The following is a 56205-nucleotide window of genomic DNA, read 5'->3' on the forward strand; positions in this document are numbered from 1 at the left end:
GTGCAGCACAGCGGATGAAGGTCACGCCATCGGCGCGGATTGCGCGTATGCGTGGGCAGGCGGTTGCCTCGACGGACTATAGGCAGGACCCGCGTTGGCTGACAGCGCTTACTGCGTTGCGCGATGCGCAGTTGATCGACTGAAAACCGAAGCGCGGCCATCGCAGGCAAGCCAGCTCCCACATTTTGATTTGTGAATACAGTCAGGTGTGGGAGCGGGCTTGCTCGCGAAGGCGGCCGAACAGTCAGCGCTTTTCTTGCTTATTGGGCAACGGCGCAAACAACGCTTCAATCTCCTCATTGCCCAACTGCCAATCCCCCGTGGTTCGCCCATCCAGCACGCCCGCAGCCAGATCGGACTTCTCCTTCTGCAAGTGCTGGATTTTCTCCTCTACCGTGCCCCGGGCAATCATCTTGTACACGAACACCGGCTTTTCCTGCCCGATGCGGTATGCACGGTCGGTGGCCTGGTTTTCCGTGGCTGGGTTCCACCAGGGGTCGTAGTGGATAACCGTGTCGGCTTCGGTCAGGTTCAAGCCCACGCCGCCAGCCTTCAGACTGATTAAAAAGATCTGCAACTTACCGCTCTGGAAATCCTTCACCGGTGTACGTCGATCCCGGGTCTGGCCGGTCAGCAGGGCGTAGGCAATGCCGCGCTTTTTCAGTTCGGCCTCGATCAGGCTCAGCATCGAGGTGAACTGTGAGAACAGCAGGATCCGGCGGCCTTCGGCAAACAGCTCGTCGAGCATGTCCATCAGGCTGTCGAGCTTGCCCGAGCTGCTGCCACGGGCGGGCAGGGTGGCGTCGTTGACAAGGCGCAAGTCGCAGCACACCTGGCGCAGTTTGAGCAGGGCTTCGAGGATGATGATCTGGCTGCGGGCCACGCCCTTGCGGGTGATCTCGTCGCGGACCTTTTTATCCATGGCCAGGCGCATGGTTTCGTACACGTCGCGCTGGGCCTCGTTGAGGTCGACCCAGTGGATGATTTCGGTTTTGGGTGGCAGTTCGGTTGCCACTTGTTCCTTGGTGCGGCGGAGCAGGAAGGGTTTGATCCGACCGTTGAGGTGCTGCAATCGCACATCGCTGGCACGCTTTTCAATGGGCACGCGGTAATCACGGTTGAAGCTCTTCACGTCGCCCAGCCAACCCGGCAACAGGAAGTGGAACAGCGACCACAGCTCACCCAGGTGGTTTTCCAATGGAGTGCCGCTCAGGCACAGGCGCTGGCGTGCATTCAGCTCGCGTGCGGCCTGGGCCGCCTTGCTGGACGGGTTCTTGATGTACTGCGCTTCATCCAGGATCAAGACGTGCAAGGGCAGGGCGGCGAGCTGTTCAATGTCCTTGGGCAGCAGGGCGTAGGTGGTCAGCAGCAGGTCGTAGTCATTCAGGTTGGCGAAATGTTTCTTACGCCCCGCGCCATAAAGTGCCTGCACTCTCAACTGCGGGGTGAAGTGCGCGGCTTCATCGAGCCAGTTCGGAATCAGGCTGGTAGGCATCACGACCATGCACGGCCGATCAAGGCGCCCTGCGTTTTTTTCGGTGAGGATGTGCGCCAGGGTCTGCAAGGTTTTGCCCAGGCCCATGTCATCCGCAAGTATCCCACCCACCTCCAGTTGGCGCAGCGACTGCATCCAGCTCAGACCTTCCAGCTGGTAGGGGCGCAAGGTCGCATTCAGGCCTTCGGGCGCCACGCAGGTGAAATCCTTGATATCGCGCAGGCGCTGGGCGAAGTTGCGGATCTTCTCGCCGCCTTCCCATTGCAGTGGCAGGTCTTCCAGCGGGTTGAGGCGTATGGCGTCGGCCTTGGCCAGGCGCAGCGCGGTGGTGCCGGCTTCCTGCAGGTAAAACTCGCCGAGGGTCGCCAGCACCGGCTTCAAGCGGCCGTAGGGCAGCGCCACTTGCAGCGGGCCGTGGCCGTTGGGCAGGCCGGGGATGTTCACCAGGATCAGCTCTTCATCGCGGCGCCGCGCCAGTTTCTCCGGGTTGAGGATCTCGGTGTGGGAGCGCATCAGGTTCAGCAGGATCGGCAGCAGGCTCAAACGTTCGCCGTTGACGATGATGCCCAGCTCCAGGTCGAACCAATCGCGTTCCGGCCCTTCATCGACCGTGGCATACCAGTCATCGACGGGGCTGAGATCAAAGCCGAAGTCTTCATCGATCTGCAGCTCCCAGCCCTCGGCACGCAAAGTGGGCGACACATTGAGGGTGAAGTTCAGCCAGGCACTGTCATTGACCATTTCGAAGAGCTCGCCGGCGCTTTCCGGCAGGGCCTTGCTCTGGCGCGTGGCGATCTTGAAGCCAAGCAGGCGCAGGTGTTCGCGATAGGCCTGTTCTTGCTCGGGATGGCGCTTGATCCGCAGGCTCTGCGTCTCTTGGCGCACAATGATGTCAGCATTTTTTTGCCCGCTGACATAGTTGCCCAGGTAGTTGAACGACAACGCCGCACGGTGCTGGATATAGCGCTGCATCTTGCCGTTGCGCGGTTCGAACGCGCTGAACTCCACGCTGGCCAGCCACAGGCGTGGCACCGGTTGCACGTCGTCCATCACCACTTGCGGCAGGACCACGCGGTTATCGAGCACCGCCTGGAGCTTCTCCAGCAGCTGCGCATCCTGAGCCGCTGCCGGGTAGGCCAGGGTTTCCTGGACCTTGAGCAGCACCGCCGCGATGTGTTTGCAGTTGGTGTGCACCGGGCACGTGCAGCGGCTGTCCACCAAGATCAGCAGGCCCTTGGCCGATTCGCGCAGTGAGATGGTCTGGCGGTAAACATTACCGCCCGAGCCTTCGCAACTGGCGGTGATGGTGCTGTCGCCGCACTCGACGATGCGCACGCGGTTCTCCAGGGCATAGCGCCGCCCGCGCTCGAGGCTTTGCTCTTTGAAGCGATTGGCCCACGAAGGGGCCAGGGGTTTGGTCAACGACGACGTCAGGGGCATGGCGCGCAATCAGTCCTGAAGGTCGGGCGGTGGTGCGCTGGGTGGCTTGGCGGTCAGCGAGGTGATCTTGATCAGCAGCGCCAGGTGGCCGCCGTCCAGGTAGTTGAGCTGGTTGTTCTTGGTGCGCACGTCTTTCTGACTCAAGTGTTCGCTGGCGATCACGCTGCCGTTGCCGTCGAACTGGTTGATCCAGAAATCCGCGTCGATATCGGTAAAGCGCCCCAGTTGCAGGCTCAACACCCCTTCGATAGGGAACTGACCGAATTGCTCCTGGCCGTCGGTGATCGCCACCTTCACCGCTTGCTCGCCCAGGTTCTGTTCCCAGGCCTTGTGGGCGAGCACCGTGTAGTTGGTGTCGGCGCGCAGCTTGTCGACGATATTGCCCAGGCGCGGCGGGCTCATCCGCTCACCCAGGCGCGGCGCGCCCGCATCCCAGTTTTCCGGGGCGGCGCGGCTGTTGATCACTGGTTCTGCATTCTGGCGCACCAGGATCATTTCCACCTGATACAGGCTGTCGGCAAAGGCTGAAGGTGCGAGTACCACCAACAACAGGCTCAAAATGCGGAACACGCGCATGGGGGCGTCCTTAAACGGATTTCGGAATGAGGCGTTCAAACAGCGCCTCCAAAGTGTTGAAGCGTTCTTCGGCGCGTTCCATCGGCACCATGAACTTGAACAGCGTAGCCCCTTCGAACTTGTAGCGGTTGGGCTGGCCCTGGATCAGCTTGATCAGCACCAACGGGTCAACCGGCGTCTGCGCTTCGAATTCGATACGCCCGCCTTGCGGCCCGGCGTCGACTTTCTTGATGCCCAACTGCTCGGCCTGCAACTTGAGCAGGGTCAGGCGCACCAGGTTTTTGGTCGGTTCAGGCAGCAGGCCGAAACGGTCGATCATCTCTACCTGCAAGTCCTTGAGGCCTTCTTCGTCGGCCGCCGAGGCAATGCGCTTGTACAGGATCAACCGTGCATGCACATCCGGCAGGTAGTCTTCGGGAATCAACGCCGGCAAGCGCAGGTTGATCTCCGGGCCGCCGCCCAAGGGTTGGTCGAGGTTCGGTTGTTCGCCTTTGCGGATGGCTTTTACCGCGCGTTCGAGCATCTCCATATACAGCGTGAAACCCACCGCCTGGATCTGCCCGCTCTGGCCGTCGCCGAGCAATTCACCGGCACCCCGGATTTCCAGGTCATTGGTGGCCAATACAAAGCCGGCCCCGAGGTCTTGGGTATTGGCGATCGCTTCCAGGCGTTTTTCCGCATCGGAAGTGATCTGCTGGCGCGGCGGTGTGAGCAGGTAGGCATAGGCCTGGTGGTGACTGCGCCCGACGCGACCGCGCAATTGGTGCAGCTGCGCCAGGCCGAACTTGTCGGCACGCTCGATGATGATGGTGTTGGCGCTCGGCACGTCGATGCCGGTCTCGATGATGGTCGAGGCGATCAGCACGTTGAAGCGCTTGTGGTAGAAGTCGCTCATCACCTGTTCGAGTTCGCGCTCGCGCATCTGCCCGTGGCCGATGGCGATACGGGCCTCAGGTACCAGTTCGGCGAGGTCGGCGGCGCACTTCTCGATGGTTTTCACATCGTTGTGCAGGTAATACACCTGGCCGCCGCGCAGCAGTTCGCGCAGCAGGGCTTCCTTGACCGTGCTCTTGTTCTGCTCCATCACAAAGGTGCGCACCGACAAACGACGCGCCGGAGGCGTGGCGATGATCGACAGGTCGCGCATACCCGACACCGCCATGTTCAGCGTGCGCGGAATTGGCGTGGCGGTGAGGGTGAGGATATCGACTTCACTGCGCAGGGCCTTGAGCTGTTCTTTCTGGCGCACGCCAAAGCGGTGTTCTTCGTCGATGATCACCAGGCCCAGGTTCTTGATCTTCACATCGTCCGACAGCAGCTTGTGCGTACCGATGACGATGTCGATCTTGCCCTCGGCCAGGTCGGCAACGGCGGCGTTCACTTCCTTGGCGGACTTGAAGCGGCTCATCACCTCCACGGTCACGGGCCAGTCGGCAAAGCGGTCGCGGAAACTGTTGTAGTGCTGCTGGGCGAGCAGGGTGGTCGGCACCAGGATCGCCACCTGGCGACCGCCGTGTACCGCAATAAAGGCTGCACGCATGGCCACTTCGGTCTTGCCGAAGCCCACGTCGCCGCACACCAGGCGGTCCATCGGCTTGGGCGCGAGCATGTCGGCGCGCACCGCTTCGATGGTGGTTTGCTGGTCCGGGGTTTCTTCGAACGCGAAGCCAGCGCTGAAGGTGGCGTAATCGGCTTTGGGGTCAGCGAAGGCATAACCTTCGCGGGCAGCACGGCGGGCATAGATGTCGAGCAGTTCGGCGGCCACGTCGCGCACCTGTTCGGCGGCCTTGCGCTTGGCTTTCTGCCAGGTCTCGGAGCCCAATCGATGCAACGGCGCCAAGGCGTCGTCGCTGCCGGTGTAGCGGGCGATCAGGTGCAGGTTGGCCACCGGCACGTAGAGCTTGGCGCCCTCGGCGTATTCCAGGGTGAGGAATTCGGCGGCCTGGTTGTCGATCTCCAGGGTCTGCAGGCCCAGGTAGCGGCCCACGCCATGGTCGATATGCACCACCGGCGCGCCTTCGCGCAGCTCGGTGAGGTTCTTGATCACCGCGTCGTTGTTGGCATCGGCGCGTTTTTCCCGGCGACGGCGTTGCATCACGCGCTGGCCGAACAGCGGGCTTTCGGCGATCAAGGCCAGCGCCGGGTCATCCAACCGCAGCCCTTCGTCCAGCGGCGCGATGGTGATCGCCAGGCGCTCTTTGCTGGCGACAAAGTCAGGCCAGCTGTCGACGGTTTTCGGCCGCAACTTCAGGCGTTCCAACAGCTCTAGCAACACTTCGCGACGCCCGGCGGATTCGGCGGTAAACAGCACGCGGCCCGGGAAGTCGCCGAGGAAGTTCGACAGCGCCTCCAGCGGTTGCGTGGCTTTGGCCTGGATCGCCAAATCGGGCAACGCGCTCGCCGGGAAACGCTCCCGGCCACTGCCGGCGTCCACGTCCTGCTGGCTGGCTACTACACGCGGCCAGTTTTTCAGGCGCGCGAAGCAGTCTTCAACTGGCAGGAACAGTTCAGCGGGCGGCAATAAAGGCCGGGATGGATCGACGCGACGTTCTTCGTAGCGGTTGCGCACATCGTTCCAGAAGTTTTCCGCCGCCTGTTCGATACCCGGCAGCGAGAACACCTGGGTGTCCTGGGGCAGGTAGTCGAAGAGGGTGGAGGTCTCGTCGAAGAACAACGGCAGGTAGTACTCGATACCGGCAGGTGTAATCCCGCTGCTCAAGTCCTGGAAGATCGGGCAGCGACGGAAATCCACATCGAAGCGCTCACGAAAGCGCGCCTTGAAGCGTGTTACCGCGTCTTTTTGCAGCGGAAACTCCCGCGCCGGCAGCAGCTTGATCGAGTCGACCTTGTCGATAGAACGCTGGTTCTCCGGGTCGAAGGTGCGCAGCGTCTCGATTTCGTCATCGAACAGGTCGATGCGGTACGGCAGCTTGCTGCCCATCGGGAACAGGTCGATCAAGGCGCCGCGCACCGCAAACTCACCGTGCTCGTACACCGTGTCGACGCAGCGGTAGCCGCTGGCTTCCAGGCGCGTGCGCATCTGCTCGACGTCGAGCTTCTGGCCCACGTCCAGCACCAGGCTGCTGCCGAGCAGGAACTTGGTCGGCGCCAGGCGGTGCAGGGCGGTGGTGATCGGCACCACCAGCACGCCGTGGGCCAGTTCCGGCAAGCGGTACAGGCTGGCGATGCGCTGGGAGATGATGTCCTGGTGCGGCGAGAACAGATCGTAAGGCAGGGTTTCCCAGTCGGGAAAATGCAGCACCGGCAAATCCGGGGCGAAGAAGCTCAGCTCCTGCTCCAACCGTTCGGCACTTTGGCTGTCGGCGGTGAGCAGCAGGGTAAAGCGCTTGGCTGCGCTGGCAGCCTCGGCAATGGCCAGGCTCAGGGCGGCACCGGGCAGGTTGCCCCAGTACTGTTTACCTGCCGCGGCAGGGAGTAGCGGTAGACGCAGAACGGGCACGGAAGGTTGAGCTCCAAGCGTTGCGACAAAGTCGGTAATTGTAACGGCCCCAGGTGCCGCCTGTCAGTTGCTGACTGTGCCTATTACGGTTTGTAGGAAATGTAGTGGCTAAGACAAACAATGGCGGGTTTTGACTCAATATGTAGTGCCAAAATGCGCGAATGTTTAGGAGGGTTACGGACAAGTCGGCCTGCTCACCAAACTAGTGGCCTTCTGGAACCCGCGTGTTTCCTGGGCTGTAGCGCGGTGGTATTTTTTTGCAAGGGCTTTTTGTTGCCCTTCGCGCATTGCTCAACGCTCAGTCGGGCGACATAATGTAGCCCCTTTTTTCTGCCCCTACATGTGGAAGGTTCCCGTGACTCAGAAGCCCGACCAGTGTCTTGGTGAATGGATCGACCGTGAAGCACTCGCTGAAGCGATGATTCCGCTTATCGGTCAGCTGTACCGCAATAACAATGTGGTGAGCTCGATCTATGGCCGCAGCCTGATCAACCAGTCTGTCATCGCGATTCTCAAAGCGCACCGCTTTGCGCGCCATCGCTCCGCCGACGACAGCGAACTCTCCGTCCACGAAACATTCCCACTGCTCAAAGCCATGAGCGAGCTCAAGCTCGGCGCGGCTTCGGTAGACCTGGGCAAGTTGGCCTACAAATTCCGCAAAGAAGGCGCTGGCCGCACCGCCGAGCAGTTCGTGCGTGAAGAAATGGCCGATGTGGTTGGCCAGCAAAACGCTGCCGCCCGTAAAGGCACCGACGTGGTGCTGTACGGCTTTGGCCGTATCGGCCGCCTGCTGGCGCGCATCCTGATCGAGAAAACCGGTGGCGGCGACGGCCTGCGCCTGCGTGCCATCGTGGTGCGCAAAGGCGCCGAGAACGACCTGACCAAGCGCGCCAGCCTGCTGCGTCGCGACTCGGTACACGGCTCGTTCAACGGCACCATCACCATTGACGAAGAAAACAACACCATCACCGCCAACGGTAACCTGATCCAGGTGATCTACGCGAAGAACCCGACTGAGGTGGATTACACCCAGTACGGCATCCAGAACGCCCTGCTGGTGGACAACACCGGCGTATGGCGTGATGCCGAGGGCCTGGGCCAGCACCTGGCTTGCCCGGGTGTTGACCGCGTTGTGCTGACCGCGCCTGGCAAAGGCAAGCTCAAGAACATCGTGCACGGCATCAACCACGCTGAAATCACCGCTGACGACAAGATCGTGTCCGCCGCGTCCTGCACCACCAACGCCATCGTGCCGGTGCTCAAGGCGGTGAATGACAAGTTCGGCATCGTTAACGGCCACGTTGAAACCGTTCACTCGTACACCAACGACCAGAACCTGATCGACAACTTCCACAAGGGCGATCGCCGTGGCCGTAGCGCCGCGTTGAACATGGTGATCACCGAGACCGGTGCTGCCACCGCTGCTGCCAAGGCCCTGCCTGAACTGGCCGGCAAGCTGACCGGTAACGCGATCCGCGTACCGACGCCGAACGTGTCGATGGCCATTCTCAACCTCAACCTTGAGAAAGCCGCCACCCGTGAAGAGATGAACGAGTACCTGCGCTACATGGCGCTGCACTCCGACCTGCATAAGCAGATCGACTTCGTCAATTCTCAGGAAGTGGTCTCCACCGACTTCGTTGGCTCGCGCCACGCCGGTGTGGTGGACGCCGAAGCGACCATCACCCAGGACAACCGTGTTGTGCTGTACGTGTGGTACGACAACGAGTTCGGCTACAGCTGCCAGGTGGTTCGCGTGATGGAAGACATGGCTGGGGTCAACCCGCCTGCGTTTCCGCGCTAAGCCTGTGCGCTGAATGAGAAAGCCCCGACTGGTTCGGGGCTTTTTTATGCCTGTGGTTTTTGTGGTGGCTGGGAGGGCCTTATCGCAGGCAAGCCAGTTCCCACAGTTGAACTGCATTTACCTGTGGGAGCTGGCTTGCCTGCGATGACGATGGAACCGTCAACGCCGCCATCACTTGAGTAGCGTGTTGCGCAAACTGCCCGACAGCCCTTTGGGCCCGAGCCAGATACCCAGGTAGGCCTTCGCTAATTCAGCGTCCGGACTGCTGAACACCACCTGGCCATTAATCTCCAGATTCAACCCGCGCCCCGGACGAAAATCCAGGGCATAGCGATCACCGCTGCGAATATCCCGAAAGCGCGCGTGCAGCTTGGCTATCTCTGGGTTCAACCCGGCATTGGCTTGCTGGCGCTCCAAGGTGACGGTGGCCGCCTTGATCACATCATCGCGATCAATGTCGCGAAAGTAATACAGCGCCAGGCGCACAGCCTTCTGCTGGTCCCAAGCCTGCTTTGCCGGCAGGTCAGCGGGTGCATACAGCGCCGCGGCATACACATCCGCCCAGAGATAGTTGAACACCGCCTGGTTTTTCAGGGCCAGCCCCGCAACCTTTGCGGGGAAGCTTGCCTGCTTGAGCCGCTGTGCATCGTTGGCGTACGCCGTGAGCGACACCATCAGCATCAAACAGAAAAATAGTTGTCGCATAATGGCTCATCCTGAATTCGGCGCTGGTTTGCGTCCTGTAGTATGGCAACACTGGCCTACGACGCGACCAAGGGTTAATGTTCGCGGCGCTCGGCCTTCTATAGACTGTGCCCCGGTTCACACACTTGAGCCAAATTGTCCTTCATGCACGCTGGCCGCGGCATGATTTAGCCCGGCGTCCAACCGTACGCCTGGCCTGTTCTGAGGAGTACGCATGGCTGTCTACAACTACGACGTGGTGGTACTGGGTTCCGGCCCAGCTGGAGAAGGTGCGGCGATGAACGCTGCCAAAGCAGGGCGCAAGGTGGCGATGGTCGATAGCCGTCGCCAGGTCGGCGGTAACTGCACCCACCTGGGTACCATCCCGTCCAAGGCATTGCGTCACTCGGTACGGCAGATCATGCAGTTCAATACCAATCCGATGTTTCGGGCCATTGGTGAGCCGCGCTGGTTCTCCTTCCCGGACGTACTGAAAAGCGCTGAAAAAGTCATCTCCAAGCAAGTCGCCTCGCGTACCGGCTACTACGCCCGTAACCGCGTCGACCTGTTCTTCGGCACCGGCAGTTTTGCCGATGAGCAAACCGTCGAAGTGGTCTGCGCCAATGGCGTGGTCGAGAAGCTGGTGGCCAAGCACATCATCATCGCCACCGGTTCGCGCCCGTATCGCCCAGCGGACATCGATTTCCACCACCCGCGTATCTACGATAGCGACACCATCCTGAGCCTGGGCCATACCCCGCGCAAACTGATCATCTACGGCGCCGGCGTGATCGGCTGTGAATACGCCTCGATCTTCAGTGGCCTGGGTGTACTGGTCGAGCTGGTGGACAACCGCGACCAGTTGCTCAGCTTCCTCGACTCGGAAATCTCCCAGGCGTTGAGCTACCACTTCAGCAACAACAACATCACCGTGCGCCATAACGAAGAGTACGAGCGGGTCGAAGGCCTGGACAACGGGGTGATCCTGCACCTCAAGTCCGGCAAGAAGATCAAGGCCGACGCCTTGCTGTGGTGCAACGGCCGTACCGGCAACACCGACAAGCTGGGCATGGAAAACATCGGGGTCAAGGTGAACAGCCGTGGCCAGATCGAAGTGGATGAGAACTACCGCACCTGCGTGCCGAACATCTACGGCGCCGGTGACGTGATCGGCTGGCCAAGCCTGGCCAGTGCCGCCCATGACCAGGGCCGCTCGGCCGCTGGCAGCATTGTCGACAACGGCAGCTGGCGCTACGTGAACGACGTGCCGACCGGGATCTACACGATTCCCGAGATCAGCTCGATCGGCAAGAATGAGCACGAACTGACCAAGGCCAAGGTGCCTTACGAAGTGGGCAAGGCGTTCTTCAAGAGCATGGCGCGTGCGCAGATTGCCGGTGAGCCGCAAGGCATGCTGAAAATCCTGTTCCACCGCGAAACCCTGGAAGTACTCGGCGTGCATTGCTTCGGCTACCAGGCCTCGGAGATCGTGCACATCGGCCAGGCGATCATGAACCAGCCAGGTGAGCAAAATACCCTCAAGTATTTCGTCAACACCACCTTCAACTACCCGACCATGGCCGAAGCCTATCGGGTAGCGGCCTACGACGGCCTCAACCGGCTTTTTTGAGCGGCTCCGGCCGGTGGCCTGAGCCGGCCGGGGAGACCGATTTCAGTAATTCTCGAGGGTGGCAGTGGCCAAACCGGGAAAGTCTGTAATCAGGCTATCTACGCCGAAGTCGGCGAGCCTGCGCATCAGCGCAGGTTCGTTGACTGTCCACACGGACACATGCAAGCCCTGGCGCTGGGCTTTTTCCAGCCGCTCGGGGGTGCACAGCGTCCAGTTCAATGCCAAATACTCACAGCCGTAGTTCTGCGCGACCTTCAGCGGGTCGAGCCAGGCGTATTCAGCGACCAGGCCGCGTGACAGGTCCGGGGTGAGTTCCACGGCGGCCTTGAGCACTTCCCGCGAGCTCGACGTCACCGTGACCTTGTCCATCAAGCCAAAGCGCACAGCCATTTCGCGAATCGCCAGCACAGTGGTGGCGGCACGGGTACGCGAGGCGCTTTTGACTTCCAGTTGCCAGTGATCGAAGTCGCACTGTTCGAACAGCTCCTCCAGACGTGGAATCGGGCAGGGGCTTACCCAGCCTGGGCCGCCTTTGCGTGCGTCCATCTTCACCAGGTCAGCCGCCGAGTACTCGACGACCTTGCCGCGTCGGTCGGTGGTGCGCTTGAGGGTCGGGTCGTGGATGACCATCAACTCGCCGTCCATGGACAGGTGCAAGTCCAGCTCGCAGCGGCGTACACCGTGCTTGAGGCACTCCTGAAAGCTGGTCAGGGTGTTTTCCGGTGCTTCGCCTTTGGCACCGCGGTGGCCGTAAATCAGGGTCACAGTTGCTCCTTTGCGCCAGGATGGCTGGCGTCGTGAATACGCATTCAGAGGTCTTCGCTTTGTTCTCGCGCCAGGCGGCGTTCCTGGGCCTGTTTCTGCAGGATATAGCGCGCCAGCAGTTGGCGTTGGGCATCGGTCATGGACTCGAACTCCGTGCCCACATCAAAGCCGTCGCCCTTGGGGTCGCAATGGGTCACCCGCGCGCGCAGCAACAGGCCGAGCGCCTGGGGCATCAGCACCAGCTTGACCGCCAGGTGAGTGTCGGCGGGCAGCGGTGTCGGGTGCTGGAAGTCGATGCCGCCTTCGGAGAGGATCACCGGTTGCGGCGCGCCCACCTCGTTCAGCAAACCGCGAGCCATGACCTGGCTGAGCAGATCCAGGCGTTTGTTCTGCACTTTGAGGAAGGCCGCCAGGCTGCGGTCTTTCTCGCTGATCTGGCGCAGCAGGTGCTGGGCTTCGAATTCGCTCAGATGCAGTTCGCTGAGCAGATTGAACAGCGGCGAATCATCCAGCAACACTTCCTTGCTCGCCGCGTCGGGGCCAGACAGGGGTTTGATTTGAAGTGCGATCATGTCATCGATACGGTAGTATTCGCGGCGCTCTTCTTCATCTAATGTCGACATGGCGAACCCCAGGTAACGGTAATGGTCTGAGTGTAAAGCTGCTGACCAGACCCCGCCACCGGGACGTCTTCTTTTCCTCCGAACAAGCCCCGACATGTTCAGACCTCTCTTCGTATTTATCGGCACGCGTTATACCCGTGCAAAGCGTCGCAATCATTTTGTGTCGTTCATTTCCTTGACCTCGATGATCGGTCTCGCCCTGGGCGTGGTCGTGATGATCGTGGTGCTGTCGGTGATGAACGGCTTCGATCATGAGATGCGCACCCGCGTGCTGGGCATGGTGCCCCACGCGACCATCGAGGGCGATGCGCCCATCAACGACTGGCAAAGCCTGGCCGCCAAGGTCCAGCAGAACCCCAAGGTGGTGGCGGTAGCGCCGTTTACCCAGATGCAGGGGTTGCTGACCAACGACGGCAAAGTGCAGAAGATCCTGCTCAACGGCATCGACCCTGCTCAGGAGCGCAACGTCTCGATCATCGACAAGTTCATGCTGCAAGGTAAGCTCGACGCGCTGTCGCCGGGCAGCTTTGGCATCGTTATCGGTGACAAGGCCGCGGCCAAGCTGGGCGTGGGGGTTGGCGACAAGCTGACCTTCGTCGCCCCGGAAGTCACCGTGACCCCGGCCGGCATGTTCCCGCGCATGAAGCGCTTTACCGTGGTGGGCACCTTCCACGTCGGTGCTGGCGAGATCGACGGTTACATCGGCCTGACCAACCTCACCGACCTGGCCCGCCTGCATCGCTGGCAGCCTGACCAGGTGCAGGGCCTGCGCCTGAAATTCAACGACCTGTTCGATGCGCCGCGCGGTGCCTGGGAAATTGCCCAGCACCTGGGGGAGACCGAGTACTACGCCCGCGACTGGACCCGCACCCACGGCAACCTGTACCAGGCCATCCGCATGGAAAAAGCCATGATCGGCCTGTTGTTGTTGCTGATCGTCGCCGTGGCGGCTTTCAACATCATCTCCACGCTGGTGATGGTGGTGAACGACAAGAAGGGCGACATCGCCATTCTGCGTACGTTGGGCGCCACGCCGGGGCAGATCATGGCGATCTTCATGGTGCAGGGCACCGTCATCGGCGTAGTCGGCACCTTGATCGGCACGGCGGTGGGCATTCTGGCCGCGCTGAACGTCAGCGCTGCCATTGCCCTGCTTGAAAAAGTGATCGGCCACAAGTTTCTCAACGCCGACGTCTACTTCATCGATTACTTGCCGTCCCAGGTGCAAACCCAGGACGTGCTGATGGTGGGCGGCGCTGCGTTGGTCCTGAGCTTCCTTGCCACCCTGTATCCAGCCTGGCGCGCGGCACGTACCCAGCCAGCACAGGCATTACGTTATGAGTGAATCGGGCATGAGTGAAAAAGCAATCCTGAGCTGCCGCAACCTGGGCAAATCCTACGAGGAAGGCCCGGAGTCGGTGGTGGTGCTGTCGAACCTGCAACTTGAACTGCATCCGGGCGAACGCGTGGCGATCGTTGGCAGTTCCGGTTCGGGCAAAAGTACCTTGCTGAACCTGTTGGGCGGCCTCGATACGCCGTCCCAAGGCAGCGTCTGGCTGGCCGGCGAAGAACTGTCGGCGTTGAATGAAAAGGCCCGTGGCCAACTGCGTAACCGCTCGTTGGGCTTTGTGTACCAGTTCCACCACCTGCTGCCGGAATTCACCGCCCTGGAAAACGTATGCATGCCGCTGTTGATCGGCAAGACCGCGATTCCTGAAGCGCGCCAACGGGCCACTGCCTTGCTGGAGCGTGTGGGCCTCGGCCATCGCCTGGAGCACAAGCCGGCCGAACTGTCCGGTGGTGAGCGCCAGCGTGTGGCGATTGCCCGCGCCCTGGTGAACAACCCGGGCCTGGTGATGCTCGACGAGCCGACCGGCAACCTCGACTCCCACACCGCCCAGGGCATCAAGGACTTGATGCTGGAACTGAGCACCCAGATGCGCACCGCGTTCCTGGTGGTGACCCATGACATGAGCATGGCCCGGCAGATGGACCGCGTACTGCATTTGCAGGAAGGTCATCTGGTCGCTATCTGACCTGTTGCAAGCCCGGTTTTTTGAGGTCGGGCTTTTTCATTTTTCCAACGGTGCCCGCGAATGTTCAGACCGTTATCGATTTTTATCGGCACGCGCTATACCCGCGCCAAGCGCCGCAACCGTTTTGTCTCGTTTATCTCGATGACCTCGATGATCGGCCTCGCCCTGGGCGTATTGGCGATGATCGTGGTGCTTTCGGTGATGAACGGCTTTCAGCGTGAAATGAGCTCGCGCATCCTCGGCATGGTGCCCCACGCCACCATCGTCGGCGTAAAGCCGATTGATGATTGGCAGCCGGTGGCCGCCGCCGCGATGAAGAATCCGCAAGTCACCGCCGCTGTGCCCTTCACCCAGATGGATGGCATGTTTTCCTATAAGGGCGCGATGCAGCCGATCGAGATCAGTGGCGTCGACCCGGCCCAGGAAGGCAAGGTGTCGATCGTGGCCCAGCACATCGTGCGCGGCAAACTCGACGACCTCAAACCCGGCGAGTTCGGTGTGGTGGTCGGTGATATCACTGCGCGGCGTTTTCGCCTGAACGTGGGCGACAAGCTGACCCTGATCGTGCCGGAGCTCAGCAGCGCCCCGGGCGGTATCACCCCGCGCATGCAGCGCCTGAATGTGGTGGGCATCTTCAAGGTCGGCGCCGAGCTGGATGGCTCCATGGCCCTGATCCACATGGCCGACGCCGCTGAAATCCAGCATTGGCAGCCCAACCAGGTACAAAGCGTGCGCCTGGCGGTAAAGGACTTGTACGCAGCGCCCAAAGTCTCGGCAGATATCGCCGCCAGCCTGGGCGCGGCTTACAAGCCGGATGACTGGACCCACACCCAGGGCAGCCTGTTCAGCGCGATGAAAATGGAAAAGACCATGATCGGCCTGCTGTTGCTGATGATCGTCGCCGTGGCCGCGTTCAACATCATCGCCACCTTGATCATGGTGGTGAACGACAAAGGCGCGGATATCGCGATCCTGCGTACCATCGGCGCCACACCTCGGCAGATCATGGCGATCTTCATGGTGCAGGGCACCGTGATTGGCGTGGTCGGCACCTTGATCGGCGGCGTGCTGGGGGTGATTGCGGCGCTGAACGTGAGTGAGCTGGTGGGCTGGCTGGAGCGGGTGAGCGGGCAGCATATCTTCAGCTCGGATGTGTACTTTGTCAGCAACCTGCCTTCGGAGCTGCAAGGTGGGGATGTGTTGCTGATCTGCTCGGCGGGGTTTGTGTTGAGCTTCTTGGCGACGATTTACCCGGCGTATCGGGCGGCGAAGATTGAGCCGGCGCACGCCCTCAGGTATTCGTAACCTGCTCGTTCCCACGCTCTGCGTGGGAATGCCTCACCGGACGCTCCGCGTCCGCTGTTGGGACGCACAGCGTCCCGGAATGCATTCCCACGCAGAGCGTGGGAACGATCAGCAGTCGCCCTTGGGCAACTCAATCACAAACCTGGTCCAGCCCGCCTGCGACTCACAATAAATCCTCCCGCCATGCGCCCGCACAATCGACTGGGTAATCGCCAACCCCAGGCCCGCATGTTCACTGCTACCTGCACGCCTCGACGGATCGGCTCGGTAGAACCGGTCAAACAGCCGCGGCAATAACGGCGCAGGAATACCTTCCCCGTTGTTCTCAACCGTCAGTGTCACGCCACTCTCGATCCGCACCCGCACTTCACCGCCCGGTGGGGCAAACCGCAGCGCGTTATCCAGCAGATTCGACAAGGCCCGGCGCAACATACCGCGATCGCCCATCGTCTGGGCGGTGCCTTCGCGCACCAGCGTCACCTGTGCGTCCTCCGCCAGCAGGGTAAAGAACTCCAACAGTGCGTCGACCTCATCGCCCAAATCCAGAGCTTCTCGGCTGGGCATCAGCAAGCCGTGGTCAGCTTTGGCCAGGTACAGCATGTCGTTGACCAGTTGCGCCATCCATTGCAGCTCTTCCAGATTGCTGTGCAGCGCCTCGCGGTAATCCTCCAGTGGGCGCGGTTGGGTGAGGGTGACTTGGGTCTGGGTCAGCAGGTTGGACAGCGGTGTGCGCAGTTCGTGGGCGATATCTGCGCTGAAGGCAGACAGGCGCTGGAACGCGTCATCCAGGCGCGCCAGCATGGCGTTGACGGCTTGGGCCAGTTCCGCGAGCTCCACCGGCATTTGTTCTTGGGGTAAGCGTTGCGTGAGGGAGTGGGCGGAGACGCTGGCAGCCACTTCGCCCATGCGCCGCAGCGGTCGCAAGCCACTGCGCGCAGCCCAGGCGCCGAGCAGGGCAGTGGCCAGGGCCGAGAGGCCGACGGTCAGCCAGATCAAGCGTTGCATGCGTTGCAGAAAGTGCTGGTGGTGGGTGATGTCGAGGATCAGGGTCAGTTGTGGCGAATCCAGTTGGCTGGGCGTCAAGGGCGCGATGAATACGCGGTAGTCGGTGCCTGCGTATTGCAGGCTGTGCAGGCCGGGCGCTTGGGGCAAGGGAAGGTGTGGCGCGCCGTCCAGCCAACGTTGCCCAGCTCCGGTGATGCGCAAGGCGAGGTCGGGCTGGTGGTCGAGTTCGGCGCGCAGTTGAGGGGTTCGCCGGGCGAGGTCTTCCGGTGAGGCGACACCCTGCAAGGTGCTGCGCAGGGCCACCAGTTTGCTTTCGAGCTGTTGCTGGTCCAGCTCCATGAAATGCGCCTCGCTGGCCCGGTTGAACAACACCCCGGCGATCAACGAGACCACCGCCGTGCAGGCGGCAAACAGCAGCGCCAGGCGGCTGGTCAGGGACAGGCGCTTGATCACGTGAACCGTTCCTCCAGCACGTAACCCATGCCGCGCACGGTGTGGATCAGCTTATTGGGGAAATTGTCGTCGACTTTCAGGCGCAGGCGGCGAATGGCGACTTCGATGATGTTGGTGTCGCTGTCGAAATTCATGTCCCACACCTGGGAGGCGATCAGCGTCTTGGGCAGCACTTCGCCCTGGCGGCGTAGCAGCAGCTCCAGCAAGGCGAACTCCTTGGCGGTGAGGTCGATGCGCTGGCCGCTGCGCTCGACGCGCCGGCGGATCAAGTCCAGGCTCAGGTCGGCCAGTTGCAGCGTGGTCTCCTGCGGCATGCTGCTGCCACGGCGCAACAAGGTGCGCACCCGCGCCAGCAGTTCGGAAAACGCGAAGGGTTTGACCAGGTAATCGTCGGCGCCCAGCTCCAGGCCATGTACTCGGTCTTCTACGGCATCGCGAGCGGTGAGGAACAGCACCGGGATGTCCAGGCCGGCACTGCGCACCGCCTGCAGGATTTGCCAGCCATCGCGGCCGGGCAGCATCACATCGAGGATCAACAAGTCATAGTCGCCCGTTAGCGCCAAGTGCTGGCCACTGGTGCCGTCGGCCACCAGTTCGGTGGTAAAGCCCGCTTCGGCCAGGCCCTGACGCAGGTAATGACCGGTTTTGGGTTGGTCTTCGACGATCAGCAGTTTCATGTAGGGCTCTTGGTCAAGGTGGACGCCGGCCTTTATACCCTGGGCTCCGGGGTATGGGCGCAAGCTGACAAAGTTGTAATCTAGCAGTCAGCTGGCTGGCAGCGAGGCCATCTTAAAGTGTTGCCCAAGCTGGATACCTATTTTGGAGAGTGAAAGATGGCGTTGCGTACACCCCAGTTATTGGCGGGCTGCCTGTTGGCGTTGAGTTTCAATGCACTGGCGGATGCGACTCACACCTACGCGTTCGGCCAGCCGGCCCCGGCGGATAAAGCCACGCGCACCGTTGAAGTCACGCTGCGGGACATTGCATTTGAGCCCAAATCCCTGGACGTCAAGGCCGGTGAAACCGTGCGCTTCGTGCTGGTCAACAAAGGCCAGTTGCTGCATGAGTTCAACCTGGGTGACGCGGCCATGCATGCCGCCCACCAGAAAGAGATGTTGCAGATGCAAGCCAGTGGCATGCTCACCGCCACCGGCATGGGCAAGATGGATCACAGCGCCATGGGCCACGGCGACATGGGCGGCATGAAGCACGACGATCCCAACAGTGTGTTGGTGGAGCCGGGCAAGACGGCCGAACTGACCTGGACGTTCAAGCAGGCCACAGGCCTTGAGTTCGCCTGCAACCTGCCTGGGCATTACCAGGCGGGCATGGTCGGCAAACTGACCGTTGAGTGAGGCGTTTGTTAAGGGCGGGAGCAAAGGCTGGTAGACTGGCGCGGTTTATTTAGCCAGGTTTCCGCCATGCATCCCGCAGCCGAACATTCGCCGCTGGGCAAGTCCAGTGAATACATCAGCACTTACACGCCTTCGTTGTTGTTTCCGATTCCACGCGCCGCCAAGTGGGCCGAGCTGGGCCTGAGCGCCGAGACCCTGCCGTACAAGGGCGTGGATTTCTGGAACTGCTTCGAGCTGTCCTGGCTGTTGCCCTCGGGCAAGCCAGTGGTAGCCATCGGTGAATTCAGCATTCCGGCCGACTCGCCAAACATCATCGAGTCCAAGTCGTTCAAGCTGTACCTCAACTCGCTGAACCAGACCGCGTTTGCCGATACGCAAAGCCTTGAAGCCACCCTGCGCACCGACCTCAGCGCTGCGGCCGGCAAGCCCGTGAACGTGCGCATTCGCAGCCTGGCCGACATCGAGGCAGAAGGCGTGATGGCGTTGCCGGGCGTGTGCATTGACGGCCTGGATATCAACGTCAGCAGCTACGAACACCCGCGCCCGGAACTGCTGCGTTGCGATGATTCGCGCGTGGTGGAGGAGAGCGTGCACAGCCACCTGCTCAAATCCAACTGCCCGGTGACCAGCCAGCCTGACTGGGGCAGTGTGGTGGTGGAATACCGTGGTGCGGCGCTGAATCACGCCAGCCTGCTGGAATATATCGTCAGCTTTCGCCAGCACTCGGACTTTCATGAGCAGTGTGTGGAGCGGATCTTCCTGGACTTGCAGCGCTTGCTCAAGCCGGAGAAGTTGACCGTGTATGCACGCTATGTGCGTCGGGGTGGGTTGGATATCAACCCGTATCGCAGCACTGAGAACACCCAGTTCCTGAACGTGCGCCTGGCGCGTCAGTAAGCCTTCATACAAAAAACTGTGGGAGCTGGCTTGCCTGCGATTGCGATCTTTCAGTCATTCATCAAGTGACTGACACCGCTATCGCAGGCAAGCCAGCTCCCACATTTGGTTTTGTGTTTGGCTTGGGCTCGGGTTAGATGCCGATATTGCCAAGGGTTAGCACGATATTGCGCAACGTCCCGGCAATGCCTGGATGGTCCAGTTCAAAACCTTCCACTGCCCGGTTCACATCGTCAGCGATGCTGGGCGTCTGGGTGGCCGGTTCCATTTCCAACTGGACTTCGAATTTGGCGATCAACTCTTCCAATGCTTGACGTTTCTCGGCGGGCAACTCGGGATGATTCTCCAGTTGCTCACGCACAATATCGGCCTGCTGTTGTAACTTCTCGCGATCAGGCATGACGTTCTTTCCTTTTATCGATAGGCACTGGCATAGACCGCGGCACGCCGTGAAAGGTCTACGGGCTGACCTGTAGATTAATCCACTGCGGCCAACTGTGCATGATCTCGATCAGGGCTTCTCGCCCTTGAGCTGGCGCAGGCGGATGTCGGCCAGGCAGGTGCCGAGTTCGCCGAGGTGGTCGATCACCGAATGCACACCCAGGCCATAGAGCGCCACCGTGGCCTTGCCGCGCTTGTGTTCGCGTTGCTGCTCGGTCAGCGCCTGCCATTGCTGGGGCGACAGGCCGCAGAGCGAACCGCAGGAGGCCAGGCCGATGGTCCACAAACCGGCATTCAGGCCCGATTGCAGCAGGCGCGGCTCGCCGCTGACCAGTACGCAGCCTTCCAGGCGTTCGATGTTCAACTCCATCAGGGCTTGCCAGCAAGCGTGGGGCGCGGGCCAGCGAATGGAGGAGGGCGAGGCCGCCTTGAGCCATCCAGGCAGGCCGGCGCAGAGTGGCGTGGTCACGGCGGGAGGCAGTTCGTCCAGCCAGGCGCAGGGCACGCCTTGTTCTTTGAGACTGCGCAGGATTTTCAACGCGCCTGGCGTGGCCTCGGCGTCGGCGCAAGGTGAGTCGGTGCGCGCCAGGGAACCAAAATCCACCAGGCAGCCACTCAGGCCAAATAACACGGCGGTCAATGAGGGGGCGGCGGCGACGGCAATCTCGGCGTGTGGCATCTGAACGTCCCTGAAATAGCTGCCACGCTATCGGGGCGGCATGACAAGGGGATGACACTGTCGATATTTGTAGGAATTTTGTGCATTTTCCCTAAGACGATTCTAGGTAGCTGCCTAAATCGGCACTTCCGTCATATACTGACAGCCTTATTCAGGGCATAGCGCCCATGACAGACCATTCAAGGAGCAAAAGCTATGCGCTGGAGCCAGTACTTCGCTCAGCTATCGGTGTGTGCCACCATCCTGTTGGCGCCTTTCGCTGCCCAAGCGGCCTCGGAAGATGACCCGTGGGAAAGCGTCAACCGCCCCATCTTCACCTTCAACGACACCGTTGACACCTATGCCCTCAAGCCAATCGCCCAGGGCTATCAGTTCGTCACCCCACAATTTGTGCAGGACGGCGTTCACAACTTCTTCCGCAACATCGGTGATGTCGGCAACCTGGCCAACAACGTGCTGCAACTCAAGCCGCACAATGCAGGCGTCGACACCGCCCGCTTGTTGGTCAACACCACATTTGGCGTTCTGGGCTTTATTGACGTCGGCACCAAAATGGGGCTGCAGCGCAGCGATGAAGACTTCGGCCAAACCCTCGGCTACTGGGGCGTGGGCAGCGGCCCGTACGTGATGATCCCGTTGCTGGGCCCAAGCACCTTGCGTGATGCGCCGTCCAAATACGTCGACAGCTACACCCAACCGTACCGCTACATGAACGACATCGGCTGGCGTAACAGCACCTTCGGCCTCAACGTCGTCGACGTGCGCGCCAGCCTGCTCGACAGCGAAAAGCTGATCAGCGGCGACAAGTACACCTTCATTCGTAACGCTTACCTGCAGAACCGCGAGTTCAAGGTCAAGGACGGCAAGGTCGTTGACGACTTTTAAGCCGTGACGTTTTGAAATGAAAAAGGCGACCTTTGTAAGGTCGCCTTTTTTGTGCGCGCTGATCATTCCCCACGCTCCGCGTGGGAACGCATCCCGTGACGCTCCGCGTCACCTTTGCGCAGGGGCGGGATGTTGCGTTAGCGCATTTTCAGAATCTTGAGGCCCAGATGCTGGTCATCGCCTACCGCCTTGGTCCACACCACCTCGGTATCCGCTTCAAGACCCCTGAGCGCGGCGTGCTCTGAGTCGATGCGCACGGTCAGCAGGTCACCCACCGTGAACTGGCGAGGTGCCTGCACCTGCATGCCGGAACTGGAGAGGTCCACGCAGGTACCGGCAATCTCCTGCCCGGCATGGATCAAAGACACATCGGCATCTATTCGCATGCGGATGAAATCGCGTTTTTCGGCGTAGTCGCGCTCGTGTTCGCTCACAGCATCCATCCTTACTTTGCGTTGTGGTTGTGAGGGTTCTTATAACTCCCGGTGATTTGCGGTGTAAAGACGCCCGGCGACCATCGGCATGAGCTTGAAACCCCTCACGGATGGGAGTACCGTCTGCGCCTTAGAAGGGCACCTCTGCTTTACCGTTGTGCATGGGCCAAATCCCAATGCTTTGTAGGACAGAGAGGCTAGAAAGCGAATCCAGTACGTGAGCCCGGCCATTGCCGAGCCGCCTACGCCAACCTAATTCTGGCGCCGTTTGCCCACATGCAAAAAACCAGTGCCACGCTGCTGATAATCGATGACGACGAAGTAGTGCGCGCGAGCCTCGCGGCCTACTTGGAAGACAGTGGCTTCAGCGTCCTGCAGGCCAGTAATGGCCAACAGGGTCTCCAGGTATTCGAGCGCGACAAGCCCGACCTTGTGATCTGCGACCTGCGCATGCCCCAGATGGGCGGCCTGGAGCTGATTCGCCAGGTGACCGACCTTGCCCCGCAAACGCCGGTGATTGTCGTGTCCGGTGCCGGTGTCATGAACGACGCCGTCGAAGCCCTGCGCCTGGGCGCTGCCGATTACCTGATCAAGCCCCTGGAAGACCTGGCCGTGCTGGAGCACTCGGTGCGCCGCGCCCTGGACCGTGCACGCCTGCTTTTGGAAAACCAGCGCTACCGCGAAAAGCTCGAGACCGCCAACCGCGAGCTCGAAGCCAGCCTGAACCTGCTGCAGGAAGACCAGAACGCCGGTCGCCAGGTGCAGATGAACATGCTGCCGGTGAGCCCCTGGACGATTGACGAATTCAAGTTTGCCCACCAGATCATCCCGTCGTTGTACCTGTCGGGTGATTTTGTCGACTATTTCCGCGTCGATGAGCGCCGCGTTGCGTTCTACCTGGCCGACGTTTCCGGCCACGGCGCGTCTTCGGCTTTTGTCACCGTGTTGTTGAAGTTCATGACCACACGGCTGTTGTTCGAGTCCAAGCGCAATGGCACCTTGCCGGAGTTCACCCCCTCCGAGGTGCTGGGCCACATCAACCGGGGCCTGATCAGCTGCAAGCTGGGCAAGCACGTGACGATGGTCGGCGGCGTGATCGACGAAGAAACCGGTCTTTTGACCTACAGCATTGGCGGTCACCTGCCGATGCCTGTTTTGTACACTCCTGACAGTGTGCGCTACCTGGAAGGGCGTGGCCTGCCCGTAGGCTTGTTTAACGAAGCCACCTACGAAGACCACATCCTGGAACTGCCGCCGACTTTCAGCCTGACGCTGATGTCCGACGGCATCCTGGACCTTTTGCCAGAGCCTACACTCAAAGAGAAAGAAGCCGCCTTGCCCCAAAAGGTCAAGTCGGCGGGCGGCAGCCTGGATGGCCTGCGGCAGGTTTTTGGATTGGCCACGCTAGGGGAGATGCCGGATGATATCGCCCTATTGGTGTTGAGCAGGAATCTTTGATGAGTACCGGAAGAATCCAATTCGCCGAGCAAGACGGGACCTTCGTCCTGAAATTTGTCGGTGAAGTGCGCCTGACCTTGTGTTCGGCCCTGGATGCGACGATCGAGCGGATCTTCACCGCGCTGAACTTCTCGGCGATCGTGATCGACCTGACCGAAACGCGCAGCATCGATAGCACCACCCTGGGCCTGTTGGCCAAGTTGTCCATTCTGTCGCGGCAGAAGGTCGGCCTGTTGCCGACCGTGGTCACCACCCATGAAGACATCACTCGTCTGTTGCAGTCCATGGGCTTTGACCAGGTGTTCAACATCGTTGATCGCCCCATCCCGTGCCCGGAATGCCTCACCGACCTGCCGTCCCAGGACCAGTCCGAAGAGATCGTACGGGTCAAGGTGCTGGAAGCGCACAAGATCCTGATGGGCCTCAACGAGTCCAACCGCGAAGCCTTCCACGACCTCGTCAACGCACTCGAGCGGCACTAACAGCTTCCCTGCTCAAACACACACAGTCCAATGTGGGAGCTGGCTTGCCTGCGATTGCGCAGTGTCAGTCGATGAAGTGTTGACTGGCCCCCCGCTATCGCAGGCAAGCCAGCTCCCACATAGGGCGGCGGCGACACCGACGCACAAAAAAGGGCGGCACCCTCACAGGTACCGCCCTTTTTGCTGCTATCTGCCTTTACAGCTTGGCCGACAACAACGCCTCCAGCTTCTCCTGGTCACGAGCAAACTGGCGAATCCCCTCCGCCAGCTTCTCAGTCGCCATCGCGTCCTCGTTGGACTCCCAACGGAACTGCGCTTCAGTCATATGCACACGGGCCTCACCGGCATGGCCTGGCGCCAACTTGCGCTCCAGCTTGCCTTCATCCGCCGCCAGCTTCTCCAGCAGGTCCGGGCTGATGGTCAGGCGATCACACCCGGCCAGCTCTTCGATCTGGCTGAGGTTACGGAAGCTCGCACCCATCACCACGGTCTTGTAGCCGTTAGCCTTGTAGTAGTTGTAGATGCGCGTCACCGACTGCACGCCCGGGTCTTCGGAGCCGGTGTAGTCGTTGCCGTTGGCCTTCTTGTACCAATCGTAGATACGGCCCACGAACGGCGAAATCAAAAACACACCCGCTTCAGCACAAGCCACGGCCTGGGCAAACGAGAACAGCAGCGTCAGGTTGGTCTGGATGCCTTCTTTTTCCAGCTTCTCCGCGGCGCGGATGCCTTCCCAGGTGGAGGCGATCTTGATCAGCACGCGGTCACGGCCAACCCCAGCCTTGTCGTACAGGTCGATCAGACGGTGCGCACGCTTGAGAATCGCGGCCTCGTCGAACGACAGACGCGCATCCACCTCAGTGGAAATACGGCCCGGCACGACTTTGAGAATCTCTTGACCCACCGCCACCGCAAAGCGGTCACTGGCCAGGCCCACATCGCCGTTGCAGTCCTGCACACACTCATCCAGCAGCTTGGCATAGCCAGGAATCGACGCAGCCTTGAGCAGCAGGGAAGGGTTGGTGGTCGCGTCTTGCGGCTTGAGCTTGGCGAGCGTGGAGAAATCGCCGGTATCGGCTACGACGGTGGTGAATTGCTTGAGTTGTTCCAGCTTGGAAGTCATGGGCGTGCTCTGTCCTGTGGGTCTGATGACATTACCCGAGCGCTGGCAGGCGCTCAAGGGCGCAAATGCGTTAGGTCGTTTGCGAGGGCAATAACCTGAAAACAGCCGTTTGAATTACCGGCCGTGGTGCTAACTAGGAGGCCAGAATCGCCGACAGGTTCCCCCCAACTGCTCGATGCCCTCCGATCAAACTGTGGGAGCCAACTTGAGCCTGCATGACGCCAGCCCAGCCACTGAGATTCACCTAGCCCTCATCGGTCAAACTGTGGGAGCTGGCTTGCCTGCGATGACGCCAGCCCAGCCAATGATATTCACCTGACACACATCGCTCAAAACTGTGGGAGTGGGCTTGCTCGCGAAAGCAGCCTGTCAGCCCCAAATACCACCACTGACACCCAACCCGTCACCGCCCCTCCAACAATTCCCCCGCCTGATCCAGCAACGCCAACGGATCACTCGCCTTATGAATATCCACCGACAACAACTGCCGAAACTTACGCGCTCCCGGGAAACCGGTCCCCAGCCCCAGAACATGGCGCGTAATGTGATGCATCAAGCCACCTGTCGCCAAGTGCTCGGCTATATACGGACGCAACTGCGCCAACGCCTCAGCGCGGGTGATCACAGGCGCGGTGCTGCCAAACAGCTGCTGATCCACCTCCGCCAGCAAATACGGATTGTGATAAGCCTCCCGCCCCAACATCACCCCATCAAACGTCTGCAAATGTTCCTGGCACTGCTCCAACGTCTTGATCCCACCGTTGAGATTAATCTCCAACTCCGGAAAATCCCGCTTCAACTGCGCCGCCACGTCATAACGCAACGGCGGAATGTCCCGGTTCTCCTTGGGCGACAACCCCTCCAGAATCGCAATCCGTGCATGCACGGTAAAACTGGTGCAACCGGCATCCTTCACAGTCCCGACGAAATCACACAGCTCGGCATAACTGTCCCGGCCATTGATACCGATACGGTGCTTCACCGTCACCGGGATCGACACCGCATCGCGCATGGCCTTCACACAGTCCGCCACCAGGGCAGGGTGCGCCATCAGGATCGCGCCGATCATATTGTTCTGCACCCGGTCGCTGGGGCAACCGACGTTCAGGTTCACCTCGTCGTAACCGGCGGCCTCGGCCATACGGGCGCAGGCGGCCAGATCAGCCGGAACACTGCCGCCTAATTGCAGCGCAAGCGGGTGCTCGGCTTCGTTGTGGCGCAGGAAGCGGTCGTGGTCGCCATGGAGGATAGCGCCGGTGGTGACCATCTCGGTGTAGAGCAGGGCGTGTTTGGAGAGCAGGCGTAGGAAGAACCGGCAGTGGCGGTCAGTCCAGTCCATCATGGGGGCGACGGAGAAGCGGCGGGAGAGTGGGGCGGTTTGTAGGGACATGGGGGGTCTGAGTCAGCGAGGCGAATGGGGCGCAGTTTATCAGGAACGGCTCTTGGGTGCCGGAGAGGCAAGTTTTGCGCGCATTACCACTTCGAACGAGGGCGTTGCCGTGTGTGGAATACGCCAAGGATCTGCAGTCGATCACCCCGCACTCTATACGGGATCAGATAGGACTAGTTGGGAACTGCCCATTCGCGGGTATGTTTCACCCGACCTTCGCGGCCCAAGGAAGGAAACTGAGCCAGCCTGTCGACGCTGGCGAAAATGGCATTCGAGAAGTCGTCAGCGGCTTTTGGATTTTCGAGAGCGATGTAGCTCGCTTCGTCTTCCAGATTTTTGAGTGCTTTTTCAAGCCACTCAACCCGCATTCCGGCTCCAGCGCCTAGCGCGCATGGCTGCCACTTGGTCATCGGTGGCGAATTTGCCTTCGTCGGCTTCCTTTACTGCCAGCTCGATTTGGGCGGTCAGCGTTTTCTCGTGCTCGATGTAGTCGCGAAGAACGTCCATTGCCAGGTAGCTTGCTGTCTGGCCGTTGGTTTTGGCCAGGTCGGCGAGAGAGTTGGACAGGTCTTCCGGCAGGTTTAGGGATATCCCAGTCATGGTGGCCTCGATGGTGGACGGTTGTGGGGCATCTTACACCGTGAAGCGTCGGGTTGAAGCAGCAGGCCGTCGCGAGGTGTGTCTGGGAGTGAGTCGTTTGCTTTTCCTTTGCCAACTCAAAAACCGATATCGTGGCGGATAAATAAATCTGTCCCCTTTTGTTACAAATGACTCGAAGGAGGTTGCTCTATGAATCAATCAATCGGTACAGCCATTCGATGGTAATGGCCAATAGGAATCAATACCGTTCATCAGGCTTTTATGCATAAGTGCATATTTTAATTGCCCGCTTAGCTGGATGGGCATACAGTCCTTGTGCACCTCACGTTCTTCCATTGTCCAACTGCGTGAATTCAGTCGAGCAATATTGACGTATGAGGCCATACAGCAAGGGTAACGCCCTTGATATGAAAAAACTATCAATTGTGTGCGTTAGATAAGGACATGAAATTATGGTTGATATAGTACTTCCGACGATTGAGGTTAATGCTACCCAACCGGGGTATCCAGATGTACCGACAAACGGCTCGCCTAATCCGGCTCCAGCCCCCGGGGTTATTTTCTTAATGCAACAACAAGCTCGAAATCCATATTATGCTCAAGGGCTTTGGCGTGAAATGCTAATTAAACTTGCTGGCGAGCAGCTCACATGGAGCCAAACTGGTGGTATTGCTCCAGGCTTTACGTACGATTTACAAGTGGTTCCTTTTGCGGACAACTATATATATACAAATCCAGGATTTGACGTTAATGGCTCATTGGTTTACGCGAGTACACACTTTGTCACAGGCGGCGTCACTCTATCCCCCGGCTTGACAGGCAATCAACTGACACCTGTTGCTGCTTTCGGGCATTTTGTGTACGGAAAAGGCACAGCCACAGAAACGGTCATCGCAAATTTTGGTTTAAATACCTCAAATTTTTCTAGCCCCCTCTTGGATGCAGCTTTGGCAGCAGCCCCTGTCGGTGTTGTAACTCCAATTCTGGTAGAGAATATTCCTGCTATCGGGTCAGTAAGTGATTGGCAGCTGCTTACTTGGATTGAAAACGCATCTTTTAAAGTGGAAGGTAATATCAGTAAAGACGCTGTAGGTAACTATCAGTTTGACGGAAAAATTACTGCTGGGAACATTACCTACAACGCTATCCCAGATAACCTCAAAACTGCGGTGGGCGAACAGACCGCAGCTCAGCTTCAATACGTCGCGCAAAATATGAACGCTACGCCCTTTGATATATCAGTAAAAGGCGATGCTGCAATATCAATTGGTAAACAGCTTACCTCTGACGAGATTGCCGCTGTTGAGCAAGCACGCCTTGCAGCGGAGGCTGAAGCTAAGCGCATTGCCGATGAAGCCGCAGCCGCCGAGGCTGCTAGATTAGCGGCTGAGGCTGAAGCCAAACGTGTTGCAGACGAAGCAGCTGCTGCTGAAGCTGCCAGGATAGCCGCCGAGGCGGAAGCTAAGCGGATCGCGGATGAAGCGGCAGCAGCTGAGGCTGCTAGGGTAGCCGCTGAAGCCGCAGCACTTAAAGCAGCTCACACGTTCAGGCTTCCCGCAGCCGGTGCTACGCAACTGAGTACGGCAGCAGGCTCTATTGCCGTCACGGCAGGTTCAGGCGTTACGTTGGAGGCGGCGATTCAAGCGGCTAAGGTAGCGCTGGGTACAGTTGTGAGCGCGGCAACGGCAGTCGGTATTGGAGCTTTGACGTATTCAGAGTCCCTTGGTAACGGGGAGCTGCCCGCGACAATGCTGGACCTGCCCGCTAAGGAACTGGCGCCTAGCCTGCCTGATAATCTTCTCGAGGTAGCGGCGGCTGGTGGGACGGTTGATGTGCCATATCGGCTTTATGGTGATCAATCGAAGTATTCGGTAGTGGCTACCCAGGTCACTGGTGGACTAGCCCCCACTGTTCCGGTAAGGGCATTGGTGCTTGATCCTGTGGCGAACGCCTATACGTTTACTACAACCGATACACCGCCGATCACCCTGGCATTCCCGATCGCAGTACCAGGAGATAGCTCAACGGCAACTCCGGCACAGCCCGTGGAAACTCCGGTATACACCGGCATCACTCTGACCCCAATTGAGGTCAAAGCTGAGCCGTTTCCGATTGCCAGCCAATTGAGCATCCGAGACGCGATTTATGTTTACCCTGCGGATTCGGGTTTGCCGCCGATTTATGCGGTATTTAGTAGTCCGTACGAAGGCGCTACCACTAAAGGTGGACACAGCGGACGGATGTACAATCCTGATAAAGCCGGAGGTCCAACCCAAGATCTTGATTGGGCAACGGCAACGGTGACTCAAGAAGGTATTGATCTGGTTAAATTGCATACGTCACGATTCGTACCTTCTGATGCTAATAAGATCATGATTGACCGGCTAGAAAAGATCCTAAATGGTCAGATCCCTATTACGGATGTTGATAAACGATTTTACACCCATGAAGTGCGAGAGTTAGAACGTTACAGGGCGCTCGGGGTATCTGATGGAGTAGAAGGGAATGTTTGGAATAATGCTCATACTGCAACCTTAGAGGACTATAAACTGAGGGATGCTGACGATTTATTCTATACCCCGGAAGCCATCGCTGCAGAAACTAAACAAGTATATGGAGAGTAAAATGAGTAACATTAACGATGTGGTAGTCGCTGAAGCACCAAGGGATGTAGTTCTTTTTATTGTAAGAAACAAACCAATTTCGTATCCAATGCTGGATCGACTCTACAGCAGGAACGGGTGGGCCAATATTTCAAATAACCTAGAGCTTTTGAAGCTTATTGAAAATATGGAGCTCGAGGGGGTGGTTGAACATGTTGATGGAGGAATAAGGAAAGGTCCAAACTGGAATGCTCCAGCATTCATGGTTGAGAATAAGTATACCGTCGAGTGATATTTAGGTCTGCAAAAAACCCAGCTCAAGCTGGGTTTTTTTTGCCTGGACATTGAAAGGTTATTGCTCTCCGTATTCTGGATGCTCTTGATGCTTGTGCTTTTTGGTATATCCAAATGGGTCATGGACATTAGACGTTATTTTCGTATTACAAGGGTCTGAATGCCTTTTCCGAGACGCGTCACGGCGAACGTCTAGAACCTAATGAGACAAAACAGGACTGCCGGGGTAATTGCAAATAGCGTGAGCCCGCCACAATGGAATGCGAGCCAGCTCCATCGAATGCAAGTCTACTTGCCTTTAATCTGAGCCGGGACCTTTGACTGGTGCAGTTAATATGAGCCAGAAACACTGCTGAATGCGAGCCCGCATGTTTTCAAACGTGAGCCGCTACATTTAGGTTCACGCGCCTGCACTCTCACCCACATAGCTTCAGGTGTTGACGTTGGAAGGGGATGTGGGATTGGAGCGACAGGCATTGGCGATAAGCACCGTGGCGCGACTATGCGGATGTGGTTTTTTCGCCCAGGCGAGGGCTATTTCAGGAGGTGAGTGGTACAAAAGTGGTACGGGTTTTTTCATGGTGCGCTACAGGTCGCGTATTACAAGGTCTGTAGAATTAGCACTTCCAATCCATCATCGGAACAACGTAGGAAGCGACAAAGCGATCTTTGGGAATAGGTCAAAATTTCTAGGAAATGTCCCACGCTTTCTCGGCTTGCCCCTTGGACCATCCGTAGCTAATCTCGTTGGGCCGTTGCAAACCCAGCGGCCGGAGGTGGAAGTCCGAACTGCTAAGGCGTTTTTAACTCCCGAAAATCTTTGGAGCTTCGCCCATGCACAACAACACACGCAGTTCTTCACTTGATCAAAGCGTGTCGCCCGTCGACCCCAAGCTTCAAGCCGCAGCCCAGCGCGCAATCAACCATCACTTGCCCCCATCCGACGACGCTGCCCCCACCGAGCGCCCAAGCGACAGCCTATTCCTCGTCAACCCAGCCCTCGACCCCGAAACCCTCCTGGCCAACGCCGCCGAAAACCTGGCATCCGCCAACGAAATGGCCGCTACTTTGGCGTTCGACCTCGATGATTCCCAGCGCGCCATCGCCCTCGGCATCCAGCAGTTAATCGAGTTGAGCTCGCTGCTCGTTGACCGAGCCCAGGAGCAGGTTGCGCCTGTAACCGTCCCAGTCAAAGCCTGACAACCAACCCTGCCGCCTAGCCCAAGGCGGCAACCTGAACTTATGCTGTCTTCCAGCAAAGTTTCATAATTCCCTGCGCCGTTGAGGTCTACGATTCCCTGCGAGAGAGGACCCCAGCGCCTCCAGCCCATAGGGAACTGAAACCATGATCTCGAACCTCGTCAAACTTGTGATGATCACCGGCACGTTGCTGTTGAGCGCTTGTTCATCTTCATCGAGCGTGAGCAGTGACCCGTGCTTTTCAGGTGGATGCCGGGCGTTTGGTGACCATAGCCCCAACAAGGCCGCGAAGATGAATTTCGGTGGCAGTGGGCTGGGGAGTAGTTATGGGGAGTATGGTTCGGGGTTGTTGCATGATGATTGATGGGGTGGTGGGGCGAGAGTGTTTCGCTAGCTTTGCTGCTTTGCAAAGTGAGCAGCCGTTGGGGGAGAACGCTAAGTAGCCGTTGCCTGAGTAACGGATAGGTGCGCGGTCTGATCCCGCATTTTCGTCGGCTGTCGGGCCGTCTTCGCGAGCAAGCCCGCTCCCACAGTTGGAGTGTGGGAGTCAGGGAGATAAGCGTCGGCTGTCAGGTCTTCACAGGAGCAAGCTCCCTCGCCACAGTTGCAGCGTCGTGCCGAAGTTGTGTAGATATTGACGCTGCGATGGCGGTGGGTCAGTTAACTCATCTGTTACTGATATACCGCTATCGCAGGCAAGCCAGCTCCCACATTGGCCATGTATCGCTCGCAGAATCAGCGCCCGGCTCGGATCCCTGTGGGAGAGGGCTTGCTCGCGATGGCGGTGGGTCAGTTAATTCATATACCGCTATCGCAGGCAAGCCAGCTCCCACATTAGCCAATGTATCGCCCACAAAATCAGCGCCCGGCCCAGATCCCTGTGGGAGCGGGCTTGCTCGCGAAGGCGGCGTGTCAGTCACTGGATCTATAACTGAACCAATGCTTTCGTAGGCAAGCTCCACACATTGGATCTTCGTTGTGTGGAATATTGTGTTCGCGTAGCTGATCGGTATTAGGCGCGCCGTTAATGGCCGCCTTTCATCCGCCGCGCAATCAGGTAGAGGCCCAGGCCCACCAGCGCTGTCGCTGCGCCGATGTAGCCGGTGCTGGTCCAGCCGAGGCCAGCTGTAATCGCCATCCCCCCAAACCACGGCCCCAGCGCATTCGCCAGGTTGAACGCCGCATGGTTCGATGCTGCCGCCAGGCTCGGCGCTTCATGCGCGATGTCCATCAAGCGAATCTGCAACGGTGCCGCCAACGCGACCATGGTGCCCACCAACCCCATGCTCAGCAGCACTCCCCACAGCGAAGACGCGGCGAAGGGGAAGAACAGCAGCACGGCCATCGACCATACCAATATCAAACCCACCGCCCGAAACTGCATGCGATCAAACAGCTTGCCACCGGCAATGTTGCCGATGATGCCGCCCACGCCAAAGGCGGCGAGGCCGAAGGGGATCCATTGCGGCGAGACCTTGGTCACTTCCAGCATGGTCGGCGCCAGGTAGCTGAATACGCAGAACATCCCGGCAAAGCCAATCGCGCCGATGGACAGGGCCATCCATACCTGGGGTTTGGTGAAGGCGCGCAGTTCTTTGCGTGGGTCGCTGCGTTGTTCGTCGTGGCGGTGGGGCACGAATTGCCAGACCAGGGCGATGGTGAGCAGGGCGATCACGCTGACCAGGGCGAAGGCCGAGCGCCAGCCCAGGTGTTGGCCGAGGAAGGTGGCGATGGGGTTGCCCAGCAGCATGGCCAGGGTCAGGCCCATCATCACGCGGGCTACGGCGCCTGCGCGTTTGTCGGTGGGTACCATGCTGGAGGCGACCACGGCGGCGATGCCGAAGTAGGCGCCGTGGGGCAGGCCGCTGATAAAGCGGAAGGCCACCAGCGAGCCGAAGGTCGGGGTGAAGGCGGTGGCGAAGTTGCCCAGGGCGTACAGGCCCATCAGCAACAGCAGCATGTGCTTGCGCAGCAGCTTGGCGCCGAGGATGGCCAGCAGTGGGGCGCCGACCATGACGCCCAGGGCGTAGGCGCTGATGGCGTGGCCCACCTGGGGTTCGCTCAGGCCCAGGTTCTGGGCGATGTCGGGCATCAGGCCCATGATGGCGAATTCGCCGGTGCCGATCGCGAAGGCGCCCACGGCCATGGCCGCTTCCATTTTGGCGGCGCTGCGCGCGGGCAGTACGTGCCCGGGTGTTTGCTGGATTGTCATGGGTAACTCTGTGTGGAGGGTGTGCACGAAGGACGTCGCCGATGCTACGCAAGCCGCGACGAAGGTGTCTAGAACCGCCATTTTCGGCAGAGTTCCACGCCTGTGACCGCAGGTCGCGGCTGCCAGGCTTGACAGGGGCGCATTAAAACCCGCGATTTAGGCCTGTCAATTGGCCAAACGGCGCATAAACGCTGTTTAGCGTGATATTCTGCGCGCCGTCTTGGGCTAGTCTTTCCCTGGTGCGTACACCCGTATACGTCCCAGCGGTTGGCTGTCGCCCAGGTAGCTGAAGCCAATAATGATAAGAAGTCAGCGCAGAAGGGACATAACAGTGAGGTCGATCCATCGGCCTTGTGTGCCCACCCTGCAGCCTTTATGTGACTGTGCAGACCCCGCGGTACGTTGCCTGACGTAGCGTGAACGAGGGTTACTCATGATCGGGGGCGGTAGGGCGGATGGCGTTTTATCATAGGTGCTACTGATGTTTAAAAAAGTAAACACTGCCCTGCTGGGGCTGGCTTTGTCGATGGGGATCACGTCCGTTCACGCGGAAGAGGCAAAGAAAGTCGATGTGCTGCTGATCGGCGGCGGCATCATGAGTGCAACCCTGGGTGTCTGGCTCAATGAGCTGGAACCGGATTGGTCGATGGAGATGGTCGAGCGCCTCGATGGCGTGGCCGAAGAAAGCTCCAACGGCTGGAACAACGCCGGTACCGGTCACTCGGCCCTGGCTGAGCTGAACTACACCCCGGAAGACAAGAACGGCAACGTTGAGATCCCGAAAGCGGTCGAGATCAACGAAGCGTTCCAGATCTCCCGTCAGTTCTGGTCCTGGCAGGTTCAGCAGGGCGTGTTGAAGAACCCGCGTTCGTTCATCAACTCCACTCCGCACATGAGTTTTGTGTGGGGCGATGACAACATCAAGTTCCTGAAAAAACGCTACGAAGCCCTGAAGGCCAGCCCGCTGTTCGCCGGCATGCAGTACTCCGAAGACCCGGCGCAAATCGCCAAGTGGGTTCCGTTGATGATGGAAGGGCGTGACCCGAGCCAGAAAATCGCGGCCACCTGGAGCCCGATCGGTACCGACGTAAACTTCGGCGAGATCACCCGCCAGTTCGTCGCTCACCTGCAAACCACGCCGAAGTTTGACTTGAAGCTGTCGAGCGAAGTGCAGGACATCACCCGCAACGACGACGGTTCGTGGCGTGTGAGCTACAAAAACCTCAAAGACGGCACCAAGACTGAAACCGACGCCAAGTTCGTGTTCATCGGCGCCGGCGGCGGTGCCCTGCACCTGCTGCAGAAGTCGGGCATTCCTGAAGCCAAGGAATACGCAGGCTTCCCGGTGGGTGGTTCGTTCCTGGTGACCGAGAACCCGACCATCGCCGAGCAGCACCTGGCCAAGGCCTACGGCAAGGCTTCGGTAGGTTCGCCACCGATGTCGGTTCCGCACCTGGACACCCGTGTGCTGGATGGCAAGCGCGTGATTCTGTTTGGCCCATTCGCGACCTTCTCGACCAAGTTCCTGAAGGAAGGCTCGTACCTGGACCTGCTGACCAGCACCACCACCCACAACATCTGGCCGATGACCAAAGTCGGTATTCGTGAATACCCACTGGTCGAGTACCTCGCCGGCCAACTGATGCTGTCTGATGATGACCGCTTCAAGGCGCTGCAAGAGTACTTCCCGAACGCCAAGCAGTCCGACTGGCGCCTGTGGCAAGCCGGCCAGCGCGTGCAGATCATCAAGCGTGATGAAGAGCAAGGCGGCGTGCTGAAGCTGGGTACCGAAGTGGTCAGCTCTGCCGACAACTCCATTGCCGGCCTGCTAGGTGCATCGCCAGGCGCGTCCACCGCGGCTCCGATCATGCTGACCGTGCTGCAAAAGGTGTTCAAGGACAAAGTAGCCAGCCCGGCCTGGCAGGAAAAACTGCACCAGATCGTGCCAAGCTACGGCACCAAGCTGAACGACAGCCCTGAAGCTGTTGCCAAGGAATGGGCCTACACTGCCGGTGTGCTGCAACTGACACCACCGCCAGCGATCCCGCAACTGGCTGCTCCACAGGCTACCGAGGCTGCCAAGCCTGCGGCTGAGCCAAGCAAGCCGGCGTCTGATCTGGCGCTGTAAGCAACACCCACGAAAAAGCCCGCTGAACCGGTGACGGTCAGCGGGCTTTTTTGTGCGCTAACGATCAGGCGCGCGGCGGGTGTCGCTCCACCGGAGGCAGCTCAACCGTACGCTCGGCCGCTGCCAGCGCTGCCTTCAAGCCCGCTTGGTTAAGGGGTACGCAATACGCCGGTTTAGCCCGCTCGAATCGCCAGCTTTCATCCAGCCCTCCAGCATCCACGGCATCGAAACCCATTTGGTCGAGTAACGTCATCACTTGCGCCTTTGCCGTCGCGTCATCTGCTGCCACTGGCAATGCGCGGCGTTCAGGCGCGCCGTGCGGGCGGGCATCCTGCGTCAGGTCTGGGGCGAAGATCGCATTAAATACTTTTACCACATGTGATTGCGGCAAATGGTCAGCCAGCAATCGGCTGGTGGTGGTTTCAAAACGGTCCAGTGTCGGGATATGCCCATCACGATCGGGGTAGTAATTGTTGGCGTCCATCACTGTCTTGCCCTCCAGCCATTGGGCGGGGACGCTGCGGTAGTGCTCCAGAGGGATCGCCACCAGTACCAGGTCACCAAACCTGGCGGCGTCATCTGCGCTGCCCACTTGCACACCGAGTATGCCGCTCACCACGCTGCTCATGGTGTGTGGGCCGCGGGAATTGCTCAGCATCACGTTATGTCCGGCGGCAAGCGCCAGTTGCGCCACGGCACGCCCGATAAAACCTGCTCCAATCACGCCAATCTTCATGTGCTTGCTCCAGTGGAAGTAGGAAGTGGCTATGATGATTAGCAACCATAACGTGATAAATCGTCATTTTGATGTGGGTGTTGTTACTGGGAGTGGGGAATGATGGATCGCCTGTCAAGCATGAACGCCTTCGTGATAGCCGCTGAATTAGGCTCCTATGCGAGGGCCGCCGAACGCTTGGGCATGTCGCCGCAGATGGTGGCCAAGCATGTCACCGCGTTGGAACAACGCCTGGGCGCGCGATTGCTCAACCGCACAACCCGTCGACAAAGCCTGACTGAACTGGGAGGGGAGTATTACGAACGCTGCAAACATATCCTGACGGAGGCCGAGGCCGCCGACGCCCTGGCACAGGTCATGAACGACACGCCGCGTGGCAAGCTGAAAGTCACCGCCCCGGTGACCTTTGGCTCCTACAGCCTGATGCCGTTGATCACCGGGTTTTTACGTGACAATCCACAGGTAGAAGTCGATTTGCACCTGACGGATCGTTTCGTCGACTTGGTGGAGGAGGGCTACGACGCCGCGTTTCGCATTGGTCCGTTGGGCACGAGCGGCCTCACTGCGAGACCTTTGGCACCGTATCGGTTGGTGGCCTGCGCTGCACCGGCTTACCTGATGGCGCGAGGCACACCGCAGAAGCCGGCAGATCTTGAGCATCATGAGTGCCTGGGGTACGCCTTTTCATCGCGTCCGGCGGATCGAGAGTGGGTGTTTTTTCAGGGCACGGTTTCCTACAAGGTACGAGTGGCCAGCCGTTTGCTCATCAATGAAAGCCGGGCATTGATGTCGGCGGCATTGGATGGTTTTGGCATAGTGCTCGGCCCGCAAGACTTTCTGCGAACGGCGTTGGCGAGTGGCGAGTTGGTGCGGGTGTTGCCGGAGTTTGAGGCTCCGAGTCGGTCGATGCATTTGGTCTACACCGCAAACCGCCAGCGTACCGCCAAGTTGCGCTGCTTTGTCGAGACTGTGCTGGGACGTTTTGGTCCGGTATGAAGGAGCACCACCGTGGCGGTCGCCGGGAGGCACGCTAAAGATCTACAGGTTCAGCCATCTGACAGACATCTCCTGTTAAAAATAACCCAGGCCCAAGCAGGGCCCGGCTGCAACAAAGGAAGGACTTCTGATGCAGGTGTTGGGCGTGCGCGCCCGAGGGTTTTGTATGTGGCTACGTTATGCAGCATTGGCCGCCATGGTGGTCGCGGCTTCCGGGTGTGTGCAAGAGCGTGTTGTGCATGAGCGCAGGCCGGTGCAACACGAGTACGTGGATGTGGTGGCGCCGCAACCGCCGCCGGTGCAGGTGATTGAAGTCGAGCCGGCGGTGCGCGAAGGTTATATCTGGTCACGCGGTTACTGGCGCTGGGAAGGTGGGCGCTATGTGGCAGTGCACGGCCATTGGGAACCGGTGCGCCAGGGGTATCGTTATGTACACCCGCATTGGGTGCAGCGTAATGATGGCTACCACTGGCAGATCGGCGGCTGGGTTCGCTGACCAAACCTCCTCACCCTTTCCTCTGTAGGAGCGAGCTTGCTCGCGAAAAACGTCAACGGTTACACGGGCATTCAGGTTGCACGCGGTGCCTGTGAGTTTTTCGCGAGCAAGCTCGCTCCTACACAAACAAAGCGAGCTAGCCGAGCCGTTTCATCCCTGCTGCCTTGGCTGCGTGCAGATCAAACGTGGCGGTGTACTCGCAACCGGCCGCATGGCCACAGCGTTCGATCAGGCAGTCGGCAAAGTCCGCTTTGCTTGCGGTGAACTTGCGCAGGGCCTGCCAGATGATATCGGCGTGCTCGACGGTCAGTTCCCGTGTGTGCAGCAAGGTCTCCAGTACCGTTACCACATCGCTTTTGGCCGACTGGTAGCAGGACTGCAACACCCACACCAGTTCCGTAAGCGTCACCAGGCTGACAAAACCTGGTGAGGCGGCGGTGAGCGATTCGATCAGTTGGGACGCCTTGGCGGATTGAACCGGGTCATCCTGGGTCACATAACGCACCAGCACATTGGTATCCAGGCCGATCATCCAGCGCTTGCTCCCTGGGCCGCGATGGCGCGGTTCATGTCTTCGATAGACACGGCATGGGCGGGCTTGCGGATCAAACCCTTGAGGTCCTTGACGGTTTTGCTGGCGGCAATCATGGAAAACTTGCCGTCTTCCATTTCGACGAATTCCACCCGGTCGCCTGTTTCCAGGCCCAGGGCTGTCCTGACCTGAACAGGGATGGTGATTTGCCCTTTTGAAGTGAGTGTGGCGGTGGCCATAGTGAAGATCTCCATCGTGATATTCCTTACCTTAGGGTAAGGAATGACGGAGGACAATATCCGTTGGTCCATAGGTCGCTCGCTGAGGTGAATGAGTTGGAATAGTAAAACCCTAGTCCGAACTCTTGTTCCTCACACGCGTTGCTATGTCCCAAACGAATACAAACTATGACCGACCGCCGCTGGCTTACTGCACCACGCGATAGCACGGCACATACGCCGCGCCGCCCGGCAGTTTCATGCGGTGCTGGGCCACGAACGCCTTCAATAATTCATCCAACGGTTTCATGATCGCCGGGTCGCCGTGGATCTCATACGGGCCGTTCTCCTCGATCAGGCGAATACCCTTGTCCTTGACGTTACCCGCCACGATCCCCGAGAACGCCCGGCGCAGGTTGGCCGCCAATTCATGGGGCGGCAGTGCGTGGCTCAGTTGCAGGCTGGCCATGTTTTCGTGGGTGGGGTCGAACGGGCGCTGGAAGCCTTCGTCGATCTTCAGCAGCCAGTTGAAGTGGAACGCATCGTTACGCTCGCGGCGGAACTGCTTCACCGCCTTGAGGCCGGTGGTCATCTGGCGGGCCACTTCGGCCGGGTCGTCGATGATGATCTGGTAATGCTTCTGCGCCGCTTCGCCCAGGGTGGCACCGACGAACGCGTGCAATTGTTCCAGGTAAGGCGCGGCATGTTTGGGCCCGGTAAGCACCACCGGGAACGGCAGGTCGCGGTTGTCCGGGTGCATGAGGATGCCCAGCAGGTACAGGAACTCCTCGGCCGTACCGGCGCCGCCGGGGAAGATGATGATGCCGTGGCCGACACGCACGAAGGCTTCCAGGCGTTTTTCGATGTCCGGCAAAATCACCAGCTCGTTGACGATGGGGTTCGGCGCTTCGGCGGCGATGATGCCTGGCTCGGTCAAGCCTAGGTAACGGCCATTGGTGATGCGTTGCTTGGCGTGGGAAATGGTCGCGCCCTTCATTGGGCCTTTCATCACGCCTGGGCCGCAACCGGTGCACACGTCGAGGCTGCGCAGGCCCAGTTCGTGCCCGACTTTTTTGGTGTATTTGTATTCTTCGGTGTTGATCGAATGACCGCCCCAGCACACCACGATCTTGGGCTCCACACCCGGTCGCAGCGTACGGGCGTTGCGCAGCAGGTGGAACACGTAGTCGGTGATGCCTTGGGAGTTGCTCAGGTCGATACGCTGGCTGTCCAGCTCGTTCTCGGTGTAGACGATGTCGCGCAGGGCGCTGAACAGCATTTCGCGGGTGCTGGCGATCATCTCGCCATCGACGAACGCATCGGCCGGGGCGTTGAGCAGTTCCAGGCGTACGCCGCGGTCTTGCTGGTGAATACGCACTTCAAAGTCTTTGTAGGCGTCGAGGATGGTCTTGGCGTTGTCGATATGCGCGCCGGTGTTGAGAATCGCGAGGGCGCATTGGCGGAACAGGGTGTAGATGCTGCCGGTACCGGCTTCGCTCAGTTGCTGCACTTCACGTTGGGACAGGGTTTCGAGGCTGCCCTTGGGGCTGACGGAGGCGTTGATGACTTGACGTTGGGGCATTCTGATTCCTTGAAAGCACAGCCACCGCGTCCGCTTGGGGGGCGATGGCTTGAGAAGGGTGAGCGCCAATTAAGGTCGCACGAGACGATTATTTACCTCAGGCGCGAGGCCCAGCGCAAATGCCGTCCAACACCATCATGCCGCAGAACTTACTGAATCAGCTTCCAGTTTTTGTAGAAAACCCGACGCAGGGTAAAGACCAGGCCGGCAAACCCTGCGATCACGGCGTTGAGCACCGAGGGCAGCAGGGTCGGGCGCACAATATCAATAAACAGGCAGTAGCGTTTGGCGTCGTTTTTGTTGAAGGAGGCGTGCATCAGCGTGTCATCGAAGATAAACAGCGGGTCGTCGTGCCAGTAGTGCTTGTGCTTGCCCACCTGGATATACACGCCCTCATGGTGCGGTGCCGGCGCCATGTTGTAGAGCACACGGAACATCATGCGCAGGGGGCCGAAGTGGAACGACGTCGAGCGGTTCTCGTTGAACACCGAGACGCCGATGGTTTTCACGAACGGCAGTTTCTTGCGCAGCTGCGGGATATCCAGGGTGGTTTCGATCGGGCGGCCGTACCACTGGAAAAACAACATGCCGCGTTTCTTCTCGGCCATGCGTTCGTCCAGGTAGCTGATGATTTCATCCTTGCGGGCCATGGCGTCGTCGATCACCTGTTGCAGGTCTTCGCGCCAGGCCGGCGGCAGGTCTTGCAGGGTATAGACATGCCGGTTGCGGCTGCTCAGCAGGTCGAGCAGGGTGTTGAACGGTGCCAGCACCCAGGTATTACGACCGTTGCCGATAAAATACTTCTTGATGGTGTCGCGGTCGTACAGGCCGTTACGCAGGAAGTCATAAACGCCGCAGCACACCACCAACAGCAGAAACACCAGGCAACTGCGCGGGAAACAATAGATCAACAGCAGAACGCCGAGCGCCCACGCCAGGGACACCAGCTTTTTGCCGACAGCATTTTTGCTCATGAAACGAGGCTCCAAAGCCGAAATATATTGAAACAATATCGTCATCATAGGGCTTTCTGACAACGGCAGGCGTTTTTAAATAGGGCGAAATTGTGAAGCCACTGCACAATTTGTAACCGTTACCGTGCAGGCTCCGACGTTTTGTGGATTGAATTTTGAGAACAGAAGATTTGCGACTATCGTGACGCTTCGGTTTTTCAGGCGTCATAGACCGGTACGATTGAAGTTGAATGGCCACTATTGGCCTTCGGCACCTTGGAAGAGGCAGAAATTTTTATGATCATCAAACCGCGGGTTCGTGGCTTTATCTGTGTGACCGCTCACCCTGTTGGCTGTGAAGCGAACGTCAAAGAGCAGATCGACTACGTAACCAAAAACGGCGTCATCGAGGGCGGCCCTAAAAAGGTACTGGTCCTCGGTGCCTCCACCGGCTACGGCCTGGCCGCGCGCATCAGTGCTGCGTTTGGCTGCGGCGCCGACACCCTGGGCGTGTTTTTTGAGAAAGAAGGCGAAGAAGGCAAGCTGAGCTCCGCCGGCTGGTACAACAGCGCGGCGTTCGAGAAGTTTGCTGTGGAAAAAGGCCTGTACGCCAAGAGCATCAACGGCGACGCGTTCTCCGACGAGATCAAGCGCCTGACCATCGAAACCATCAAGAAAGACCTGGGCAAGATCGACCTGGTGGTCTACAGCCTGGCCGCCCCACGCCGTACCGACCCGCAAGGCGTGGTGCACAACTCCACCCTCAAGCCAATCGGCAAGGCCGTGACCCTGCGCGGTATCAACACCGACAAGGGCGTGGTGGTCGACACCACGCTTGAGCCTGCGACCCAGGAAGAAATCGACGGTACCGTGAAGGTCATGGGCGGCGAAGACTGGCAGCTGTGGATCGACGCCCTGCGTGACGCCGATGTATTGGCCGAAGGCGCCAAGACCACCGCGTTCACCTACCTCGGTGAGAAGCTGACCCAGGACATCTACTGGAACGGCTCCATCGGCGAAGCCAAGAAAGACCTGGACAAGAAAGTTTTGACCCTGCGCGAGAACCTCGCTGCGCTCAAGGGCGACGCCCGTGTGTCGGTGCTCAAGGCGGTGGTCACCCAGGCCAGCTCGGCCATCCCGATCATGCCGCTGTACCTGTCGCTGCTGTTCAAGGTGATGAAAGAGCAGGGCACTCACGAGGGCTGCATCGAGCAGGTCTACGGCCTGTTCAAGGACAGCCTGTACGGCAGCGAGCCGAAACTCGACGCCGATGGCCGCCTGCGTGCGGACCTGGCCGAGCTGGAGCCCAAGGTGCAGGACGCCGTGGCTGCGCTGTGGAACCAGGTCACCGACGACAACGTCAACGAGATCAGCGATTTTGCCGGTTACAAGGCTGAGTTCCTGCGCTTGTTTGGTTTTGAGGTCGACGGCGTGGATTACGACGCGGACGTGAACCCGACCGTCAAAATCAACGGCCTGATTCAAGCTTAAAACCCGGTCAATAAGGTGGGAACTGGCTTGCCCTGATGCCAGTCAGTTAACGCAAATCCCCTGTGGGAGCGGGCTTGCCCGCGAAGGCGGTGTGTCAGTCGCAGCATCTGAGGCTGTACGACCGCTTTCGCAGGCAAGCCAGCTCCCACATTTGATCTTCGTTGTTTAGAGCATTGCGTTCGCTCAATGAGGCCATGCCTCCTCCCACCTGTCTTTTCAGACACTTCTTACACCTCGGCGGGCGCCTCCCTCTTTCAGATCTGTCAGACTCCAGCAGCTATCAAGCCACGCTAACGGAGGATCTGATGACGATTCGTGCAGTAGTTTTTGATTTCGGCGGTGTCCTGTTCGACTGGAGCCCGCAGCACCTGTACCGCAAGCTGATTGCCGACGACGTCGAGCGCCAGTGGTTCCTCGACACCATCTGCACCCAGGACTGGAACACCGAGCAAGACGCCGGTCGCTCCCTTGCTGAAGCCACCCGCACCCTGATTGCCCAATACCCCGATCACCACACCTTGATCCAGGCCTACTACGAGCGCTGGCCCGAAATGCTGCGTGCTGAATTACCCGAGGGCGTGGCGATTCTCGAAGCGTTGCACCAGGTTGAGATGCCGCTGTTCGGGCTTACCAACTGGTCGGCTGAAACCTTCCCTTACGCCCGGGCCAACTACCCGTTCCTGAAGCGTTTTCGCGACATCTTGGTGTCTGGCGAGGTGAAGCTGATCAAGCCTGCCCCGGCGATCTACCACGCCAGCCTCAGTCAGGTGCGTGAACACCTGCCAGACATCCAGGCCAGTGAAGTGGTGTTCATCGACGACGTCGCCGGCAATATCGAGGCCGCCATCGCATTGGGCTGGCAGGGCATTCACCACGTATCGGCCGAGCGCACCGCCGCGCGTTTGCGTGAGTTGGGCGTGGCGTTCTAGCGCGCCCATTTCTCCATTACAAAGTCGACGAACGCCCGCAGCTTGGGCAGGCGATAGCGGTCTTGGCGATACATCAGGTGCATGGGGCGGCTGGGCAGCTTATAGGTGGTCAGCAAGGCCACCAGCTTGCCGCTCTCCAGGTCCGGTTGCACCAGGGCATCGGCCAACATGCTGATGCCCATGCCGTTGATGGCGGCCTGGCGCAAGCCTTGGGAGCTGTTGATGGTCAATGAGCCAGACACCGGCACCTCCACCTCACCTTCATCGCCGGTCATGCGCCAGAGTTTATCGGTGTCGCGCCAGTTGTCGTTCGCGGGGTAGGCGAATGCCAGGCAGTCATGCTGCTGCAGGTCATCCGGGGTGTGCGGTGTGCCGCGTCGCGCCAGGTAGGCAGGGGAGGCGCAAAGGGTGAGGGTATAGGCCTGCAGAGGCCGGGCGATCAGGCTGGAGCTTTCCAGTTCGCCGAGACGGATCGCCACGTCAAAACCGCTGTCGACCAGGTCCATGCGCTCATTGCTCATCACCACGTACAGGTCGATAAGTGGGTAGCGCTGGGAAAACTCACTCAAGGCCGGCACTAGGCGTTCAGTGCCGAACACCGGGGGGGCGGTGATGCGCAGGCTGCCTTTGGGGGTTTCGCTGTGGACCTGCTCGGCCAATAACTCGGAGTCGGCCACCAGCCCCAGCACTTCCAGGCAGCGCTGATAATACTGCCCGCCAAATTCGGTGAGGTTCTGTTTGCGCGTGGTGCGTTTGAGCAAGCTGACGCCAAGCCGTTGTTCCAGCGCTCGCAGATGGTTGCCCACCATGGTGGTCGAAATCCCGCATTCCTGCGCGGCGGCGGTCATGCTGCCGGTCTCGACGACTTTCACGTACACCGACATTGCCTGGAACAGATCCATTATCAAGCCCTGGTTTAAAGTTATTGCAGCAATTCTGCGTTTATCCAGCGAGGGTGGTTAACCATACTTGATCCACCCCAACGATGCACTGGAGCCGCCACCATGACCGCCGCCTGCCTGATGAGCACTTATCAACCCCTGGCCCTGAGCTTCACCCGCGGCCTGGGCACGCGCCTGTGGGACCAACAGGGCCGCGAATACCTGGACGCCGTGGCCGGCGTGGCGGTGACCAATGTTGGTCATTCCCACCCCAGGTTAGTGGCGGCCATCAGCGAACAGGCCGGCTTGCTGCTGCACACCTCCAACCTCTACAGCATCGACTGGCAACAACAATTGGCCCGGCGCCTGGCCCAACTGTCCGGGCTGGACCGCGCGTTCTTCAACAATTCCGGCGCCGAGGCCAACGAGACGGCGCTGAAGCTGGCGCGTTTGCATGGCTGGAAAAAAGGCATTGAACAGCCGCTGGTGGTGGTGATGGAGAACGCCTTCCACGGCCGCACACTGGGCACCATGGCCGCCAGCGACGGGCCCTCGGTGCGCCTGGGGTTCCAGCGCCTGCCCGGCGATTTCATCAAGGTTGGCTTTGGCGACATGGCGGCCCTGGAGGCGGTCACCGAACAGTTCGGCACGCGTATCGCGGCGGTGCTGCTTGAACCGATCCAGGGTGAAAGTGGTGTGTTGGTGGCGCCGTCGGGCTACCTCAAAACCCTGCGCGAGCACTGCACGCGCCACGGCTGGCTGATGATGCTCGACGAAATCCAGACCGGCATCGGGCGCACCGGCACCTGGTTTGCCTTCCAGCACGAAGGCATTGTGCCGGACGTGATGACCCTGGCCAAAGGCCTGGGAAATGGCGTGCCCATCGGCGCCTGCCTGGCCCGCGCTGGCGTCGCTGAGCTGTTCACCCCCGGCAGCCATGGCAGCACCTTTGGTGGCAACCCGCTGGCGTGTCGCGTCGGGTGTACGGTGCTGGAGATTATCCAGGAGCAAGGCTTGCTGGAAAACACCGCACGCCAGGGCGAACACTTGCTGGCGCGTTTACGCATTGAGTTGGAGGACCATCCGCAGGTGCGGGCGATTCGTGGCAAGGGCTTGATGATCGGCATTGAACTGGCCAGCCCTTACCGCGACCTAGCCCAACGGGCCGCCCAGGAGCACGGGCTGTTGATCAACGTCACGCGGGGCAAGATCATTCGCCTGTTGCCGCCGCTGACGCTGGAGCGCAAGGAAGTAGAAATGATCGTGCGAGCCATCACCCGCCTCCTGGACTGAAAAAGTGCGGAAGGGGGCGATGCTCGTTCCCACGCTCTGCGTGGTAACGCCTCCTGTGACGCTCTGCGTCACGCCTTAAGAGCGGACGCGGAGCGTCCAGGGCAGCACTCCCACGCGGAGCGTGGGAACGATCAGATCAGAGGGAGGGGCCATTCAGCCATTCCTGGTTCATGGTCTCCGTATCGCCCAAGTATTCCAGCAACCACGCCATGGCCGGCGACAGTTTGTTCTGCGCCCACGCCACACACGACGGGCTGGCCGGAAATGGCCGGCTCAACTGCAGCGCGACCAAGTCCCCGCGCTCGATCCATGGCAATACCTGATGGGCCGGTGCCATCCCTACACACAGGCCATCGCGCAGGCAATCCAGAGCCGACGCCCAGTTGGGCACCACCAGGCGGCGCTGGTTATCCAGAGTCCAGGTGTCGCGCTTGGGCAGGTTGCGTGAGGTGTCGGTCATGCACAGCGAGGCAAAGGGGCGCAGTTGGTCATCACTGAGTAAACCTTCCACCGCAGCTAAGGGGTGCCGGGCGCTGACAACGCACAGCCAGTTCAACAGGCCCATGTCGCGGAAGCTGAAGTGGCTGGCCACTGGCACCGCGCTGGTGGCGCCGATCACGATGTCGGTGCGTTCATCCGCCAGCGCATCCCACACGCCGTTGTACACCTCGTATTCGAGCAGCAATTCCACTTCGGGAAACTGCCGATAAAAGTCGAGCACCAACTGCCGGCAGCGCTGGGGTTTGACGATGGAGTCCACGGCCACCTTCAACTGCCCGCTCCAACCATTGGCCACCTGCTGACACAGGCGCCGGGTGCCGAGCATTTTTTTCATCACGCCGCGGGCTTCGTCGATAAACAAACGGCCGGCGGGGGTCAGTTCTACGTCGCGATGCCTGCGCACAAACAGCGGCACGGCCAGCCATTCTTCAAGCTGGCGCACCGTGTAGCTGATGGCCGACGGTACGCGGTGCAGTTCCTGGGCGGCGGCGCTGAAGCTGCCGTGACGGGCAACGGCGTCGACCACATCCAGGGAATATTCCGACCACATAAGCGCTGCCTTCAAAATTATTGATGAGAGTGTCCAATTATTATCGCTTCACACAGATATTGTCAGCTTCATAATGGGCGCCAGTCAGCAAATAGTTTGATGGCAGTCTCTACAAGGCATCGATGAAAAATTCTTTTGGTTTTACCTGGTATCTGGCGGGGCTGAGCATGCTCGGTTATCTGGCCATGGACATGTACTTGCCGGCGTTTGGCGCCATGGGCGAGCAGTTGAACATTGGTGCTGGCGCGGTGGGCGCCAGCTTGAGTATTTTTCTTGCCGGCTTTGCGCTGGGGCAGTTGCTGTGGGGGCCGCTCTCGGACCGCCTAGGGCGCAAACCGATTCTGATCGCGGGCCTGAGCCTGTTTGTGCTCGGTTGCCTGGGCATGTTCTGGGTTCAGAGCGCGCCGCAACTGCTGGCCCTGCGCTTTATGCAGGCGATTGGCGTGTGTGCCGCCGCCGTCAGTTGGCAGGCCTTGGTGATTGATCGCTACCCGGCCGACAAGGCCCACCGCGTCTTCGCCAGCATCATGCCGTTGATGTCGCTGTCTCCGGCCCTGGCTCCGCTGTTGGGTGCCATGGTGCTGAATCACTTTGGTTGGCAGGCGATCTTCGGCGTGTTGCTGGTGGTGTCGTTGCTGCTGTTGTTGCCGACGTTATTCCTGCGCAACGTGCCCAAGCGTTCGGAGCACAAGGGCAGCCCGGTGCGCCTGGGCTATGGGCAATTGCTCACCTCGCGGGTGTTTACCGGCAATGTAATGATCTTCGCCGCCTGTTCGGCCAGCTTCTTCGCTTGGCTGACCGCCTCGCCGTTCATCCTCGGTGGCATGGGCTACAGCCCGAATGACATCGGCCTCAGCTACGTACTGCCGACCCTGGCGTTTCTCGTTGGCGGCTACAGTTGCCGCAGCGCCTTGCAGCGCCTGCCGGGTAAAACCCTGCTGCCGTGGTTGCTGGTCGCCTATTGCTTGAGCATGGTGGCGTTGTACCTGGTGGCCACCTTGAGTGTGCCGACCCTGACCACCTTGTTGATCCCATTCTGCCTGATGGCGCTGTGCAACGGCGCCAGCTACCCGATTGTGGTGGCGAATGCGCTGATGCCCTTTGCTGAAAATTCCGGCAAGGCGGCGGCCCTGCAAAACACCCTGCAACTGGGCCTGTGCTTCCTGGCCAGCCTGTTGGTGTCGTCGATGATCGAGCAACCGCTGTTGATCACGGTGATTGTGATGCTGGCGACCGCGCCGCTGGCGGTGTTGGGGTATTGGTTGGCACGGCCGAAGGGCAACTCTTCCGAACTGGCCAACGCCTGAGCTGACAATACGATCAAAGTGTGGGAGCTGGCTTGCCTGCGATAGCGGTGTGTCAGTGCCAGATGGGCTAACTGACAGACCGCTATCGCAGGCAAGCCAGCTCCCACATTGTTTTGCGTTTCTTCAGTCAGAACGTCACTTCCATGTTCAGCGTCGGCGTTGAGGTGCGGCTGCCACGCCCACCGTCCACGCCGAATTTGTTATGCCAGTACTCATACCCCACCCCCAGGTACAAGTTCGGCTTGACGCTTTTACCCGGTCGCACCGCCACCATCAGCGCCGTACGCATCAGCGCTTCCGGTGCGGTATCGCGGCCATGGTAGTCCTCGCCTTTTTCCCCGACGTAGTTAATGAACCCCTGGAATTTCGCCGCATGGTTGCCCACCTCGAACGGTCGCATCCAGGTCAGGTTGAGCATGTAGGTAGCGTCGAAGGTGTGGTTCGACTCTTGCGCGCCGGGAATGCCGGTGTGGTTCTTTTCCTTGTAGTACATCAGGCTCAGGTCCAGCACGCCGACAGTGTTGAACTTCAACGTAGGGCCAATCACCAGGGCGCGCTTCTTGGCGGAAGCGAAGTTGTTGTTGCGGTTGGCGTCGAAGCCCAGGGTCAGCGCGTAATCCCTGATCAGCCCCGTGCCCGGCGGCAAGTCGAACACGCGTGAGGCATACAGCTGATGCCGGTACACGGCGTACACCTCGCTGCCCCCGTGGTCGGTGCCTTTGCGCGGGTCGCTGCTGTCGGACAGGAATACGTCGAGGTTGAGGAAGTTGCTGCCGTAACGGTAGCCGCTGGCGTGGGTAAAACTGTAGATGCGCTTGCTGAAGTCGTCGGGGTTGTTCGGGTTGGTGAAGTGCTGCCCGTAGCGAAACCCGACGCTGTTGTTCATCCATTCCACCGCAACGGCCTCCCCGCCGCCGAGAAGGGTCAATGCGACGGTGGCGCCCTGTAGTGCCTTTTTCATTCTTTTTGTCCTTTAGCGTTCTGGCTCGTGACGGCCGGATTGTTTTTGTAACGCCGTTGGAGGGTATCTTGTTCGATTGATTGTATACAACTCTATGGACATAGAGTCTTAACATTGCATACAGTGAGCGCACAACAAAAACAGAGAACCCCTCACCATGACTATCCCGAAGGCGTCACCGCAGCGGCCCGAAGATGAAAATCTGGGCGTCGCCGCCAACATGGCTTACGGCCTGCAGCATGTGCTCACCATGTATGGCGGTATCGTCGCCGTGCCGTTGATCGTCGGCCAGGCAGCCGGGTTGTCGCCGGCGGATATCGGCTTGCTGATCGCTGCATCGCTGTTTGCCGGTGGCCTGGCCACGCTGCTGCAAACCCTGGGCCTGCCGTTTTTCGGCTGTCAGTTGCCGCTGGTGCAGGGCGTGTCGTTCGCGGGTGTGGCGACCATGGTGGCGATTGTCGGCAGCGACGGTGCCGGTGGTGTGCCAGCGATACTCGGGGCGGTGATGGCCGCATCCTTTATCGGTTTGTTGATCACCCCGGTGTTCTCAAGGATCACCAAGTTTTTTCCGCCGCTGGTGACGGGCATTGTGATTACTACCATCGGCCTGACCCTGATGCCCGTAGCGGCGCGCTGGGCCATGGGTGGCAACAGCCGGGCGGCGGATTTTGGCAACATGTCCAACATCGGCCTGGCCGCGCTGACTCTGGTGCTGGTGCTGCTACTGAGCAAGATCGGCAGCGCAACCATCTCGCGCCTGTCGATCCTGCTGGCCATGGTGATCGGCACGGTGATCGCGGTGCTGCTCGGCATGGCGGACTTCTCTGGCGTCATGCAGGGGCCGATGTTCGGTTTCCCCACGCCATTTCACTTCGGCATGCCCACCTTCCATGTGGCGGCGATTATTTCCATGTGCATCGTGGTGATGGTGACGCTGGTGGAAACGTCAGCGGATATCCTGGCGGTGGGCGAGATCATCGACACCAAAGTGGACTCCAAGCGCCTGGGCAACGGCCTGCGCGCCGACATGCTGTCGAGCATGTTCGCGCCGATCTTCGGTTCGTTTACCCAGAGCGCGTTCGCCCAGAACGTCGGCCTGGTGGCGGTGACCGGGGTCAAGAGTCGGTTTGTGGTGGCCACTGGCGGGGTATTCCTAGTGGTGCTCGGCCTGCTGCCATTCATGGGCCGGGTGATCGCGGCCGTGCCCACCTCCGTGTTGGGCGGCGCCGGGATTGTATTGTTCGGCACGGTGGCAGCCAGCGGGATTCGCACGCTGTCCAAGGTGGATTACCGCAACAACATGAACCTGATCATCGTCGCCACATCCATCGGCTTCGGCATGATCCCCATCGCCGCGCCCAGCTTCTACGATCAGTTTCCAAGCTGGTTCGCGACCATCTTCCACTCGGGCATCAGCTCGTCGGCAATCATGGCGATATTGCTGAACCTGGCATTCAACCACTTCACCGCCGGCAACTCGGACCAGCAGTCAGTGTTTGTGGCGGGGACTGAGCGCAGCTTGTGCTTTCGCGACGTGGCCGCGTTGCGCGACGGCGATTACTACCGGGGAGGGAAGCTGTTTGATGCCGAAGGTAAGGAGATTCCGTTGGTGGCCGATGCCCTGAGGAAAACATCCAAGCCTGAGACCAGCGAGGTTTAACGAGCGACCCGTGTACCCTGTGGGAGCTGGCTTGCCTGCGATAGCGATGGTGATTTCACCGGCGCTATCGCAGGCAAGCCAGCTCCCACAGGGATTCAGCCGGCCTTGAGGGCTTTGTGCGGCAACGAACACGCCTCATCCAGAAACTTCACCACCGTCCCCATGCATGCCTGGCGTTCTTCCACATGGGGCATGTGGCTGGAGTCTTCAAACAGTGCCCAGCGCACGTCCGCTATCTCATCCAGGAACGGCTTGACCACCAACGGTGTGGCTTCGTCATGTCGACCGGAAATCACCAGGGTTGGCACCTTGATGGCTGACAGGCGGCCGATCACATTCCAGTCCTTCAAGCTGCCGATCACGTGGAATTCGGTCGGGCCGCTCATGGCGTGGTACACCGTCGGGTCGGCATCCACCTGGGCGAAGGTGCGTGCCACTTCTTCGGGCCACGGGTTGACCCGGCACACATGCTGGTCATAGAAAATCCGAGAGGCCGCGAGGTATTGCGGGTCTTGGTAGGTGCCGGCCTGCTCGTGCTTGAGCAGGGTTTCGTGCACGCCTTCAGGCAACAGCTTACGCAGGCGATTGGCTTCGCTGACCCAGGTGCGCATGCAGGTGGGCGAGTTGGCAGGGATAAACGCGCGCAGGCCTTTGGGTTGCAAGATCGCGTGTTCGCTGCCGAGCATGCCGCCCCAGGATTGCCCGAGGATCGCGTAGTTCTCACTGATTTGCAGGTGGTCCAGCAGGTTGTTCAACTCGTCGAGGAACAGGCCGATGGTCCAGAACGACGGATCTTTTTCCGGCAAATGCGTGGAGCGGCCGTTGCCCAACTGGTCGTAATGGATGACTGCGTGGCCGCTGGCGGCGACGTCCTTGAAGGCGTCGACGTAATCGTGGGTGCAGCCCGGGCCGCCATGGATGATCACCAAGGGCGTGCGGCCTGTGCTCAGGTCGCCCGTGACGCGATACCAGGTCTGATAGGCGCCAAAGGGCGCGTAGCCTTCGCGAACTTTTTCGATGAATTCCATTTCGTACCCTGCTCTGAAAAAAAGGATCAGGGTTACGATAGTCTGAACAAAAAGTTTAGGTAACTAGCAAAACAGATAGGTTTTTGCCGAAAGCTTAATCTTCCAGCAAGCGGTAATGGGTGGCTCGAACCACCGCTTGAACACGGTTTTTGGCCCCCAGTTTGTGCATGGCCGAGGCCAGGTGCAGGGTGACCACTGCCAGGGAGCGGCTCAATTGCGTGGCGATTTCAGCGGCGGTCAGGCCTTCTGCCGCCCATTTCAGGCATTCGCGCTCGCGCTTGGTCAGGCGGATGTGCGGATAAGCCCGCACCTCCTTGCTGAACAGCGGGTACGCCGCTTCCTGGAGGGCATGGGTAATCAGGCTGAAATCGGCCAGCGTATGTTGGGCGTCCTTCAATACCGTGCGCGCCTTGCCGGTGCGTAAGCCGGTGAGCGAGGCAAAACCGCCCTTGGGCAGATGAATCGGCACACTGACGCCGCAGGTCAGCTGGCGTTCATGCAGGTAGGAGGAAACGGGAGCGTGGCACGGGTCGATGATCTTTTGCAGGGCGGTCTCAGTCTTGGCCTCATAGGACCAGACAAACGGTGATACCGAACTCAATGCCAGGTGTTGCACCGGGTCGATCTGGTAAAACCCTTCGCTGCACCATAAGGCGTGCCAGTCGGCCGGTGTGTTGCGCAGTTGCAACAGCGAAGGCGTGATCAGTGCGCCGTTGAGATCGATGGGCACCGGGCTGTAGTCATACACCAGCGCATCGAAGCCCAGTTGTTGGGCCAGGATAAACGTATTGTCCATCTGTTCATCCAGGCTCCTGCCCGGTATGAGGCGATTATTGAAGGCGGTCAGCTTGGCCAGCATCCGTTCTGCTCCCGAATTCATTTGAATCTCGACTTGCTGCAAGTAGAATGCCACGCCCCGGCGAAGGACTGCCAGGCCAAACCTATAAGAAATACTAGGTTATGGACGCACGGCATCCTCGGTAGTGTTGACCTGATAAACGGCCGCTACCCGCCAGGCCGATACAACACAAGGAATGTATGCATGTGGCGTGAAATTGCCCCCGACCAGCAGTACAACGTGCAAGTCGACGGCCATAACCTCGTGGTCTACAGCTTTGGCGAAGGCGATGAGGTGCTGCTGTGTCTCAACGGCGGGCCGGGCCTGCCGTGTGACTATCTGCGCGACGCCCATGGCTGGCTCAAAGCACATAACCTGCGAGTGGTTGCATTCGACCAGCTTGGCACAGGCGCATCAGCCAGACCGACCGATGCCGCACTGTGGGAAATCCGCCGTTATGTCGAAGAAGTCGAGACCGTGCGCCAGGCGCTGGGCCTGGGCCGCGTGCATTTGCTCGGGCACTCCTGGGGCGGTTGGCTGGGGATCGAATATGCCGTGCATTATCCCGGTGCGCTCAAAAGCCTGATCCTGGAAAACACCGTCGGCGACATTCCCCACCTGTCCCAGGAGCTGGAGCGCCTGCGCGGCGCCCTGGGCAGCGAAACCGTGGCCATGATGCAACGCCACGAAGCCATGGGCACCCTCGACCACCCGCAGTACCAGGCCGCCATCACCTTGCTCAACTACCGCCACGTGTGCCGGCTCGACGAATGGCCGGAGCCGGTCAAGCGCTCCCTGGGTGACTGGAATATGGGGCCGTACGAAACCATGCAAGGCCCCAACGAGTTCCTCTATATCGGTAACCTCAAGGAGTGGAACCGCCTCAAGGAAATGGCCGAGTTCACGATGCCGATCCTGATCACCACCGGCCAGCACGACGAACTTACCCCCGCTTGCGCAATGCGCATGAAACTAGCAGCACCCCACGCCGAGTTGCATGTGTTCCCCAACAGCAGTCATATGCCGTTTTACGAGGAGCCGCAGGCGTACTTCCCGGTGCTGCTGGACTTCCTCGCTCGCCACCGAGACTGACGCATGAACCTGGCGCGCTACCGTTTTGTGTTGTCCCGGCCCCTGCAATTGCTGCCGGTGCTGCTGGGCATCAGCCTGATCACCTTCGTGTTGGTGCGCTCGATTCCTGGCGACCCGGCGCGCGCCTTGCTGGGTTCGCGCAGCACGCCGGATGCGCTGCTGAAGATCCGCGCCCAGTTCGGCCTCGACCAGCCTTTGTGGTTGCAATACTTTTACTTCCTGAAAAACCTGCTCAAGGGCGACCTCGGCCAATCGCTGCTGTACAAGGTCGACGCCCTGAAACTGATCGTCACCCGGATCGAGCCGACCCTGGTGCTGGTGCTGGGCAGCGTGGTGCTCGCGTTGTTGATAGCGGTGCCACTGGCAACGATTGCGGCGCGCCAGCAAGGCCGTTGGGCAGACAAGCTGATCCGCGTGTTCACCACGGTCGGCCTGGGCATGCCGGCGTTCTGGCTGGGGTTGATGCTGATCCTGCTGCTCAGCGTGAAATGGGGCTTGTTCCCGGTGTCCGGTTACGGGCGCACCTGGCTGGACAAGGCGCACCACATGCTCTTGCCGTGCCTGACCATCGCCCTGGCGCTGTCGGCGGTGCTGGTGCGTAACCTGCGGGCGAGCATGTTGATGGAATTGCAGGCGGATCACGTCACCGCCGCACGCGCACGCGGGCTGTCGGAAGGCGCGGTGTTTCGCCGGCATGTGCTGCCCAACGCTCTGGTGCCGGCGGTCAACCTGCTGGCGGTCAACATCGGTTGGCTGATCAGCGGCACGGTGGTCATCGAAAGCCTGTTCGCGATTCCAGGCATCGGCCAGTTGCTGGTGCGCGGCATTTTCACCCGTGACTACATGGTGGTGCAGGGCGTGGCGATGGTGCTGGCCTGTGCCACGGTGGTGGTCAACTTCATGGCTGACCTGGTGACAGTGGCCCTCGACCCACGGGTGAAGATGCAATGAGCAGTCGCCCCCTGATGGCCCCATGGCGCTTGCGCCTGCGCTTTGGTTTTCGCAATGGCCGACTGACCGCCGCATGGGGGTTGTTGATCCTGTTCGCGTGGTTGGCCCTGGCGCTGTTTGCGCCGTGGGTCGCGCCCTATGACCCCATCGCGCAGGACACCGGCATGAGTTTGCTGGCCCCCAGCCTTGCCCATCCGTTGGGTACGGACAATTACGGCAGGGACATCCTGTCGAGGGTGATCTGGGGGGCGCGCATCGACCTGCAGTTGGCGGTTGTCGGGGTGATCTTCCCTTTCATCATTGGCACCTTTATCGGTGCGGTCTCGGGTTATATCGGCGGGCGTTTCGACAGTGTCTGCATGCGTGTGATCGACGTGGTGCTGGCGTTCCCGTTCCTGGTGCTGATGCTGGCGATCATGGCCATCCTCGGGCCGGGCTTACAGAGTTTTTACATCGCCATGGCGCTGGTGGGCTGGGTGTCGTATGCGCGCCTGATTCGCTCGCAGATCCTGGTGCTCAAGGAAAGCGAGTTCGCCCTGGCCGCCAAGAGCCTGGGCTTTGGCCATGGACGCATTCTGTTCCGGCATTTGCTGCCCAATGCGCTGTTTGGCTCCATCGTGTTTTCCATGTCCGACGCGGTGCTGGTGCTGCTCAACGGCGCCGCCGTCAGCTACCTGGGCCTGGGGGTGCAACCACCGACCGCCGAATGGGGGACGATGGTGGCCGAGGGGCAAGCCTTTATCACCACCGCCTGGTGGATCTGCACCTTTCCGGGCCTGGCCATCGTGACCTTGGCCATGGGCTTCAGCCTGTTGGCCGATGGTGTTGCACAGGTATTGGGGGAGCGCTCATGAGCCTGCTGAAGGTGCGCGACCTCAGTGTGATCGCCAACAACGCCGGGCGTGAGGTCACCTTGGTGGACCGGGTGTCTTTCGACCTGGCCGAGGGTGAAATCCTCGGCCTGGTGGGCGAGAGCGGTTCGGGCAAGACCATGGCCTGTCGCGGCCTGATGCGTCTGTTGCCATCGCCCAACCTGCGGGTGCAGGGCGGCGCGGTGCAGTTGGCCGGCCAGGACTTATTGGCACTGGATGATGCCGGTATGCGCGCCGTGCGCGGCGGGCAGTTGGGCATGGTCTTCCAGAACCCCAGCAGCCACCTGGACCCGCTGATGCGTATCGGTGAGCAGATCGCCGAGGGCATCCGCCTGCATCAAGGTGCGTCGAAAAAAGACGCGCGCTTGCAGGCGATCGAGGTATTGCGTCAGGTCGGGATTCCCGATCCGCAGGCCCGGGTCGACAACTACCCCCATGAGTTTTCCGGCGGCATGCGCCAGCGCGCCATGATCGCCGTGGCCCTGGGCTGCAACCCGAAGGTGTTGATCGCCGACGAACCGACCACGGCTCTGGATGTGACGGTGCAGGCGCAAATCCTGCGGCTGTTGCTCGACCTGCGCGACCAGCGTGGCCTGTCGATCATCATGATCACCCATGACCTGGGCGTGGTGGCGCAAACCTGCGATGCCATCGCCGTGATGTACGCCGGGCGCCTGTGCGAGCACGGCAGCAAATACGAACTGCTGGCCCAACCGCAACATCCGTATACCGCAGGCCTGATCGACTGCCAGCCGGCCCACAGCAGCGGGCATGCGTTGTTGCGCACCATTGCTGGCCAGCCGCCGTTGCTCGATGCATTGCCCGACGGCTGCCGCTTCCACCCGCGCTGCCCGCAGGCAGGCGCCTTGTGCACCGAGTTG

52 protein-coding genes and 1 pseudogene (2 of these 53 only partly in view) are annotated in these 56205 nt (G+C 59.9%); 27 read left to right on the plus strand and 26 right to left on the minus strand.

Features of this window, described 5'->3' with window-relative positions:
- Positions 1–143: the end of a beta-N-acetylhexosaminidase gene (gene nagZ / locus BT199_RS09955; RefSeq protein WP_175556206.1), read on the plus strand. It extends 856 nt beyond the left edge of the window; the window shows 143 of its 999 coding nt (coding positions 857–999); its start codon lies beyond the left edge, outside the window; its stop codon occupies positions 141–143.
- A 101-nt stretch (positions 144–244) separates the two neighbouring features.
- Here nagZ and BT199_RS09960 read toward each other — a convergent pair whose 3' ends face one another.
- Genes BT199_RS09960 through mfd form a run of 3 tightly spaced genes read right to left on the minus strand, consistent with a single transcriptional unit; the run spans position 245 to position 6971 of the window.
- On the minus strand, positions 245–2935 hold the full coding sequence (locus BT199_RS09960; protein ID WP_060767238.1) for a DEAD/DEAH box helicase: 2691 nt from the start codon (positions 2933–2935) through the stop codon (positions 245–247).
- A 9-nt stretch (positions 2936–2944) separates the two neighbouring features.
- On the minus strand, positions 2945–3511 hold the full coding sequence (locus BT199_RS09965; RefSeq protein WP_072434381.1) for a CsiV family protein: 567 nt from the start codon (positions 3509–3511) through the stop codon (positions 2945–2947).
- Positions 3512–3521: 10 nt separating this feature from the next.
- Complete coding sequence (gene mfd, locus BT199_RS09970) at positions 3522–6971, minus strand: transcription-repair coupling factor (RefSeq protein ID WP_072434382.1); 3450 nt, start codon at positions 6969–6971, stop codon at positions 3522–3524.
- Between the two features lie 340 nt (positions 6972–7311).
- On the opposite strand from mfd, the gene BT199_RS09975 reads away from it, so the two are divergent.
- Positions 7312–8775: a glyceraldehyde-3-phosphate dehydrogenase gene (locus tag BT199_RS09975; protein ID WP_032873405.1), complete on the plus strand. Its 1464-nt coding sequence runs from the start codon at positions 7312–7314 to the stop codon at positions 8773–8775.
- A gap of 171 nt (positions 8776–8946) precedes the next feature.
- Here BT199_RS09975 and BT199_RS09980 read toward each other — a convergent pair whose 3' ends face one another.
- The gene (locus BT199_RS09980; protein WP_072434383.1) at positions 8947–9480 is read right to left on the minus strand and encodes a chalcone isomerase family protein; all 534 of its coding nucleotides are present in this window, start codon (positions 9478–9480) and stop codon (positions 8947–8949) included.
- A 214-nt stretch (positions 9481–9694) separates the two neighbouring features.
- Here BT199_RS09980 and sthA point away from each other — a divergent pair, with 214 nt between their 5' ends.
- The gene (sthA, locus tag BT199_RS09985; RefSeq protein ID WP_003189670.1) at positions 9695–11089 is read left to right on the plus strand and encodes a Si-specific NAD(P)(+) transhydrogenase; all 1395 of its coding nucleotides are present in this window, start codon (positions 9695–9697) and stop codon (positions 11087–11089) included.
- A gap of 42 nt (positions 11090–11131) precedes the next feature.
- On the opposite strand, the gene BT199_RS09990 is transcribed toward sthA, so the two are convergent.
- The gene (locus BT199_RS09990) at positions 11132–11854 is read right to left on the minus strand and encodes a glycerophosphodiester phosphodiesterase (RefSeq protein ID WP_014717518.1); all 723 of its coding nucleotides are present in this window, start codon (positions 11852–11854) and stop codon (positions 11132–11134) included.
- Positions 11855–11898: 44 nt separating this feature from the next.
- Positions 11899–12477: a PilZ domain-containing protein gene (locus BT199_RS09995; RefSeq protein ID WP_072434384.1), complete on the minus strand. Its 579-nt coding sequence runs from the start codon at positions 12475–12477 to the stop codon at positions 11899–11901.
- A 94-nt stretch (positions 12478–12571) separates the two neighbouring features.
- Between BT199_RS09995 and BT199_RS10000 the strand changes: the two genes are divergently transcribed.
- From BT199_RS10000 to BT199_RS10010, 3 genes are read left to right on the plus strand one after another with little or no spacing between them, the layout of a single operon-like run.
- The gene (locus BT199_RS10000; protein WP_072434385.1) at positions 12572–13822 is read left to right on the plus strand and encodes a lipoprotein-releasing ABC transporter permease subunit; all 1251 of its coding nucleotides are present in this window, start codon (positions 12572–12574) and stop codon (positions 13820–13822) included.
- Positions 13823–13829: 7 nt separating this feature from the next.
- On the plus strand, positions 13830–14513 hold the full coding sequence (gene lolD, locus BT199_RS10005) for a lipoprotein-releasing ABC transporter ATP-binding protein LolD (protein WP_019818240.1): 684 nt from the start codon (positions 13830–13832) through the stop codon (positions 14511–14513).
- 60 nt (positions 14514–14573) lie between these two features.
- Complete coding sequence (locus BT199_RS10010) at positions 14574–15818, plus strand: lipoprotein-releasing ABC transporter permease subunit (RefSeq protein WP_014717521.1); 1245 nt, start codon at positions 14574–14576, stop codon at positions 15816–15818.
- Positions 15819–15926: 108 nt separating this feature from the next.
- Here BT199_RS10010 and BT199_RS10020 read toward each other — a convergent pair whose 3' ends face one another.
- Positions 15927–17276 (minus strand): heavy metal sensor histidine kinase, encoded by a 1350-nt coding sequence (locus BT199_RS10020; protein ID WP_072434387.1) that lies wholly within the window; start codon positions 17274–17276, stop codon positions 15927–15929.
- Positions 17273–17953, minus strand: a complete 681-nt coding sequence (locus BT199_RS10025) for a heavy metal response regulator transcription factor (protein ID WP_019818238.1) — start codon at positions 17951–17953, stop codon at positions 17273–17275. The genes BT199_RS10020 and BT199_RS10025 overlap by 4 nt, the downstream gene beginning before the upstream one ends.
- 156 nt (positions 17954–18109) lie before the next feature.
- Here BT199_RS10025 and BT199_RS10030 point away from each other — a divergent pair, with 156 nt between their 5' ends.
- Together BT199_RS10030 and queF are read left to right on the plus strand one after the other, a co-directional pair.
- On the plus strand, positions 18110–18631 hold the full coding sequence (locus BT199_RS10030) for a copper-resistant cuproprotein CopI (protein WP_003189683.1): 522 nt from the start codon (positions 18110–18112) through the stop codon (positions 18629–18631).
- A gap of 66 nt (positions 18632–18697) precedes the next feature.
- Positions 18698–19528: an NADPH-dependent 7-cyano-7-deazaguanine reductase QueF gene (gene queF, locus BT199_RS10035; protein WP_014717524.1), complete on the plus strand. Its 831-nt coding sequence runs from the start codon at positions 18698–18700 to the stop codon at positions 19526–19528.
- 133 nt (positions 19529–19661) lie between these two features.
- On the opposite strand, the gene BT199_RS10040 is transcribed toward queF, so the two are convergent.
- Together BT199_RS10040 and BT199_RS10045 are read right to left on the minus strand one after the other, a co-directional pair.
- A complete protein-coding gene (locus tag BT199_RS10040) occupies positions 19662–19928 on the minus strand; it encodes a DUF4404 family protein (protein ID WP_014717525.1) in 267 nt (88 codons plus the stop codon).
- 111 nt (positions 19929–20039) lie between these two features.
- Complete coding sequence (locus BT199_RS10045; protein WP_003189687.1) at positions 20040–20648, minus strand: HAD superfamily inactivated hydrolase PcrP; 609 nt, start codon at positions 20646–20648, stop codon at positions 20040–20042.
- Positions 20649–20843: 195 nt separating this feature from the next.
- On the opposite strand from BT199_RS10045, the gene BT199_RS10050 reads away from it, so the two are divergent.
- Entirely contained in the window at positions 20844–21533 is a 690-nt protein-coding gene (locus tag BT199_RS10050; RefSeq protein WP_003189688.1) for an MlaA family lipoprotein, read from the plus strand.
- 137 nt (positions 21534–21670) lie between these two features.
- Here the strand turns inward: BT199_RS10050 and BT199_RS10055 are convergent, their stop codons facing one another.
- Entirely contained in the window at positions 21671–21967 is a 297-nt protein-coding gene (locus tag BT199_RS10055; RefSeq protein ID WP_003189689.1) for a PilZ domain-containing protein, read from the minus strand.
- Between the two features lie 276 nt (positions 21968–22243).
- Here BT199_RS10055 and rssB point away from each other — a divergent pair, with 276 nt between their 5' ends.
- Complete coding sequence (gene rssB / locus BT199_RS10065; protein ID WP_014717527.1) at positions 22244–23425, plus strand: two-component system response regulator RssB; 1182 nt, start codon at positions 22244–22246, stop codon at positions 23423–23425.
- A complete protein-coding gene (rssC, locus tag BT199_RS10070) occupies positions 23425–23907 on the plus strand; it encodes an anti-sigma factor antagonist RssC (protein ID WP_010212025.1) in 483 nt (160 codons plus the stop codon). Before rssB ends, rssC begins: the two co-directional genes overlap by 1 nt.
- 196 nt (positions 23908–24103) lie before the next feature.
- Here the strand turns inward: rssC and tal are convergent, their stop codons facing one another.
- From tal to BT199_RS10090, 4 genes and pseudogenes are all read right to left on the minus strand, one after another.
- Positions 24104–25030, minus strand: a complete 927-nt coding sequence (gene tal, locus BT199_RS10075; RefSeq protein ID WP_014717528.1) for a transaldolase — start codon at positions 25028–25030, stop codon at positions 24104–24106.
- A gap of 403 nt (positions 25031–25433) precedes the next feature.
- Positions 25434–26420, minus strand: coding sequence for a tRNA dihydrouridine(20/20a) synthase DusA (dusA, locus tag BT199_RS10080; protein ID WP_072434389.1), 987 nt, complete (start codon positions 26418–26420; stop codon positions 25434–25436).
- 83 nt (positions 26421–26503) lie between these two features.
- Positions 26504–26788 (minus strand): annotated as a pseudogene (locus tag BT199_RS10085) (type II toxin-antitoxin system RelE/ParE family toxin).
- The gene (locus BT199_RS10090) at positions 26778–27020 is read right to left on the minus strand and encodes a CopG family ribbon-helix-helix protein (protein WP_032902648.1); all 243 of its coding nucleotides are present in this window, start codon (positions 27018–27020) and stop codon (positions 26778–26780) included. Before BT199_RS10090 ends, BT199_RS10085 begins: the two are co-directional and overlap by 11 nt.
- A 452-nt stretch (positions 27021–27472) precedes the next feature.
- On the opposite strand from BT199_RS10090, the gene BT199_RS27300 reads away from it, so the two are divergent.
- From BT199_RS27300 to BT199_RS10110, 4 genes are all read left to right on the plus strand, one after another.
- Entirely contained in the window at positions 27473–29644 is a 2172-nt protein-coding gene (locus BT199_RS27300; protein WP_218189591.1) for a lipid II-degrading bacteriocin, read from the plus strand.
- 1 nt (position 29645) lies between these two features.
- Positions 29646–29915 (plus strand): hypothetical protein, encoded by a 270-nt coding sequence (locus BT199_RS10100; RefSeq protein WP_072434390.1) that lies wholly within the window; start codon positions 29646–29648, stop codon positions 29913–29915.
- 836 nt (positions 29916–30751) lie between these two features.
- Positions 30752–31117 carry a DUF6124 family protein gene (locus BT199_RS10105; protein ID WP_072434391.1) on the plus strand — a complete coding sequence of 122 codons (366 nt, stop codon included), beginning with the start codon at positions 30752–30754 and terminating at the stop codon, positions 31115–31117.
- Positions 31118–31262: 145 nt separating this feature from the next.
- On the plus strand, positions 31263–31481 hold the full coding sequence (locus tag BT199_RS10110) for a hypothetical protein (RefSeq protein ID WP_072434392.1): 219 nt from the start codon (positions 31263–31265) through the stop codon (positions 31479–31481).
- Between the two features lie 660 nt (positions 31482–32141).
- Here the strand turns inward: BT199_RS10110 and BT199_RS10115 are convergent.
- A complete protein-coding gene (locus tag BT199_RS10115) occupies positions 32142–33329 on the minus strand; it encodes an MFS transporter (protein ID WP_014717589.1) in 1188 nt (395 codons plus the stop codon).
- A 481-nt stretch (positions 33330–33810) separates the two neighbouring features.
- Between BT199_RS10115 and mqo the strand changes: the two genes are divergently transcribed.
- Positions 33811–35457 carry a malate dehydrogenase (quinone) gene (mqo, locus tag BT199_RS10120; RefSeq protein ID WP_072434393.1) on the plus strand — a complete coding sequence of 549 codons (1647 nt, stop codon included), beginning with the start codon at positions 33811–33813 and terminating at the stop codon, positions 35455–35457.
- A gap of 64 nt (positions 35458–35521) precedes the next feature.
- Here the strand turns inward: mqo and BT199_RS10125 are convergent, their stop codons facing one another.
- Complete coding sequence (locus BT199_RS10125; RefSeq protein ID WP_019820669.1) at positions 35522–36193, minus strand: NADPH-dependent F420 reductase; 672 nt, start codon at positions 36191–36193, stop codon at positions 35522–35524.
- A gap of 99 nt (positions 36194–36292) precedes the next feature.
- Here BT199_RS10125 and BT199_RS10130 point away from each other — a divergent pair, with 99 nt between their 5' ends.
- Together BT199_RS10130 and BT199_RS10135 are read left to right on the plus strand one after the other, a co-directional pair.
- Positions 36293–37189 (plus strand): LysR family transcriptional regulator, encoded by an 897-nt coding sequence (locus BT199_RS10130; RefSeq protein WP_072434394.1) that lies wholly within the window; start codon positions 36293–36295, stop codon positions 37187–37189.
- A gap of 166 nt (positions 37190–37355) precedes the next feature.
- The gene (locus tag BT199_RS10135) at positions 37356–37685 is read left to right on the plus strand and encodes a YXWGXW repeat-containing protein (protein WP_014717593.1); all 330 of its coding nucleotides are present in this window, start codon (positions 37356–37358) and stop codon (positions 37683–37685) included.
- Positions 37686–37821: 136 nt separating this feature from the next.
- Here the strand turns inward: BT199_RS10135 and BT199_RS10140 are convergent, their stop codons facing one another.
- The 4 genes from BT199_RS10140 to BT199_RS10155 all read right to left on the minus strand — a co-directional run bounded on the left by BT199_RS10140 (position 37822) and on the right by BT199_RS10155 (position 40991).
- Complete coding sequence (locus BT199_RS10140; RefSeq protein WP_014717594.1) at positions 37822–38217, minus strand: PIN domain-containing protein; 396 nt, start codon at positions 38215–38217, stop codon at positions 37822–37824.
- A complete protein-coding gene (locus BT199_RS10145) occupies positions 38214–38471 on the minus strand; it encodes an AbrB/MazE/SpoVT family DNA-binding domain-containing protein (protein WP_014717595.1) in 258 nt (85 codons plus the stop codon). The genes BT199_RS10140 and BT199_RS10145 overlap by 4 nt, the downstream gene beginning before the upstream one ends.
- Positions 38472–38643: 172 nt before the next feature.
- Positions 38644–40017, minus strand: coding sequence for a nucleotide 5'-monophosphate nucleosidase PpnN (ppnN, locus tag BT199_RS10150; RefSeq protein ID WP_014717596.1), 1374 nt, complete (start codon positions 40015–40017; stop codon positions 38644–38646).
- A gap of 149 nt (positions 40018–40166) precedes the next feature.
- Positions 40167–40991 carry an aspartyl/asparaginyl beta-hydroxylase domain-containing protein gene (locus BT199_RS10155; RefSeq protein WP_019820661.1) on the minus strand — a complete coding sequence of 275 codons (825 nt, stop codon included), beginning with the start codon at positions 40989–40991 and terminating at the stop codon, positions 40167–40169.
- 276 nt (positions 40992–41267) lie between these two features.
- On the opposite strand from BT199_RS10155, the gene fabV reads away from it, so the two are divergent.
- On the plus strand, positions 41268–42461 hold the full coding sequence (fabV, locus tag BT199_RS10160; RefSeq protein WP_032902674.1) for an enoyl-ACP reductase FabV: 1194 nt from the start codon (positions 41268–41270) through the stop codon (positions 42459–42461).
- Positions 42462–42766: 305 nt separating this feature from the next.
- Positions 42767–43390 (plus strand): HAD family hydrolase, encoded by a 624-nt coding sequence (locus BT199_RS10165; protein WP_072434395.1) that lies wholly within the window; start codon positions 42767–42769, stop codon positions 43388–43390.
- Here BT199_RS10165 and BT199_RS10170 read toward each other — a convergent pair.
- On the minus strand, positions 43387–44292 hold the full coding sequence (locus BT199_RS10170) for a LysR family transcriptional regulator (RefSeq protein ID WP_054919799.1): 906 nt from the start codon (positions 44290–44292) through the stop codon (positions 43387–43389). The two genes, BT199_RS10165 and BT199_RS10170, sit on opposite strands and share 4 nt — an antisense overlap.
- 102 nt (positions 44293–44394) lie before the next feature.
- Here BT199_RS10170 and BT199_RS10175 point away from each other — a divergent pair, with 102 nt between their 5' ends.
- Positions 44395–45564: an aspartate aminotransferase family protein gene (locus BT199_RS10175; RefSeq protein WP_072434396.1), complete on the plus strand. Its 1170-nt coding sequence runs from the start codon at positions 44395–44397 to the stop codon at positions 45562–45564.
- 136 nt (positions 45565–45700) lie between these two features.
- On the opposite strand, the gene punR is transcribed toward BT199_RS10175, so the two are convergent.
- Complete coding sequence (gene punR, locus BT199_RS10180) at positions 45701–46615, minus strand: DNA-binding transcriptional activator PunR (protein ID WP_020301687.1); 915 nt, start codon at positions 46613–46615, stop codon at positions 45701–45703.
- A 122-nt stretch (positions 46616–46737) separates the two neighbouring features.
- On the opposite strand from punR, the gene punC reads away from it, so the two are divergent.
- Positions 46738–47922 (plus strand): purine nucleoside transporter PunC, encoded by a 1185-nt coding sequence (gene punC / locus BT199_RS10185; RefSeq protein ID WP_014717603.1) that lies wholly within the window; start codon positions 46738–46740, stop codon positions 47920–47922.
- A gap of 127 nt (positions 47923–48049) precedes the next feature.
- Here the strand turns inward: punC and BT199_RS10190 are convergent, their stop codons facing one another.
- The gene (locus tag BT199_RS10190) at positions 48050–48883 is read right to left on the minus strand and encodes a hypothetical protein (RefSeq protein ID WP_038449494.1); all 834 of its coding nucleotides are present in this window, start codon (positions 48881–48883) and stop codon (positions 48050–48052) included.
- 157 nt (positions 48884–49040) lie between these two features.
- Here BT199_RS10190 and BT199_RS10195 point away from each other — a divergent pair, with 157 nt between their 5' ends.
- Positions 49041–50543: a nucleobase:cation symporter-2 family protein gene (locus BT199_RS10195; protein WP_072434397.1), complete on the plus strand. Its 1503-nt coding sequence runs from the start codon at positions 49041–49043 to the stop codon at positions 50541–50543.
- 95 nt (positions 50544–50638) lie between these two features.
- Here BT199_RS10195 and BT199_RS10200 read toward each other — a convergent pair whose 3' ends face one another.
- Together BT199_RS10200 and BT199_RS10205 are read right to left on the minus strand one after the other, a co-directional pair.
- Positions 50639–51571, minus strand: a complete 933-nt coding sequence (locus BT199_RS10200) for a proline iminopeptidase-family hydrolase (RefSeq protein WP_019820652.1) — start codon at positions 51569–51571, stop codon at positions 50639–50641.
- A gap of 94 nt (positions 51572–51665) precedes the next feature.
- Entirely contained in the window at positions 51666–52430 is a 765-nt protein-coding gene (locus tag BT199_RS10205) for a LuxR family transcriptional regulator (RefSeq protein ID WP_019820650.1), read from the minus strand.
- Positions 52431–52613: 183 nt separating this feature from the next.
- On the opposite strand from BT199_RS10205, the gene BT199_RS10210 reads away from it, so the two are divergent.
- The 4 genes in view from BT199_RS10210 to BT199_RS10225 are tightly spaced (at most 3 nt apart) and all read left to right on the plus strand, a layout consistent with a single transcriptional unit that may run on beyond the window.
- On the plus strand, positions 52614–53501 hold the full coding sequence (locus BT199_RS10210; protein WP_072434398.1) for a proline iminopeptidase-family hydrolase: 888 nt from the start codon (positions 52614–52616) through the stop codon (positions 53499–53501).
- Positions 53502–53504: 3 nt separating this feature from the next.
- The gene (locus tag BT199_RS10215; protein ID WP_003189752.1) at positions 53505–54452 is read left to right on the plus strand and encodes an ABC transporter permease; all 948 of its coding nucleotides are present in this window, start codon (positions 53505–53507) and stop codon (positions 54450–54452) included.
- The gene (locus BT199_RS10220) at positions 54449–55306 is read left to right on the plus strand and encodes an ABC transporter permease (RefSeq protein ID WP_072434399.1); all 858 of its coding nucleotides are present in this window, start codon (positions 54449–54451) and stop codon (positions 55304–55306) included. The genes BT199_RS10215 and BT199_RS10220 overlap by 4 nt, the downstream gene beginning before the upstream one ends.
- Positions 55303–56205, plus strand: partial view of an ABC transporter ATP-binding protein gene (locus tag BT199_RS10225; protein WP_019820646.1) — the 5' portion only. The gene runs 54 nt beyond the window's last position; the window shows 903 of its 957 coding nt (coding positions 1–903); its start codon is at positions 55303–55305; the stop codon falls past the right edge of the window. The genes BT199_RS10220 and BT199_RS10225 overlap by 4 nt, the downstream gene beginning before the upstream one ends.

Source organism: Pseudomonas sp. NFR02, from assembly GCF_900119375.1.
Taxonomy (GTDB): Bacteria; Pseudomonadota; Gammaproteobacteria; order Pseudomonadales; family Pseudomonadaceae; genus Aquipseudomonas; species Aquipseudomonas paracarnis.

Coding starts and splice junctions, on each gene's coding strand:
- BT199_RS09960 (WP_060767238.1), bottom strand. CDS start 2,935: ATGCCCCTGACGTCGTCGTTGACCAAACCCCTGGCCCCTTCGTGGGCC.
- BT199_RS09965 (WP_072434381.1), bottom strand. CDS start 3,511: ATGCGCGTGTTCCGCATTTTGAGCCTGTTGTTGGTGGTACTCGCACCT.
- BT199_RS09975 (WP_032873405.1), top strand. CDS start 7,312: ATGTGGAAGGTTCCCGTGACTCAGAAGCCCGACCAGTGTCTTGGTGAA.
- BT199_RS09980 (WP_072434383.1), bottom strand. CDS start 9,480: ATGCGACAACTATTTTTCTGTTTGATGCTGATGGTGTCGCTCACGGCG.
- sthA (WP_003189670.1), top strand. CDS start 9,695: ATGGCTGTCTACAACTACGACGTGGTGGTACTGGGTTCCGGCCCAGCT.
- BT199_RS09995 (WP_072434384.1), bottom strand. CDS start 12,477: ATGTCGACATTAGATGAAGAAGAGCGCCGCGAATACTACCGTATCGAT.
- BT199_RS10000 (WP_072434385.1), top strand. CDS start 12,572: ATGTTCAGACCTCTCTTCGTATTTATCGGCACGCGTTATACCCGTGCA.
- lolD (WP_019818240.1), top strand. CDS start 13,830: ATGAGTGAAAAAGCAATCCTGAGCTGCCGCAACCTGGGCAAATCCTAC.
- BT199_RS10010 (WP_014717521.1), top strand. CDS start 14,574: ATGTTCAGACCGTTATCGATTTTTATCGGCACGCGCTATACCCGCGCC.
- BT199_RS10025 (WP_019818238.1), bottom strand. CDS start 17,953: ATGAAACTGCTGATCGTCGAAGACCAACCCAAAACCGGTCATTACCTG.
- BT199_RS10030 (WP_003189683.1), top strand. CDS start 18,110: ATGGCGTTGCGTACACCCCAGTTATTGGCGGGCTGCCTGTTGGCGTTG.
- queF (WP_014717524.1), top strand. CDS start 18,698: ATGCATCCCGCAGCCGAACATTCGCCGCTGGGCAAGTCCAGTGAATAC.
- BT199_RS10040 (WP_014717525.1), bottom strand. CDS start 19,928: ATGCCTGATCGCGAGAAGTTACAACAGCAGGCCGATATTGTGCGTGAG.
- BT199_RS10045 (WP_003189687.1), bottom strand. CDS start 20,648: ATGCCACACGCCGAGATTGCCGTCGCCGCCGCCCCCTCATTGACCGCC.
- BT199_RS10050 (WP_003189688.1), top strand. CDS start 20,844: ATGCGCTGGAGCCAGTACTTCGCTCAGCTATCGGTGTGTGCCACCATC.
- rssB (WP_014717527.1), top strand. CDS start 22,244: ATGCAAAAAACCAGTGCCACGCTGCTGATAATCGATGACGACGAAGTA.
- rssC (WP_010212025.1), top strand. CDS start 23,425: ATGAGTACCGGAAGAATCCAATTCGCCGAGCAAGACGGGACCTTCGTC.
- tal (WP_014717528.1), bottom strand. CDS start 25,030: ATGACTTCCAAGCTGGAACAACTCAAGCAATTCACCACCGTCGTAGCC.
- dusA (WP_072434389.1), bottom strand. CDS start 26,420: ATGTCCCTACAAACCGCCCCACTCTCCCGCCGCTTCTCCGTCGCCCCC.
- BT199_RS10090 (WP_032902648.1), bottom strand. CDS start 27,020: ATGACTGGGATATCCCTAAACCTGCCGGAAGACCTGTCCAACTCTCTC.
- BT199_RS27300 (WP_218189591.1), top strand. CDS start 27,473: ATGGTTGATATAGTACTTCCGACGATTGAGGTTAATGCTACCCAACCG.
- BT199_RS10100 (WP_072434390.1), top strand. CDS start 29,646: ATGAGTAACATTAACGATGTGGTAGTCGCTGAAGCACCAAGGGATGTA.
- BT199_RS10105 (WP_072434391.1), top strand. CDS start 30,752: ATGCACAACAACACACGCAGTTCTTCACTTGATCAAAGCGTGTCGCCC.
- BT199_RS10110 (WP_072434392.1), top strand. CDS start 31,263: ATGATCTCGAACCTCGTCAAACTTGTGATGATCACCGGCACGTTGCTG.
- BT199_RS10115 (WP_014717589.1), bottom strand. CDS start 33,329: ATGACAATCCAGCAAACACCCGGGCACGTACTGCCCGCGCGCAGCGCC.
- mqo (WP_072434393.1), top strand. CDS start 33,811: ATGTTTAAAAAAGTAAACACTGCCCTGCTGGGGCTGGCTTTGTCGATG.
- BT199_RS10125 (WP_019820669.1), bottom strand. CDS start 36,193: ATGAAGATTGGCGTGATTGGAGCAGGTTTTATCGGGCGTGCCGTGGCG.
- BT199_RS10130 (WP_072434394.1), top strand. CDS start 36,293: ATGATGGATCGCCTGTCAAGCATGAACGCCTTCGTGATAGCCGCTGAA.
- BT199_RS10135 (WP_014717593.1), top strand. CDS start 37,356: ATGTGGCTACGTTATGCAGCATTGGCCGCCATGGTGGTCGCGGCTTCC.
- BT199_RS10140 (WP_014717594.1), bottom strand. CDS start 38,217: ATGATCGGCCTGGATACCAATGTGCTGGTGCGTTATGTGACCCAGGAT.
- BT199_RS10145 (WP_014717595.1), bottom strand. CDS start 38,471: ATGGAGATCTTCACTATGGCCACCGCCACACTCACTTCAAAAGGGCAA.
- ppnN (WP_014717596.1), bottom strand. CDS start 40,017: ATGCCCCAACGTCAAGTCATCAACGCCTCCGTCAGCCCCAAGGGCAGC.
- BT199_RS10155 (WP_019820661.1), bottom strand. CDS start 40,991: ATGAGCAAAAATGCTGTCGGCAAAAAGCTGGTGTCCCTGGCGTGGGCG.
- fabV (WP_032902674.1), top strand. CDS start 41,268: ATGATCATCAAACCGCGGGTTCGTGGCTTTATCTGTGTGACCGCTCAC.
- BT199_RS10165 (WP_072434395.1), top strand. CDS start 42,767: ATGACGATTCGTGCAGTAGTTTTTGATTTCGGCGGTGTCCTGTTCGAC.
- BT199_RS10170 (WP_054919799.1), bottom strand. CDS start 44,292: ATGGATCTGTTCCAGGCAATGTCGGTGTACGTGAAAGTCGTCGAGACC.
- BT199_RS10175 (WP_072434396.1), top strand. CDS start 44,395: ATGACCGCCGCCTGCCTGATGAGCACTTATCAACCCCTGGCCCTGAGC.
- punR (WP_020301687.1), bottom strand. CDS start 46,615: ATGTGGTCGGAATATTCCCTGGATGTGGTCGACGCCGTTGCCCGTCAC.
- punC (WP_014717603.1), top strand. CDS start 46,738: ATGAAAAATTCTTTTGGTTTTACCTGGTATCTGGCGGGGCTGAGCATG.
- BT199_RS10190 (WP_038449494.1), bottom strand. CDS start 48,883: ATGAAAAAGGCACTACAGGGCGCCACCGTCGCATTGACCCTTCTCGGC.
- BT199_RS10195 (WP_072434397.1), top strand. CDS start 49,041: ATGACTATCCCGAAGGCGTCACCGCAGCGGCCCGAAGATGAAAATCTG.
- BT199_RS10200 (WP_019820652.1), bottom strand. CDS start 51,571: ATGGAATTCATCGAAAAAGTTCGCGAAGGCTACGCGCCCTTTGGCGCC.
- BT199_RS10205 (WP_019820650.1), bottom strand. CDS start 52,430: ATGCTGGCCAAGCTGACCGCCTTCAATAATCGCCTCATACCGGGCAGG.
- BT199_RS10210 (WP_072434398.1), top strand. CDS start 52,614: ATGTGGCGTGAAATTGCCCCCGACCAGCAGTACAACGTGCAAGTCGAC.
- BT199_RS10215 (WP_003189752.1), top strand. CDS start 53,505: ATGAACCTGGCGCGCTACCGTTTTGTGTTGTCCCGGCCCCTGCAATTG.
- BT199_RS10220 (WP_072434399.1), top strand. CDS start 54,449: ATGAGCAGTCGCCCCCTGATGGCCCCATGGCGCTTGCGCCTGCGCTTT.